This window comes from Pantoea sp. Tr-811 (assembly GCF_011752535.1).
Classification (GTDB): Bacteria; Pseudomonadota; Gammaproteobacteria; order Pseudomonadales; family Pseudomonadaceae; genus Aquipseudomonas.
This window is the reverse complement of the sequence record NZ_VWXJ01000001.1, coordinates 114944-171484: the sequence shown is the minus strand read 5'-3', so window position 1 is coordinate 171484 and position 56541 is coordinate 114944. Positions and strand designations below refer to the sequence as shown.

General features: G+C 64.8%; 49 protein-coding genes and 1 riboswitch (1 of these 50 running past the window's edge). Of the genes, 25 read left to right on the top strand and 24 right to left on the bottom strand.

Annotated features, from left to right (window positions below):
- Positions 1-260, bottom strand: partial view of an ABC transporter substrate-binding protein gene (locus F3J44_RS00775; protein WP_167270007.1) — the beginning only. The gene continues 1342 nt to the left of window position 1, outside the view; the window shows 260 of its 1602 coding nt (coding positions 1-260); it begins with the start codon at positions 258-260; its stop codon lies off the left edge, out of view.
- 186 nt (positions 261-446) lie between these two features.
- On the opposite strand from F3J44_RS00775, the gene F3J44_RS00770 reads away from it, so the two are divergent.
- Positions 447-902, top strand: a complete 456-nt coding sequence (locus tag F3J44_RS00770) for an Rrf2 family transcriptional regulator (protein WP_167062422.1) — start codon at positions 447-449, stop codon at positions 900-902.
- 96 nt (positions 903-998) lie between these two features.
- On the opposite strand, the gene F3J44_RS00765 is transcribed toward F3J44_RS00770, so the two are convergent.
- The 10 genes from F3J44_RS00765 to F3J44_RS00720 all read right to left on the bottom strand — a co-directional run bounded on the left by F3J44_RS00765 (position 999) and on the right by F3J44_RS00720 (position 14187).
- Positions 999-2180, bottom strand: coding sequence for a pyridoxal phosphate-dependent aminotransferase (locus tag F3J44_RS00765; protein ID WP_167270005.1), 1182 nt, complete (start codon positions 2178-2180; stop codon positions 999-1001).
- Between the two features lie 29 nt (positions 2181-2209).
- On the bottom strand, positions 2210-3817 hold the full coding sequence (locus F3J44_RS00760; RefSeq protein ID WP_167270003.1) for a 5-guanidino-2-oxopentanoate decarboxylase: 1608 nt from the start codon (positions 3815-3817) through the stop codon (positions 2210-2212).
- A 10-nt stretch (positions 3818-3827) separates the two neighbouring features.
- Positions 3828-5927: an acetate--CoA ligase family protein gene (locus tag F3J44_RS00755; protein WP_167270001.1), complete on the bottom strand. Its 2100-nt coding sequence runs from the start codon at positions 5925-5927 to the stop codon at positions 3828-3830.
- Between the two features lie 18 nt (positions 5928-5945).
- Complete coding sequence (locus tag F3J44_RS00750; RefSeq protein WP_167269999.1) at positions 5946-7106, bottom strand: acyl-CoA dehydrogenase family protein; 1161 nt, start codon at positions 7104-7106, stop codon at positions 5946-5948.
- A gap of 36 nt (positions 7107-7142) precedes the next feature.
- Entirely contained in the window at positions 7143-7934 is a 792-nt protein-coding gene (locus F3J44_RS00745; protein WP_167269997.1) for an enoyl-CoA hydratase/isomerase family protein, read from the bottom strand.
- 270 nt (positions 7935-8204) lie between these two features.
- Positions 8205-9611, bottom strand: coding sequence for an amino acid permease (locus tag F3J44_RS00740; protein WP_167269995.1), 1407 nt, complete (start codon positions 9609-9611; stop codon positions 8205-8207).
- 125 nt (positions 9612-9736) lie between these two features.
- Entirely contained in the window at positions 9737-11989 is a 2253-nt protein-coding gene (locus tag F3J44_RS00735; protein ID WP_167269993.1) for an ATP-binding protein, read from the bottom strand.
- Entirely contained in the window at positions 11986-12750 is a 765-nt protein-coding gene (locus F3J44_RS00730; RefSeq protein WP_167269991.1) for a transporter substrate-binding domain-containing protein, read from the bottom strand. The genes F3J44_RS00735 and F3J44_RS00730 overlap by 4 nt, the downstream gene beginning before the upstream one ends.
- Positions 12747-13463 carry a response regulator gene (locus F3J44_RS00725; RefSeq protein ID WP_167269989.1) on the bottom strand — a complete coding sequence of 239 codons (717 nt, stop codon included), beginning with the start codon at positions 13461-13463 and terminating at the stop codon, positions 12747-12749. The genes F3J44_RS00730 and F3J44_RS00725 overlap by 4 nt, the downstream gene beginning before the upstream one ends.
- 76 nt (positions 13464-13539) lie before the next feature.
- Positions 13540-14187, bottom strand: a complete 648-nt coding sequence (locus F3J44_RS00720; protein ID WP_167062452.1) for a TetR family transcriptional regulator C-terminal domain-containing protein — start codon at positions 14185-14187, stop codon at positions 13540-13542.
- Between the two features lie 137 nt (positions 14188-14324).
- On the opposite strand from F3J44_RS00720, the gene F3J44_RS00715 reads away from it, so the two are divergent.
- The 3 genes from F3J44_RS00715 to F3J44_RS00705 all read left to right on the top strand — a co-directional run bounded on the left by F3J44_RS00715 (position 14325) and on the right by F3J44_RS00705 (position 17053).
- A complete protein-coding gene (locus F3J44_RS00715; RefSeq protein WP_167269986.1) occupies positions 14325-15071 on the top strand; it encodes an enoyl-CoA hydratase-related protein in 747 nt (248 codons plus the stop codon).
- Between the two features lie 590 nt (positions 15072-15661).
- A complete protein-coding gene (locus F3J44_RS00710; protein WP_205299608.1) occupies positions 15662-16129 on the top strand; it encodes a GyrI-like domain-containing protein in 468 nt (155 codons plus the stop codon).
- Positions 16130-16300: 171 nt separating this feature from the next.
- On the top strand, positions 16301-17053 hold the full coding sequence (locus tag F3J44_RS00705) for an SDR family NAD(P)-dependent oxidoreductase (protein ID WP_167062461.1): 753 nt from the start codon (positions 16301-16303) through the stop codon (positions 17051-17053).
- A gap of 48 nt (positions 17054-17101) precedes the next feature.
- On the opposite strand, the gene F3J44_RS00700 is transcribed toward F3J44_RS00705, so the two are convergent.
- The 4 genes from F3J44_RS00700 to F3J44_RS00685 form a co-directional block, all read right to left on the bottom strand.
- Complete coding sequence (locus tag F3J44_RS00700) at positions 17102-18025, bottom strand: DMT family transporter (protein ID WP_167269982.1); 924 nt, start codon at positions 18023-18025, stop codon at positions 17102-17104.
- Positions 18026-18118: 93 nt separating this feature from the next.
- On the bottom strand, positions 18119-18823 hold the full coding sequence (locus F3J44_RS00695; protein ID WP_167062468.1) for an SDR family oxidoreductase: 705 nt from the start codon (positions 18821-18823) through the stop codon (positions 18119-18121).
- A gap of 98 nt (positions 18824-18921) precedes the next feature.
- Positions 18922-19815 carry a LysR substrate-binding domain-containing protein gene (locus tag F3J44_RS00690; RefSeq protein WP_167269980.1) on the bottom strand — a complete coding sequence of 298 codons (894 nt, stop codon included), beginning with the start codon at positions 19813-19815 and terminating at the stop codon, positions 18922-18924.
- A gap of 20 nt (positions 19816-19835) precedes the next feature.
- Complete coding sequence (locus F3J44_RS00685; protein WP_167062474.1) at positions 19836-20024, bottom strand: DUF1737 domain-containing protein; 189 nt, start codon at positions 20022-20024, stop codon at positions 19836-19838.
- A 216-nt stretch (positions 20025-20240) separates the two neighbouring features.
- Between F3J44_RS00685 and F3J44_RS00680 the strand changes: the two genes are divergently transcribed.
- The 8 genes from F3J44_RS00680 (at position 20241) to F3J44_RS00645 (ending at position 31183) form a co-directional block, all read left to right on the top strand.
- Positions 20241-20777 (top strand): sigma-70 family RNA polymerase sigma factor, encoded by a 537-nt coding sequence (locus tag F3J44_RS00680; protein ID WP_167269978.1) that lies wholly within the window; start codon positions 20241-20243, stop codon positions 20775-20777.
- Positions 20770-21753 carry a FecR domain-containing protein gene (locus F3J44_RS00675; protein ID WP_167269976.1) on the top strand — a complete coding sequence of 328 codons (984 nt, stop codon included), beginning with the start codon at positions 20770-20772 and terminating at the stop codon, positions 21751-21753. The genes F3J44_RS00680 and F3J44_RS00675 overlap by 8 nt, the downstream gene beginning before the upstream one ends.
- A gap of 95 nt (positions 21754-21848) precedes the next feature.
- Positions 21849-24314, top strand: coding sequence for a TonB-dependent receptor (locus F3J44_RS00670; protein ID WP_167269974.1), 2466 nt, complete (start codon positions 21849-21851; stop codon positions 24312-24314).
- Positions 24315-24530: 216 nt separating this feature from the next.
- Complete coding sequence (locus tag F3J44_RS00665; RefSeq protein WP_167269972.1) at positions 24531-25253, top strand: CPBP family intramembrane glutamic endopeptidase; 723 nt, start codon at positions 24531-24533, stop codon at positions 25251-25253.
- Positions 25254-25368: 115 nt separating this feature from the next.
- Complete coding sequence (locus F3J44_RS00660) at positions 25369-26736, top strand: diguanylate cyclase (RefSeq protein WP_167269970.1); 1368 nt, start codon at positions 25369-25371, stop codon at positions 26734-26736.
- Entirely contained in the window at positions 26736-28064 is a 1329-nt protein-coding gene (locus F3J44_RS00655; RefSeq protein WP_167269961.1) for a glycosyltransferase family 2 protein, read from the top strand. Before F3J44_RS00660 ends, F3J44_RS00655 begins: the two co-directional genes overlap by 1 nt.
- 12 nt (positions 28065-28076) lie before the next feature.
- On the top strand, positions 28077-30161 hold the full coding sequence (locus F3J44_RS00650; RefSeq protein ID WP_167269959.1) for a hypothetical protein: 2085 nt from the start codon (positions 28077-28079) through the stop codon (positions 30159-30161).
- Complete coding sequence (locus F3J44_RS00645) at positions 30158-31183, top strand: HlyD family secretion protein (protein WP_167062497.1); 1026 nt, start codon at positions 30158-30160, stop codon at positions 31181-31183. The genes F3J44_RS00650 and F3J44_RS00645 overlap by 4 nt, the downstream gene beginning before the upstream one ends.
- Positions 31184-31348: 165 nt before the next feature.
- Here F3J44_RS00645 and F3J44_RS00640 read toward each other — a convergent pair whose 3' ends face one another.
- Positions 31349-33460, bottom strand: a complete 2112-nt coding sequence (locus F3J44_RS00640) for a TonB-dependent siderophore receptor (protein ID WP_205299607.1) — start codon at positions 33458-33460, stop codon at positions 31349-31351.
- Positions 33461-33712: 252 nt separating this feature from the next.
- Between F3J44_RS00640 and F3J44_RS00635 the strand changes: the two genes are divergently transcribed.
- From F3J44_RS00635 to F3J44_RS00620, 4 genes are all read left to right on the top strand, one after another.
- Complete coding sequence (locus F3J44_RS00635) at positions 33713-33940, top strand: hypothetical protein (protein WP_167062500.1); 228 nt, start codon at positions 33713-33715, stop codon at positions 33938-33940.
- Between the two features lie 28 nt (positions 33941-33968).
- Positions 33969-34208, top strand: coding sequence for a hypothetical protein (locus F3J44_RS00630; RefSeq protein WP_167269957.1), 240 nt, complete (start codon positions 33969-33971; stop codon positions 34206-34208).
- 85 nt (positions 34209-34293) lie between these two features.
- Positions 34294-34411: riboswitch (cobalamin riboswitch) on the top strand.
- A 38-nt stretch (positions 34412-34449) separates the two neighbouring features.
- Positions 34450-34668, top strand: coding sequence for a CbtB domain-containing protein (locus F3J44_RS00625; RefSeq protein WP_167062503.1), 219 nt, complete (start codon positions 34450-34452; stop codon positions 34666-34668).
- Positions 34669-34682: 14 nt separating this feature from the next.
- Positions 34683-35453 carry a CbtA family protein gene (locus F3J44_RS00620; RefSeq protein WP_167269955.1) on the top strand — a complete coding sequence of 257 codons (771 nt, stop codon included), beginning with the start codon at positions 34683-34685 and terminating at the stop codon, positions 35451-35453.
- Between the two features lie 348 nt (positions 35454-35801).
- Here the strand turns inward: F3J44_RS00620 and F3J44_RS00615 are convergent, their stop codons facing one another.
- A complete protein-coding gene (locus F3J44_RS00615; protein WP_167269953.1) occupies positions 35802-36701 on the bottom strand; it encodes a homocysteine S-methyltransferase family protein in 900 nt (299 codons plus the stop codon).
- Between the two features lie 103 nt (positions 36702-36804).
- On the opposite strand from F3J44_RS00615, the gene F3J44_RS00610 reads away from it, so the two are divergent.
- The 5 genes from F3J44_RS00610 to F3J44_RS00590 all read left to right on the top strand — a co-directional run bounded on the left by F3J44_RS00610 (position 36805) and on the right by F3J44_RS00590 (position 41271).
- Positions 36805-37626 carry an ABC transporter substrate-binding protein gene (locus F3J44_RS00610; protein WP_167269951.1) on the top strand — a complete coding sequence of 274 codons (822 nt, stop codon included), beginning with the start codon at positions 36805-36807 and terminating at the stop codon, positions 37624-37626.
- Positions 37623-38444 carry an amino acid ABC transporter permease gene (locus tag F3J44_RS00605; RefSeq protein ID WP_167269948.1) on the top strand — a complete coding sequence of 274 codons (822 nt, stop codon included), beginning with the start codon at positions 37623-37625 and terminating at the stop codon, positions 38442-38444. The genes F3J44_RS00610 and F3J44_RS00605 overlap by 4 nt, the downstream gene beginning before the upstream one ends.
- A gap of 222 nt (positions 38445-38666) precedes the next feature.
- On the top strand, positions 38667-39650 hold the full coding sequence (locus F3J44_RS00600; protein ID WP_167062518.1) for a DUF1852 domain-containing protein: 984 nt from the start codon (positions 38667-38669) through the stop codon (positions 39648-39650).
- A gap of 28 nt (positions 39651-39678) precedes the next feature.
- A complete protein-coding gene (locus F3J44_RS00595) occupies positions 39679-40707 on the top strand; it encodes a methionine synthase (protein WP_167062521.1) in 1029 nt (342 codons plus the stop codon).
- 57 nt (positions 40708-40764) lie between these two features.
- Complete coding sequence (locus tag F3J44_RS00590) at positions 40765-41271, top strand: flavin reductase family protein (RefSeq protein WP_167062524.1); 507 nt, start codon at positions 40765-40767, stop codon at positions 41269-41271.
- A gap of 23 nt (positions 41272-41294) precedes the next feature.
- Here the strand turns inward: F3J44_RS00590 and F3J44_RS00585 are convergent, their stop codons facing one another.
- Positions 41295-42182, bottom strand: a complete 888-nt coding sequence (locus tag F3J44_RS00585) for a LysR family transcriptional regulator (protein ID WP_167269946.1) — start codon at positions 42180-42182, stop codon at positions 41295-41297.
- A gap of 112 nt (positions 42183-42294) precedes the next feature.
- Between F3J44_RS00585 and F3J44_RS00580 the strand changes: the two genes are divergently transcribed.
- Both F3J44_RS00580 and ppnN read left to right on the top strand, forming a co-directional pair.
- Positions 42295-43350 carry a YeiH family protein gene (locus F3J44_RS00580; RefSeq protein WP_167269944.1) on the top strand — a complete coding sequence of 352 codons (1056 nt, stop codon included), beginning with the start codon at positions 42295-42297 and terminating at the stop codon, positions 43348-43350.
- Positions 43351-43413: 63 nt separating this feature from the next.
- On the top strand, positions 43414-44787 hold the full coding sequence (gene ppnN / locus F3J44_RS00575; RefSeq protein WP_167062533.1) for a nucleotide 5'-monophosphate nucleosidase PpnN: 1374 nt from the start codon (positions 43414-43416) through the stop codon (positions 44785-44787).
- Positions 44788-45225: 438 nt separating this feature from the next.
- Here ppnN and F3J44_RS00570 read toward each other — a convergent pair whose 3' ends face one another.
- From F3J44_RS00570 to F3J44_RS00560, 3 genes are all read right to left on the bottom strand, one after another.
- Positions 45226-46359 carry a GGDEF domain-containing protein gene (locus F3J44_RS00570; RefSeq protein WP_205299606.1) on the bottom strand — a complete coding sequence of 378 codons (1134 nt, stop codon included), beginning with the start codon at positions 46357-46359 and terminating at the stop codon, positions 45226-45228.
- 129 nt (positions 46360-46488) lie between these two features.
- A complete protein-coding gene (locus F3J44_RS00565; RefSeq protein WP_167269940.1) occupies positions 46489-49035 on the bottom strand; it encodes an EAL domain-containing protein in 2547 nt (848 codons plus the stop codon).
- 191 nt (positions 49036-49226) lie between these two features.
- A complete protein-coding gene (locus F3J44_RS00560) occupies positions 49227-50111 on the bottom strand; it encodes a LysR substrate-binding domain-containing protein (protein WP_167055250.1) in 885 nt (294 codons plus the stop codon).
- Between the two features lie 104 nt (positions 50112-50215).
- On the opposite strand from F3J44_RS00560, the gene F3J44_RS00555 reads away from it, so the two are divergent.
- Entirely contained in the window at positions 50216-51172 is a 957-nt protein-coding gene (locus F3J44_RS00555; protein WP_167055253.1) for a DMT family transporter, read from the top strand.
- A gap of 4 nt (positions 51173-51176) precedes the next feature.
- Here the strand turns inward: F3J44_RS00555 and pssA are convergent, their stop codons facing one another.
- Positions 51177-52505, bottom strand: a complete 1329-nt coding sequence (pssA, locus tag F3J44_RS00550) for a CDP-diacylglycerol--serine O-phosphatidyltransferase (protein WP_205299605.1) — start codon at positions 52503-52505, stop codon at positions 51177-51179.
- Positions 52506-52683: 178 nt separating this feature from the next.
- Between pssA and F3J44_RS00545 the strand changes: the two genes are divergently transcribed.
- On the top strand, positions 52684-53655 hold the full coding sequence (locus tag F3J44_RS00545) for a GlxA family transcriptional regulator (protein WP_205299604.1): 972 nt from the start codon (positions 52684-52686) through the stop codon (positions 53653-53655).
- Positions 53656-53804: 149 nt separating this feature from the next.
- Here the strand turns inward: F3J44_RS00545 and F3J44_RS00540 are convergent, their stop codons facing one another.
- Positions 53805-55139 carry an MFS transporter gene (locus F3J44_RS00540; protein WP_167269934.1) on the bottom strand — a complete coding sequence of 445 codons (1335 nt, stop codon included), beginning with the start codon at positions 55137-55139 and terminating at the stop codon, positions 53805-53807.
- A 178-nt stretch (positions 55140-55317) separates the two neighbouring features.
- Positions 55318-56529, bottom strand: coding sequence for a M24 family metallopeptidase (locus F3J44_RS00535; RefSeq protein WP_167269932.1), 1212 nt, complete (start codon positions 56527-56529; stop codon positions 55318-55320).
- Positions 56530-56541 lie beyond the last annotated feature (12 nt).

The window sequence follows — 56541 nt, the reverse complement described above, 5'->3', positions numbered from 1 at the left end:
ACCGCCGAAAAGCCGATGAAGGTGAAGGTGTCGACCCAAGAGCCTGGGTCTTTCGAGTCACTGGTGCTCCCCCCTGCCAGGCCCAGGCGCAGGGTGCCGCCGGGCTTGGGCGTGGCCTCGTCGGCGTGGCTGCGCAGCGGCAGGCCGAAGGCGAAGGCCCCGGCGATGGCCGCCGCGCCAGCGCTGAACCTGAGGAAATCCCGGCGCGGCAGGCTGCCTGCGGGAATGGCGTGCGGATTGTTCTTGTTGTTATCGCTCATGGCAGTTGCCCCTGTTGAACCGCAAGGAATTGTTGTTCGGTCAAAGCGGATTGCGTAGAAGCTGTGTATTATTTGTAATTGTTACCGTAACAAATACATTAGCGCGTGGACAAGCTGATTTCCAGCGCCCGCTAACGTGCTTTGGCAACCGTGTACTATCTACGCTTTCGCAGGGAGCATTGCCCCATGAGCCAGTCGACCCGGCTGATCACCGCTTCGTACATCCTTTCCTTCGTGGCTGCCAATGCGCCGCAGAAACTGCGCACCGAAACCATCGCCAAATGGGTCAAGGTGCACCCTACCCGGGTGCGCTCGATGGTGTCGCAGATGGTCAAGGCCAATATCCTGATGTCGTACCGTGGCGCCCAGGGCGGCGTGACCCTGGCCCGCCCGCCGCAGCAGATTACCTTGCGCGAGGTGTATGACGCGGTGCAGGAAAGTTCGCTGATCGCCGAGAAGATCGACAACCCGTTCGCGGGGCTGGAAGACCATTGCAAGGTGTACGAGGTATTCACCCGGCTGTTCGCGATGCTGGAGCAGAACATGCGCCTGGACCTGGGGACGATCACGGCGGACCAGTTATTCGTGGCGTTCGATACGCCCAAGGAACAATGCCCGCAAACGCGCCGCAATCCTTTGTAGGAGCGGGCTTGCCCCGCGAACACCGGCGAAGCCGGTGCCACGCACCGCGGTTTTTGCTTCGCGGGTCAAGCCCGCTCCTACAGAACGCGCCACGCCTCACGCGGCCCCCATCAGCTCCCTGGCGCACAGCCCAATCCGCCGACACGCCTCACCCAGCGCCTCAGCCCCCAACACCAACCCCAGGCGGATATGCCCAGCAGCGCTCGGCCCAAAGGCCTCCCCCGCCAACACCGACACCCCATGCAGGTCCAACAACCGGTCGGCAAACGCCTGCGCGCTAAGCCCGGTTTCGCGAATATCGACCATCACGAACATCCCACCATCAGGCCGCAACGGCCGCAGCCCTGGGCAGTTCGCAAGGCTGGCGCACACCAGGTCGCGGCGTTCACGGTAGGCCTCGCGCATGCCATCGAGCTCGGCCAACGGCTGCTCCAACGCCACCACCGCAGCGTCCTGAATAAAATCAGGGCAACCGTAAAGCATGCACAACGCCAGGTTTTCCAGGTGCCCGGCCAGTGCCGGTGGCCCCACCACCCAGCCAACCCGCCAGCCGGTCATGGCGTGGGACTTGGACAGGCTGTTGAGCGTTGCCGTGCGCTCGGCCATGCCGGGCAGGCTGGCCGGGCTGATGTGCTCGCCGTCGAACAGCAGCTCGCTGTACACCTCGTCGCTGATCAGCCACAGGTCATGGGCAACGCACAGCTCGGCCAAGGCCTCCCAGGTACTGCGCGGCAGGCTGGCGCCGGAGGGGTTGTGCGGGCTGTTCAGCGCCAGCGCGCGGGTGCGCGGGGTGATGCGTGCGGCCACCTCCTGGGCCTGCACACGAAAACCGTGCTCCGGGCGCACCGGCACCGGAATCACTGTAGCGCCACAGGCGCCGAACACGGCCTCGTAAGTAACGTACATCGGCTCGGCGACGATCACTTCATCGCCCGCCTGCAGCACGCACTGGGCCACGCTGAACAGCGCGCACTGGGCCCCAGCCAGGACGGTCACCTGGTCAGCCGTCACGGCTTGGCCGCTGCGCCGCTGGTGCCTACGGGCGATGGCTTCACGCAGGCTGCGCTTGCCGCGCACGTCGGCGTAATGGGTATTGCCGGCCTGCAGGCTGGCCACGGCGGCCTGAACGATCGGCGCCGGGGTGTCGAAGTCCGGGTCGCCAACCGATAACAGCAGCACGTCCTGGCCCTGCTCCAGCATGGCCAGGGCACGGTAGTGAATGTCCCAGGCGGCGGCGCCATCACCGGCGATGCGTTGTGTGAGTGAGGAAAATCGCATGGTTCGCTTCCTGTGGTTCTGGGCCAGGCTCAGCGCGCGCAGGCGTGCTTGAGCTCGATCAGGGTTACGCCGTTGCGGGCAAAGCCGCTGCGCAGGTCGCGTTGCAGCTCATCCAGGCTTTGCGGCTGTGCGACCGTGCAGCCAAAGGCGCGGGCCAGGCCTGCGAAGTCGGGGTTGCGCGGCAGCACGCCGATGGGCTCGATGGCCAGGGCCTGCATGTCGTCGCGGATCTGCCCCAGCGCGTCGTTGTTCCACAGCAACACCACCAGTGGGCGGTCAAGCTCTTCCACGGCGGTGGCCAGTTCCTGGGCGGTGTAGAGAAAACCGCCATCGCCCACCAACACCAGGCCGGGGCGCCCTGCGCTGCCGAACATCGCCCCGATGCCGGCCGGCAGGCCAAACCCAAGGGTGCCGTAGCCGGTCGGGTGCAACCAGCTGCGCGGGGCGCGGCTGTTGAACACATAGTTGCCGGTGTAGGCCAACTGGGTCATGTCGGTGCTGATGAACGCGTTGTCCGGCAGCGCTGCGGCCACTCGCTGCAGAATGGCCTGGTGCAGCGCCTGCAACGGGCCATGGCCGGCCTGCACGGCCTCGCGCAGGCGCGCCACCGCCGCCGTGGCCTGGGCCGCATCACGCCGCTCGCCCGGCAAACGTTCGAGCAGCGCCGCCAGGGTTTGCCGGGCATCGCCGTGCAACGCCTGCGCGCAGGGGTAGAAATCGTTGAACTTGCGTGGGTCGATATCCACCCGCAACAGCTCGCCGTTGAGCGGCAGGCGTTCGCGCCAGAAATCGGTGTCGGCCATCTCGGTGCCCACCGCCAGCACCACATCGGCCTCGGCGATCAGTGCCCAGCCAGGCTCCACGCACAGGGTGGAACCTGCGTTCAAGGGCGAATCGAGCGCCGCCAGGCCTTTGCCAGCCACGCTGGTGAACAGCGGCGCCGCCAGGCACTCGCTCAATGCCTGCAGCTCGGCCGCCGCCTGCAGTGCGCCACCGCCGGCAATGATCATCGGGCGCTTGGCAGCGGCCAGTTGCCGGGCCGCCTGCTCCAGGCTTTCGGGGTTGGCCGGGCCGCGCGCGGGGCGGCGCACTACCTGCGCGCTCCAGTCATGCGCCACCGGCGCGGCCAGCACATCCAGCGGCACGGAGATATGCACCGGCCGCGGGCGCTCGCTGTCGAACACCGCATAGGCGCGGGCGATCAGCTCGGGCAGGTCCTCGGGCTTCAGGGCCACGGCCGAGAAGGCCGTGATGGGCGCGGTCATGGCGCGTTGGTCCTGGGTTTCGTGCAGGCAGCCCCAGCCCTTGCCCAGGCTCGCGGTGTGGTTGACGCTGGAAATCACCAGCAGCGGAATCGAATCGGCGTAGGCCTGGCCGATGGCCGTGGCGGCGTTGGTCACGCCGGGGCCGGTGATGACGAAGCACACCCCGGGCTTGCCACTGACCCGGGCATAACCGTCGGCCATGAAGCCTGCGCCCTGCTCGTGGCGGGTGAGCACGTGGCGGATGCCGCTGCCGGGCAGGCCACGGTACAGCTCCAGGGTATGCACGCCGGGGATGCCGAAGACCGTGTCGACGCCATAGTTGGCCAGCAGGCGCACCAGCGCCTGGCCGGCGGTGAGGGTTGGGTGGGTCATGTTCATGTCCTTACGCCTGGCCCAGGCGAATCAAGGCATCGACGGCGGTGGTGCCGCTGGCACCGACCATCAGGGGGTTCACATCCAGCTCCAGCAATTGGCTGGCGTTTTCACAGGCATAGTCGGCCACGGCGCCGATGGCGGCGACCAAGGCGTCCAGGTCGGCCGCAGGCTTACCACGGTAGCCCTGCAGCAGCGCTGCACTGCGCAGGGACAGCACAGCCTTGCGGATCGCACCTTCGGTGGTGGGCAGCAGCAAACTGGTGCTGTCCTTGAGCAGTTCGACCAGGGTGCCACCTGCGCCAATCACCAGCGCCAGGGCAAAGTCCGGCTCGCGCTTGATACCCACGATCAACTCGGCCAATGGCGCGGCGGCCATGGGTTCGAGCAGCACCCGGTCGAATGCCAGGCCCGGTGCGTAGGCGGCAATGCGCGCCTGCATGTTCGCCAGGGTCTGGCTGAGCGCTGCCTCGTCGGCAAGGTTCAGGGCCACGGCGCCCGCTTCGGTCTTGTGCGGCAACTGCGCACTGATGGCCTTGAGCACCAGCGGGTAACCCACCTCGCGGGCAGCGGCCAATGCGCCCTGTGGGCTGCTGGCAACGCCCAGCGGCACCGGCAGGCCGAAACTGCGTAGGGCTTGCTTCGACGCCCATTCGTCCAGCACCTGGCTGGCACCTTGCAGTGCCGGTGGGCACAGCGGCACCAGCGCCGACTCGCCCAGCGCCAGCAAGGCCTGGCGGTTCCGGGCATAGCGCGCCACGCGCCCCCAGGCCGCCAGGCCATCCTCGACACCTTGCAGCGCCGGCACGCCGGCCGCATGCAAACGCTCGCGGGCGCTGGCTGGCAGCAGTTCAGGGAAGGCCGAGGTCACGAAGCCCACCTTGCCATGGCGGGCCAGCGCCGCGCAGAAAAGCTCTAGCAGCAGGTCGCACTCCTTGCGCTCGCCGGTGAACTCGGCGGGGTAGTCGAGCACCAGCATGGCGGCGTCGGCATCGCTGCGCAGGGCGCAGTCGAGCATGTGCTGCTTGGCCGGGCCATCACCCCAGATGGCCGTGGTGAAGTCCAGCGGGTTGACCAGGTTGGCGTAGGCCGGCAACACCTGGGCCAACGCGTCGACCTGGCTGGCGTCCAGGGCCGGCAAGCACAGCTGGTTGCTTTCGCTGTAATCGGCGATCAGCCCGGCATCGCCGCCCGAGCAGGCCAGCGCGATCAGGCTGTTGCCCTTGGGCAGATGGCCGCAGGCGGCGGCCTTGAGGGTTTCGACGAAGCTCACCGGGCCGCTGACGCGGATCACCCCCAGGCGCTGGAACAGGCTGTCGTACAGCGCATCGGAGCCAGACAGCGAGCTGGTGTGGCTCAGCGCAAGCTCCGCGCCAATCTGCGAAACGCCGGTTTTCAGGGCAACGATCGGGATGCCCTTCTCCAGCGCCTTGTGCGCCGCACGGGCGAACCCCGGCACATTCTTCAGGCCTTCCAGGTGCAGGCCGATGGCGGTGACGCGCGGCTCATCGAGCAGCACGTCCATCAACTCGGCGATACCCAGTTGCGCCTGGTTGCCGACCGAGGCCATGTAGGCCACCGGCAGCGAGCGGTCGCTCATCGACAGGTTGTAGGCGAAGTTGCCGCTCTGGGTCAGCACCGCCACGCCCCGCTCCACCGCCTTGCCACCATGGGCCACTGGCCACAGCGCGGCACTGTGCAGGTAGTCGAGCAGGCCGTAGCAGTTAGGCCCAAGCAGGGCCATGTCGCCAGCGGCCTGCAGCAGCTGGCGTTGCAGGGCCTGGCCCTCGGCGCCGCTTTCGGCGAACCCCGAGGCATAGCAGATCGCCCCGCCCGCCCCTTTGGCGGCGAGTTCGGCCACGCAGGCCAGGGTCAGTTCACGGTTGGTGGCGATGAACACGGCGTCTGGCGCGCACGGCAACTCGGCCACACTGCGCACGCAGGGCACGCCGTCGAGGCTGTCGTGCTGCGGGTTGACCAGCCACAGCGGGCCCTGGAAGCCACCCTCGGCGCAGCGCTTGAGCGCGCGGGCCATGCTGCGCCCGCCAACGAAGGCCAGGTGCCGGGGCGCCAGCAGGCGCTTGAGGTTGTCACGAATGGCGTGGGACATGGCGATTCTCCGGGGTGCTCAACGCAGCAGTGGCCGCAGCAATTCGCGGGCGATGATGTGCCGCTGGATTTCCGAGGTGCCTTCCCAGATCCGCTCGATGCGTGCATTGCGCCAAATTCGCTCGACCGGCCCCTCGTCCATCAGGCCCATGCCGCCGAAAATCTGCACCGCCTCGTCGGCCACCTTGCCCAGCACTTCGCTGGCAAACAGCTTGGCCATGCCGGCTTCGCCGTCGGTCATGCTGCCTTGGTCCATCTTCCAGGCGGTGTGCAGGGTCAGCAGCTCGGCGGCTTTGATCTGCGTGGCCATGTCGGCCAGCTTGAACGACACGCCTTGGTAGGTGCCAATGGGCTGGCCGAACTGCTTGCGGTCGGCCGCCCATTGCAGCGACACGTCCAGCGCGCGCTGGGCCTGGCCGACGCAGTTGGCGGCGACCATCACCCGGCCTGCAGTGAGCCAGGCGTTGGCCACTTCCCAGCCTTTGCCAACCTCGCCCAGCACCTTGCTGGCCGGCACCTTGCAGTCGTCGAAGAACAGCTCGTAAGTGTGGTAGCCACGATTGCTCACGCATTTGGGGCCGCGGCGGATGGTCATGCCCGGGGTGTTGCGGTCGACCAGCAGGGCGGTGACGGCGTTGCGCTTGCGGCCGTTGTGTTCATAGGTGTCGGTCACGGCGAACACAATCGCGAAGTCGGCGTGCCCGGCATGGCTGATGAAGTGCTTGCTGCCGTTGATCACGAAGTCGTCGCCTTCGCGTATTGCGCGGGTCTTGATCGAGTTGGCGTCGGAGCCTGCGCCCGGCTCGGTCAGGGCGAAACAGTCAGTTTTTTCACCGCGGATGCACGGCAGCAAGTAGTCCTCGACCTGCTGGCCTGTGCAAGCCATGAGGATTTTCGACGGCCGCGCCACGAACACATGCAACGCCCAGGACACCTTCGACAGCTCGCGTTCGATCAGCGCCTGGGACAGGTAATCGAGGCCGCCGCCGCCCACTTCCTCGGGCATGTTGAACGCATAGAAGCCAGCGGCGATGGCTTTGCCGCGGATCTGCGCGGCCAGCTGCGCTGGCACCTCGTCGGCACGGTCGACCGCTTCTTCATGGGGCAGCAACTCCTTGGCAACGAAGCTGCGTACGGCATCCACCAACATTTCTTGTTCTTGGGTCAGTTGGAAATTCATGGCCTGTTCCTGGGTAACCGGGGAATGAGGAAGTGCTTACTTGCCGGTGAAGCGTGGCGGGCGTTTTTCCGTGGCTGCGCGCAAGGCCTCGGCGCCGTCGGCGCTGCGCCCGCACAGCAACCCGGCGGCCAGTTCGGCGCTGAGCTGGTCGGCGAGGTTGCGCGAGGCGCCTTGGCGTATCAGGCGCTTGGTTTGCGCGAAGGCGAAGGTCGGGCCTTGGGCCAGGCGCGCTGCCAGTTCGGCGGTGGCGCCAGGCAACTGGTCATCGTCGACCAGCTCACCGACCAGGCCGGCCGCCAGGGCGCGCTCGGCGCTCCAGAGCTCGTCGAGGAACAACAGGCGCTTGGCTTGCTCGCTGCCTATCAGGCGCGGCAGGTGCCAGCTGGCACCGGCGTCCGGGGAGTAGGCCATGCTGGTGTAGCCGGCCTTGAAGCGTGCCGAGCGGGCGGCCAGGCGCAGGTCGCAGCACAGCGACAGGTCCATGCCGGCGCCCACGGCGGTGCCGTTGATGGCGGCGATGGTGGGTTTGTCGAGGCTGTGCAGGCAGTGCATCAGGGCATGGGCGGTTTCGGTCCAGCCGTAGCTTTCCAGGGCGCCGCGGGCTTCGGCCTCGGCCCATTCGGCGAGGTCGGCGCCGGCGCAGAAGCTGCGGCCAGTGCCGGTCAGCACCACCACACGCACGGCGGGGTCGGTGTTGTATGCCGCGAGGGTGGCATGCAGGGCCTTGAGGGTGGGAATGTCCAGCGCATTGCGCTGTTCGGGGCGGTTCAGGGTGAGCCAGGCGACACCGGCTTCAACCTGCGTGAGGAGGGACGACGGAGCAGTCATGACAGGCCTCGAATTATTGTGATTGGGGTGAGACGTGAGGCTCATGCTAAACGAGTGTTCAACAAGGAGGCAATTGGGGTAGGAGGCGGTGTTACAACTTCGAACAAGATCAAGCGCCGCCTGCGCGGCGGATCGCGACCTACGGTCGCTCCTACGTCTGTGTTGGGCCAAATATCGAAACGTAGGAGCGAGCGCAGCTCGCGATGCGCCGCGCGGGCGGCGCTCGATCTCCCAGGCGCTGCCAAAACACCGGCGAACCCTTGCCGCCCCTCAAGCCACCGACACTTCCACCCCCACCCCCTGGCGCTTGCGCTGCACCAGGAAATACGCCGCATAGCACACAGCAATAAACCCAAACCCCCAATACAACGAAGGCCGCTGCGTCTCATCCATCGCCAGGAACACGAACAGCGAGCTGCACAAGGTGATGCACAACAACGGCAACAGCGGATACAACGGTGCCCGGTACTTCAGCTCACTCAACTGCCCCCCTTCACGCAGGAACTGCCGGCGGAAGCGGTACTGGGCCAGGGCGATGACGATCCAGGTCACCGTGCCCGACATGCCGCTCACCGCCATCAGCACCATGAATAACGTGTCGGCGGCAATGAAGCTGGTCAACAGCGAAACCAGGGCAAAACACAAGGTGATGAACAGCGCCCGCAGCGGCACCCCACGGCTACTCAGGGGCGACAGGCTGCGCGGGGCCATGCCGGTCTTGGACATCGCCCAGAGAATCCGCGTAGAGGCATAAAGCCCAGAGTTGCCCACCGAAAGAATCGCCGTGAGGATCACGAAGTTCATCAGGTCTGCAGCAAAGGGAATGCCGACCATGTCGAACACCTGCACGAACGGGCTTTCCATCAACCCGGCCTGCTGCCACGGCACGATCGCCGAGAGCACCACGATCGCCAACACATAGAAAATCAGCACACGGAACACCACATTGCGCACGGCGCGGGGGATGCTTTTCTCCGGCTGGTCCGTCTCGCCCGCCGCCACGCCCATGATCTCGCAGCCTTGGAAGGCATAGACCACGGTCATCATCACCGCGAACACCGCAGGCAGGCCATTGGGGAACAGTGAATCACCGACCAGGTTGCTCATCAGCGGCGCTGGCGCCCCGCTGGTCAGCGGTATGGCGCCGAAGATCACCAGCACGCCGACGATGATGAAGCCGAGAATCGCCGCCACCTTGACGCCGGAAAACCAGTATTCCGCCTCGCCGAACGCCCGTGTCGCCAGGGCATTGATACCGAACAGCACGGCCACGAACAGCGCCGACCAGTACCAGATCGGCACCGCTGGGAACCAGCGCACCATCAGCATCCCTGCGGCCGTGAATTCCAGGCCTACGGTGGTGGCCCAGCTCATCCAGTACACCCAGCCGATCATGAAGCCCGTGGCCGGGCCGATGAACTTCGTCGCGTGGGCCTGGAAAGAGCCGGACACCGGCATTTGCACCGACAGCTCACCCAGGCAGACCATCACCAGGTACATCAGGAACCCGGCCACCAGGTAGGCGAGGATCGCGCCCACCGGCCCGCCCTGGTTGATGGTCACGCCCGAGCCCATGAACAACCCGGTGCCGATCACGCCCCCGAGCGAGAGCATGAAAATGTGCCGGCTCTTCAACGCCCGCGTGAGGTGAATACCTTCAGCTTTACGGCCTTTCATTATTGTTATCTCCAATAAGCCTCGTGAACCGCGTGGGTGGCGGTTGCCTGGATTATTGGAAAGCGATGTAAGGCCCGGTTGAACGTAAGGATCGAAGATGTAAAAAGTCGTAAGGTTTTTGTCGCTCAGCCGGCCAGCAAGGCAGCCAGGCTGGCGTCGGCGCGCTGCAGTTGCTCGCGCAGCACCGGGCCCAGGGCTTGGACCCCGGGTTTGTCGCAGGCCAAGGCCTGCGCCTCAAGCCCACGCAAGGTTGCCGCCAGGCCGCACAGTCCCATGGAGTCGCTGCTTCCGGCCAGGCGATGGGCCAGGTGCGTGACTTCCGTGCAGTCGCCGGCTTCCAGTGCCTCCAGCAAGGGCTGGCGCTGTTGCGCCAGGCCGTCACGCAGGCTGCCCAGCAGGCCGTGCAGCTTTTGCTCGCCCAACAGCGTGCGGTGGGTGTCCAGCAGCGCCTGGTCGAGCCAGGCAGCAGTGGCCGGCGCACACGCGGGCCACTGCCCTGCCAGGGCCTGGCGTAAGCTGGCCAGTTTCAGAGGCTTGCCCAGCACCCCTTGCATGCCGGCATCCAGGTAGCTGCGCACCACCCCAGGCTGCACACTGGCCGTCAGGGCCAGGATGCGCGTGTGGCGGTTGGCTGTGCTACCCGCGCGCAATTGCCGGCACAGCTCCACGCCACTGATACCCGGCAGGTGCACGTCGAGCAGAATCAGGTCGAAGCGCCGCTGGGCACACAGCTGCAAACCCTGTTCGGCATCGTCGGCCAGTTGCACCCTGTGCCCGTCGCGCTCCAGCAACCCGCTGGCCACCTCGCGGTTCAGGGCCACGTCTTCCACCACCAGGATGTCCAGCGGCGTGCTGCCGGCAATCGCCATCGCTTGCACTGGCGCTGGCTGCACGCTTGCAAGTTCCAGCTCCAGCCAGAAGCAGCTGCCCTCGCCCTCCCGGCTGTGCACGCCAATCTGCCCGCCCATCTGTTCAACCAAGTGCTTGCTGATCGCAAGCCCCAGGCCCGTGCCGCCATAGCGCCGCGCCACCGCCTCGCTGGCCTGGACGAAGCGCCCGAAAATCTTCGGCAACATGGCCGGGCAAATGCCGATGCCGTCGTCGGTAACGCTTAGGCGCAGGCGCTGGCGCCCGGCCAACGCCTGCAGCACCTGCACCTCGACCCGAATTTCGCCGCCCTCGGTAAACTTGATGGCATTGGCCAGCAAGTTGCTCAGCACCTGGCGCAGATACTGCTCGGCGCCATGCTGATGCGCAGCCAGTTGCGGGTCGATACGCCACAGCAACACGTTGTCGTTGGCCAGTGCACGGGGCTCAAGCAGCGTAACCACCTCGTCGCACAGCTGACGCAGGGAAAAATCCACGGCCTCAGGGTGGCTTTCACCTTCTTCCAGGCGGGCGAAGTACAACACCTCGTTGAGAATGCCCAACAGCCCCTCGCCGGCCTTGTACAGGGCCTCCAGGCGTTGCCGGTTCTGCCCGTCGAGCCCGGCGCCACGCAGCAGTTCGGCCATGCCCAGGATGCCGTTGAGCGGCGTTCGCAGCTCGTGGCTCATGGTGGCCAGAAAGCGCGACTTGGCCAGGTTGGCGGCCTCTGCCTCGTTCTTGGCGTGCATCAGGCTGGCGGTGCGCCGCTCCACCCGCTTCTGCAGCTCATCGCGTTTACCCTGCAGGGCCCGGCGGTCGTTTTCACGGCGCTCGCTGTCGGTGAGAATGGCCCGGCGCATGTCATCCAGCGCCAGCGCCACGCTGTCGATTTCATCCGTGTGCGGCGAACGGCGCTTGTTCAGGCGCAGCGGCTCGTGCCACTGCCCGGCACCGATACGCCGGGCGAATTCGGCCATCACCTGCAGGTGCCGCGTCACCAGGCGGTAGAACAACCCCGACAGCGCCAGCGCCAGGCCACAGAGGAACACGCCCATCCACAGCAGGCTGGCAAGCCCGGTGGCGACCAGCCGCCGGTGTACCGCGCCGAGGTCGGTGCTCACCTCCAGCTCGCCCAACTGCCGCAGCGGCCCGGACGGTGGCTGGTAATCCAGGGCAAAGCGCTCGACCCGTAACGGCCCCGTTGCCGTCGGGTCGCCCTGCTGCAAGGTGAAGTCGGGGCTGCTCAGGCGCACCAAGGCCACATCGGAAAAATCCACCAGGCCGCGCAACTGCACGTTCAGTTGCTCCTGGTTCAGGTCCCACAGGCTGCGCTCCAGGCTGGCCAGGTAGCCGGCGCGGATCAGCGCCATGCGCGTATCGATCTCGCGCATTTCCCGGCGGTATTCGAAGTACAGCTGCACGCTGCTGGCCAGCACCGTGAAGCACAGGCTGAACAGCAGGATGAACAGCAGCAGCCGGCGCAGCAGGCCACCGGGTTGCAGGCGGCTCATGGCTGGCGAACCATGTCGCGGTAGGTAACCTCGCTTTCCTGCAGCCAGCGCTCCAATTCGCCTGCGTCAGCCATCTGCTGCAACTGCGCGTCGATCTCGGCCATGTGCGTGCTCAACGGTGAGCGGCGCGACACAGCCACGCGCAGGTAGTCGACGCTCAGCGCCGGTGGCAGCGCAACGATGTCGCCAGCGCCAGGCAGGTGCTCGACGAACAGCTGGCCGGTGCGCCGCTCTTGAATCACGAAGTCAATGCGCCCGCGAATCAGCTTGCCAAAGTTCTGCCCGCTGCTGGAAACCCATTCAATGTTCTGGTGCTGGGCCACGAATTGGTCGAACGCCGGCCCATAGCTTTCGCCGAACAGCAGCCCGCCACGGTAGCGCGCCAGGTCCTCCAGCCGGTTGAAGGCCAATGGGTGCTGGCGGTTGGCGAACACCGCCACCTCCTCGCGCAGCACCGGCACCTTGGAAAAACGCAGGGTCTGCTCACGCTGCGCCGAGGTGTACGCCAGCACCACGTCCACCCGCCCCTCGGCGGCATCGAGCAGGCAGCGCTGCCAGTTGCCCAGTACCACCATCTCGACACGGTAGCCCAGCCGCCCGAACAACTCGCGCACCACCGTGGGTGCCAGCCCGCGGGGCTGCTTGCCGTCACTCCAGGACACCGGCGGGTACACCGGGTAGTCGCAATAGCGCACGCTGGTGGCCGCCTGCAGCGCAGTGCTGGCCAGCAGCGCCAGCAGGCCCAGCACGCTGCGTCTCACGCCGCCACGCTGGCGGTGAACAGGTAGCCGGCACCGTGGATGGTGATGATCAGTTCCGGTTCGGCCGGGTCGTCATGCAGCTTGCGCCGCAGGCGGCCGACCAGCACATCGATGGAGCGGTCGTTGGGCACCCATTCGCGGTTGCGAATCTGGTCCATCAGCTGGTCACGGCTGAGGGTGTGGCCGCTGTTGCGCAGGAACACGCTGAGCAGTTGGAATTCACCCTGGGTCAACAGGGTTTCGCCGCCTTTCGGGTCAACCAGGCGGCGGCGATCGCAGTCCAGCGCCCACGCGCCGAACTGCTTGAGGGCCAGGTTGGCCGGGGCGCTCGGGCGGGCGACCTGGGCGTGGCGCACGCGGCGGATCAGGTTCTTCGCGCGGGACACGAGTTCGCGGGGGTTCAGCGGTTTGCTCACGTAGTCGTCGGCGCCGCATTCCAGGCCGACGATACGGTCGATTTCGTCATTGCGGCCGGTGATCAGGATGATCCCCACTTCCGAGCGCACCCGCAGCTCGCGGGTCAGGGTCAGGCCGTCCTTGCCGGGCAGGCGGATATCCAGCATCAGCAGGTCCACCGGCTGCTCGGCCAGCAGCGCTTCGGCCTGCTCGGCAGTGGCGGCGCAGTGCACGGTGTAGCCTTCCTGGGACAGGTAGGCCTGGAGCAAATCACGAATCAGCGGATCGTCGTCGACGATCAGTACCTGAGAGGTCATCGCGCAGTGTCCTGAGGCGCCCGAGGGCATTGTTCTTATTAGACTGGGCCAAGACTAACGATTGCTGAACGGTCGATCAACAGCCCTCATCGGGCAGGGTGAAGCGTTGCCGACCACCGGCTTGCAGGCCATCGACCCAGGCTTCGCAAATCTGTACGCCCTGGGCCGGGGTGAAGGTGCCAGGGTTCAGGCCGGACTCCAGCCATAGCCCGTCGAGCAAGGCGCTGAGGCTGATGGCGGCAAGGTCGGCGTCGAACTGCTTCCAGCCCTGCTCGCGGGCAAGCTCGGCAAGCAGGGTACGCAGCTCGCGGCGGTACTCGCCGTAGGAATGGTCATGGACCTGGTTGATCGCCTCGGCGGTTTTCACCGCCCCCCAGAATGCCAGCCAGGCGTCCAGCAGCTGTGGGTCGAGCAATTCTGCGCTGAACGAGCCGCGAAAGAATGCCGACAAGCGCTCGCGGGCATTGGGCGCGGCCTGGGCCATGGCCTCGCGCAGCAGTTGCATGACCCTGCCGGTGACGGCCATGTAGGCGTCGGCCACCAGTTCGTCCTTGCCGGCGTAGTGATGGCTGATCAGGCCCACCGAAACGCCGGCCTCGGCGCAGATCTTGCGAATCGAGGCACCTTGGAAGCCATGGCGCTTGAGGCATACCAGAGTGGCCTCGACCAGGTTGGCCTTGCGCAGTTCGGGCAGCATGCGGCTGAAGCGGGCTTCATGGGGCATGGGCATTTCTCACAGGCGGCACAGTTGAACGACTGTATAGCAAGTCGCCTGGAAAGCGATACCCTGTTTATACTCCGGGGCGCTGATACACCCCGCCCGCACCCACGCCCACGATAAAAACAACAGAGGCTAGCGCCATGACCGACCTGATCCAGCACACCCTCGACGAAGGCCTGCTGACCGTGCGCCTGAACCGCCCCGACAAACTCAATGCGCTGACCAACGCCATGTATGCGCGCCTTGCGCAGCTGTTCGAAATGGCCGAGCAGGACCCGCAGGTGGCGGTGATCGTGCTGACCGGCAGCGCCAGTTGCTTCACCGCGGGCAACGACTTGCCAGATTTTCTGGAACGGCCCCCGACCGACTTGCAAAGCCCGGTATTTCGCATGATGCGGGCGGTGATGGCGCTGGAGAAACCGTTGATTGCCGCAGTGGCCGGCCCCGCCATCGGCATTGGTACCACGTTGTTGCTGCATTGCGACCAGGTGCTGGTGAGCCGCGATGCCAAGTTGCGCACGCCGTTCGTGGCGCTGGGTGTGTGCCCGGAGTTTGGCGCAAGCCTGTTGCTGCCGCAGTTGCTGGGCCATGCACGGGCCGCGCAGCTGTTGCTGTGCAGTCAGGCGCTCAGCGGCGAGCAGGCCGTGCAATGGGGGCTGGCCACCGAATTGTGCGAGGACGGTGCGCAGTGCCAGGCCGCCGCCATCACGCTCGCCCGGCGCCTTCAGCGGCTGCCGGCCGAGGCGCTGCGCGTGAGCAAGCGGTTGCTCAAGGCCCCGCAACGCGAGGCGCTGGCGGCCACGGTGAGCACCGAAGGCCTGCTGTTCATCGAACGGCTGAACAGCGCCGAGGCGAAGGCGGCGTTGGCAAGCGCGATGCGCCGGTAGGCGGGCCGCACGCCCCTGAGCGAGCGCAGCTCGCGATGCCGCGCGCAGCGGCCCCAGGGTTTCAGCTTCGCGGTTCTGAACGCCGGGGCTGCGTTGCAGCCCTTCGCGAGCTGCGCTCGCTCCTACCGGGGCGCCGGCCTGCAGATCGGTATCTGAGCAGCAGACCAAGGCTGCGCCGGTGCTTGCAGATCGCATTTTCAAGCACAGACGATGAACCTGGTAGGAGCGAACGCAGCTCGCGAAGGGCTGCAAAGCAGCCCCGGCATCATGTGCCACGAAGCTGTAACCCTGGGGCCGCTGCGCGCCCCATCGCGAGCTGCGCTCGCTCCTACCGGGGCGGCGTCGCCTGCAGATGGGTGCCTGAGCAGCAGACCAAGGCTGTGCCGGTGCTTGCAGATCGCATTTTCAAGCACAGACGATGAACCTGGTAGGAGCGAGCGCAGCTCGCGAAGGGCTGCAAAGCAGCCCCAACATCATGTGCCACGAAGCTGCAACGCTGGGGCCGCTGCGCGCCCCATCGCGAGCTGCGGGGTATTGCGGTGCATGGTCGTCGCGTTATCCTTGCCATTCACCTTTCACGGAGCATGGCCATGCACATCCGGATCGTCGACTTCAGTGAAACCCGGGTGGCCGCACTCGAACACCGCGGGCCGCCCAGCCAGTTGGGGGAAAGTGTCGCGCGGTTTCGCCAATGGCGCATGGACAGCGGCCAATCGCCGGTGGCCAGCAGCCGCACGTTCGGCATTCCCTTCGGCAACCCCGACACCACCCCAGCACACGCATTCCGTTTCGCCGTGTGCGGTGAGATCGACGAACCCGTGCGCGAAAATGCAGCCGGCGTGCACGAGCGGGTCATCCCCGCTGGGCGTTGCGCCGTGATTCGTCATAGTGGTTCAACTGACCACATTGGCCAAAGCCTCTACCCGCTACTGCACGACTGGCTGCCCGCCAGCGGTGAAACACTGGGCGATCACCCCGTGTTCTTCCACTACCTGAGCGTGTACCCGCAAACGCCGCTGGATCAATGGCAGACCGATATCTACGTTCCCCTCAAGTAGCCACGAACGAACCTTCTGCAGCCAGGTTGGCGAACATGGCCAAGCCTTCAGAATGGCGAAGCTAATCATTTCATTTTTGCAACGATGAGTTTCCGACAGTTCTATTTTGAAAAACAAAGTTCATCGATAAGCTTCTCCCATCACAGCAAACAACCCCCTTGGAGAAACATCATGAACGGCAAACTTGAAGGCAAAATCGCAATCGTCACCGGCGGCACCAGCGGCATCGGCCTGGCCACTGCCAAGCTCTTCGCAAGTGAAGGTGCCACCCTGTACATCACCGGCCGCCGCCAGGCCGAACTGGACGCCGCCGTCGCGCAAATCGGCAATGCCATCGGCGTGCAGGTCGACTCCTCGAAGCTGGAACAACTCAACGCATTCTATGACCGCGTCAAGGCTGAACAGGGGCGTATCGACGTGCTGTTCGCCAACGCAGGTGGCGGTTCGATGCTGCCGCTGGGCGAGATCACCGAAGCGCACTACTACGACACCTTCGACCGTAACGTCAAAGGCACGCTGTTCACCGTGCAACAGGCCCTGCCGCTGCTGGCGCCCAATGCATCGGTAATTCTCACCGGCTCCACCGCCGCCAGCTCCGGCACGGCAGCCTTCAGCGTATACGCCGCCTCCAAGGCCGCCGTGCGGGCCTTCGCCCGGAACTGGATTCTCGACCTGAAAGACCGCAACGTGCGGGTCAACACCATCAGCCCCGGCGCTACCCGCACCCCGGGCCTGGTCGACCTGGCCGGCCCAGATGCGGCGCAGCAGCAAGGCCTGCTCGACTACCTGGCTGCACAGATTCCCCTGGGCCGTGTGGGTGAGCCGGAAGAGATCGCCAAGGCCGCCTTGTTCCTGGCCTCCAGCGATGCCAGCTTCGTCAACGGCACTGAACTGTTCGTCGACGGTGGCCAGGCGCAAATCTGAACCCAACCCGCACATGGCGCGCCCTTCGAGGCGCGCTTTGCGCTTGGCTCAGGAATCGGCCAGAGGTTGCCCAGCCACGCGCCGTCCACCCTTGAGGTTCACCATCACCAGGCCGGCCAGCGACAGCGCCGCACCCAGGATGAAGCTTTGGCTGATCGACTCACCCAGCACGGCTACGCCCATCAACACGCCGAACACCGGCGTCATGAACGCCATGACGCCCAGGCGCGCGGCCAAGTAACGCCTAAGCAGCCAGAACCAGATGAGGTAACTGGCAAACGACACGACCAACGTCTGGAAAACCAGGCTGGCAGTGGCCGTCGCCGTGAAGGATGCGCGGGTCTGGCCGGTTGCCAAGGCCACCACCAGCAACAGCACACAGCCACCGGCAAGCTGGTAGAACAGCGTTTGCGTGGCCGGCGCTTCGCTCAACCGGCTGGTCCGCACGGCAACCGTGGTCAGGCCCCAGGCGGCACCTGCACACAAGCCCAGCGCATCGCCCCACAGCCCGGTTGCCCCATAGCCCGGCGAGGACGGCCCCCAGAACGCCACGGCAATGCCGGCAAACGCAAGCCCGACGCCGAACCACTGGCGCGCCTGCAAACGCTCTTCGGGCAACCTGACGTGCAGGCCGATGGCGGCGAACAGGGGCGCGGTATAGAGGAACACGGCCATGTGCGACGCACTCGTCCAGTGCAAGCCTTGGGCGATGAACAGGAACTCCGCGCCAAACAAGCAGCCAACCACCAGCCCCGAGCGGCACCACAGTCCGTCGATCCAAGGCGTGCGGCTGCCCCACCTACCCAACAGCCACACCAGCAGCGCCGCAACCCCTGAGCGCAGCGCGACCTGCACCGTCAGTGGAACATCTTCGGCCACCGCTTTCATCGCAACCTGCTGGGCGCCCCAGGTCAGGCACAGCGCGACCATGATCGCCACAGCCAGGCCGTCCACCGGTTTTCTTGCTTGCATGAGATACCTGCCTCAGGGCGCCCGCGACCAGGCAGGGGCGCATCCAGGTTGGGCAAAGGAAGGCCGCAGCCCTGCAGGCTACGGCCAGGGTGGTCAGACGCTACGGGTGACGCCGCCATCGACCCTGATGTTCTGCCCGGTGATATAGGCTGCGCCTTCACTGGCCAGGAAGGCCACCGTCGCGGCAATTTCCTCGCTGGTGCCGTAGCGCTTGAGCGGCACGCTGTCACGGCGCTGCTCGGTGGCCGGCAGGCTGTCTATCCAACCCGGGAGGATGTTGTTGATACGCACGTTATCCCCGGCGAAATTGTCGGCGAAGATCTTGGTGAACGCGGCCAGGCCCGAGCGGAACACGGCGGAGGTGGGGAACATCTCGCTGGGCTCGAAGGCCCAGGCGGTGGAAATGTTGATGATTACCCCACCCTTCTGGCGCTGCATGTGAGGGGTGACCAGGCGCGTTGGGCGAATGACATTGAGCAGGTAGGTTTCCATGCCCTTGTGCCAGTCCTCGTCGCTGATCTCCAGAATCGGCGCGCGCGGCCCGTGGCCTGCGCTGTTGACCAGCACATCGATACGGCCCCACTTCTGCACCACGGCATCGACCAGGCGTTGCAGGTCGTCGACCGACTGGTTGCTGCCGGTGATACCGATACCGCCGAGTTCATTGGCCAGGGCCTCGCCCTTGCCCGACGAAGACAGGATGCCGACCTTGTAACCGTCGGCGGCCAGGCGGCGCGCTGCCGCCGCGCCCATGCCGCTGCCACCGGCCGTGATGATTGCAACTTTTTCTACTGACATGCTGCCTCCAGGGTTGCACTGCTGATTCGCAATTGGCATCCACCTTAGCAGCATCCCCCATAGCGAGGGAGACAGCTAAACTTTACCCATCCAGTAGATTAACTATCGCCTACCTGTTGCTTGAGCCACCTTTGCACGATGGCCAGCGACTCGGGTTGGCGCACCTTGCGCGGCCACACCAGGTAAAACGCCTTGTCCAGCCGAAGCTGCTGGGCAAACACCTGCACCAACCTGCCGGCGGCGACGTCATCGCTGACGAACGCCAGGCTGGCCAAGGCAATACCCTGGCCGCTGATCGCCGCCTCGATGGCCAGGGAAGTTTGGTTGAAGCGCAGGTTCCTGGCCGTTGGCTGGGCGTGCTGTGGGAACACCTGCGCCAGAAACTGCGGCCAGAAATTGTGGGCATCGTGCAGCATGAGGAAGTCTTGCAGCTGCTCGAAACTGGCAGGCAACTCAGCCCCCGCGAACAGGGTTGGGCTGGCCACGGCAACGATGCGCTGCTCCATCAGTTTCTCGCTGTTCAGCCCTGCGCCGAACTCGGGCTTGCCATAGCGCACGGCAAGGTCCACGCCATCGGTGCTGAAGTGGGAAAGGCGGTCCGTGGCCAGCACGCGCAAGTCGATATCCGGGTGGCCCTGGGCGAAGTTGCCAAGCCTTGGAATGAGCCATTTCGAGGCAAAGGTGGGGGTAACGCTGACGGTCAGGTGAGCGGCTTGCGGCCTGAGCACGCGGGTGGCCTCATCGATCATCGCCAGGGCGCTGCGAATGCTGCCACTGTAGCTGCTGCCTGCGTCTGTCAGGGCCAAGCCACGGGGCAGGCGCTCGAACAGGCGCAGGTCCAGGCTCGCCTCCAGCCCACGGATCTGCTGCGCCACTGCCGCCTGGGTCACACCCAGTTCCTCGGCGGCCAGGCGAAAGTTCAAGTGGCGGGCAACCACTTCGAAAACACGCAAGGCATTGAGCGAGGGCAACTCAGGAAAACCGTCGGACATGGTGGTGGCTCCGAACACCGCTAACCCTGCACGCCTGCCCAGATTACGGCCTGTGCCACGATCACATCCTTGCCATTGAACGTCAGCGCAGGCGAACCATGCAGCTGGTAGCCCAACTCCAGCGCCTCACTGACGCGCCGGCAAAATGCCGAGTCATCGGGGCCGGTCAATACCCTGTAGATGGGTAACCCATTCGGTGGTTGGCTCATCGCTTCGCTCCTTGTTTCAGCCTGCGTGGTTCACGGGAGCACGATCATAGCCCAAACCTCGCCCAGCGCCTGCATGCGCTCGCTTTCATGGAGCAAATCGCAAGGAGCGGTGCGGTGAGGCCCATCGCATTGCATTCTTCACCCGATAACCCAATAATCCCGCCGTCATGATAATGATTGTCTTTTGATATACCTTCTCAGGCGCTCTGTTCCAGCATGTCGACCAAGCCCCTCGATCACCTCTACAGCGAGCATCATCCCTGGTTGCGCCAGTGGCTGAGCCGGCGCCTGGGCTGCAGCGCCGATGCAGCCGACCTTGCCCATGATGCATTCCTGCGGCTGCTGCTAAAACCCGTGCAGCCGGTGTTGGACAATGCCCTCGCCGCCCGTGGTTACCTGCGCAAGGTGGCCAATGGGCTGTGCATCAACCTGTGGCAACGGCGGGAGATCGAACAAGCCTGGCTCGATGCCCTGGCTGCCCAACCGGAACGCTTTGCCGACTCTGCAGAACATTGCGCGGCGGTGCTGCAGGCGTTGCAGGAAGTTGGGCAGATGCTGATCGGGCTGCCCGGCAAAGGTGCCCAGGCCTTCGTGCTGGCGGTGGTGTGCCAGATGACTGACAAAGAGGTGGCCGCTGAACTGGGGGTGTCCGACCGCATGGTGCGCAAGTATGTGGCCAAGGCCATGCTCGCCTGCCTGAGCTTGCAGGCCGCGCAAGACATGGCCATGTTTTATCAAGACCACGATGCCTGAGGCGCGCATTCAAACCCCGTTCCAGGTATTGGAGCAAGCCGCCGAATGGTATGCCGAGCTGCGCTGCGGTGGTGCCGACACGGCCCGCCAGCAGGCTTGGCAACACTGGCTCGCCGCCGATCCCATGCACCGGGCCGCCTGGCAGGCCGTACAGGGTATCAGCCAGCGTTTCGAGCCGCTGGAGCACCTGGCGGACCGGCGCAACACTGCCGAGCGCCTGCTCGGTGCCCACCAGCGGGTACGCCGGCGCGGCCTGCTGCGCGGCCTTGCCGCCCTGGCCGGTGTGGGCGTGCTGTGGTCCACCTGGCGCCTGACGCCCTTGCCGCACTGGCGCGCGGAATTGGCTGCGGATTACCGCACCGGCACGGGCGAACTGAAACCGGTGCGCCTGAGCGATGGCACCCAAGTGTGGCTCAACACCCGCACCGCCTTCGATGTGGCGTTTTCCAGGAACAGCCGCCGCTTGCACCTGCTGGCCGGCGAGATCCTGGTGGACACCGCTCACGATGCCAAACGCCCCTTCATCGTCACAACCGCCCAGGGCGATATGCGGGCGCTGGGCACGCGCTTCAGCGTGTGCGCCAGCAGCGGGCAAACGCAGCTGTCGGTGTTTGCAGGCGCAGTGGAAGTGACCTTGGCCTCCTCAGGCACCCGCCGGGTGATCGCGGCCGGCCAACAGCAACGCTTCGACAGCCACCAGCTGGCCCCGCCAGGCAACGCCGAACTGGCCCGCGAAGCCTGGACCGAAGGCAAACTGGTTGCGGTAGACGTGCCACTGGGCGAGGTGCTGGACGAACTGTCGCGCTACCACCACGGTTACGTCTCGGTCAGCCCGGAAGTTGCCCAGCTCAAGGTGTTCGGCAACCTGCCGCTGCTCGACTTCGACGGTGCGCTGGCCATGCTCGGTGAGTCGTTACCGATTCGCGTCGAACGGCGCCTGCCGTGGTGGACCACGGTAGCGGCCAGTGGCAGCTGAAAAAAAATTCAATCCGTGGTTCCGCTTTTCACCGCCTCGCCGGGTTAAGGGATGACAACCCATCCATTTCACCCAACGGGGACAAGGACCACATGATGTTTCGTCCAGCACGCGCACCGTTCACCGCCCGCCTGAGCTTTTCCGTCTGCCTGGCCAGCATTGCGGCCACCACCTGGCTCGCCGCCGCACCGCTCACCGCCCAGGCCGCCAGCCGCCAGTACGCGATTCCCGCCGGGCCGTTGAGCCAGGTGCTGTCACGCTTCGCCGCCGAGTCTGGGGTTTACCTGGTGGGCTTGAGCGAACTGGCCACTGGCCGTTCCAGTCAAGGGTTGCAGGGCAGTTTCGATGTCGAGGGTGGCTTTGCCATGCTGCTGTCGGGCACAGGCCTGGCTGCCGAGCCAAGCGGCCCTGGGCAATACCGGCTGCACGCGGTCGACAGCGCGCCCCTTGAGCTTGGCGCCACCAACGTCAATGCCGCGCAGGGGACCACAGTTGAGCCGACCACCTCCTATACCACAAGGGCCATTACCCTCGGCAAGGGCGAGCACAGCATCAGGGAAACCCCGCAGTCGGTCACGGTGATGACCCGCAAGCGCATGGATGACCAGAACCTCAACACCATCGATCAGGTGATGGAGCAAACGCCTGGCATCACCGTCTCCGGCTCGCCCATGGGTGGCAAGTACTTCTACTCGCGCGGCTTCAAGATGGATGCGCCATTCCAGTACGACGGCGTGCCGCTGGATGTCGGCGGCAGCTATGTGCAGGCCAACAGTTTCAGCAGCGACATGGCCTTCTACGAGCAGGTGGAGCTGCTGCGTGGCGCCGCCGGCATGATGCAGGGCGCCGGCACCCCGGCCGGCGCGGTGAACTTCGTGCGCAAGCGCGGCCAGGCCACGCCGACTGCAACCGTGACCTTGTCCGGTGGCACCTGGGACAACTACCGCAGCCAGGTAGATGTCGGAGGCCCGCTCAATGCCGAGGGCACGCTACGGGGGCGCGCGGTGGTTGCCGAACAGAAGCGCCGGTACTTCTACGACTATGGCAAGCGCGAAGACCAGCTTGCCTACGGCGCGCTGGACTACGACTTCTCCGACGACACCACCGCTGGCATTGCCATCGCCTATGAAAAGCTCAACGCCACACCCTGCTTTGGTGGCCTGCCCAGCTACAGCGACGGTTCGGACATCAAGCTCAAGCGCTCCACCTGCCTGGGCGCCAGCTGGAACCACTGGGATAGCGAGCGTACGTCGGTGTTCGCCGACGTGAAGCATCGCCTGAACGAAGACTGGACCGCGCGCCTGGCAGGCGCCTACAGCCATAACCAGCAGGACATGAAGTATGCCCAGGGCATAGGGGTTGGCTACGTGACCCCGGGGGCCACGTCATCGGCGATTCAGTCGATCGCCGGCCTGTTCGACTACGACTCGGTGGACTACGGCTTCGACGGCTACCTGGACGGCAAATTCCGCGCCTTTGGCCTGGAGCACGAACTGACCGTGGGTGCCAACACCAGTTACTCCCACAGCCATGATGTCTGGGCGCTGGCCTTCCTGCAGCAGCGCTCCGATGTCTTCAACCCCACGCGCTTCACCGAACCGAGCAACGACTACATCATCAACAACAGCTACCGCGGTGGCTGGCCGTATCCGTCGCGAACCACCGTCAAGCAGCAAGGGGCCTATGCCAACTTGCGCCTGAAACTGGCCGATCCCATGACCGTGGTGCTCGGGGCGCGGGTCAGCGACTGGCACTACACCAATGACAGCCATGCCTACGGCGTGGCGCCGATCGATGAGCGCCGGGAAACCGGGCAAGTCACGCCGTTCGCCGCCGTGCTGTACGACCTGACGCCGCACCTGACGGTGTATGCCAGCTACGCCGATGTTTTCCAGCCACAGTCCTATACCGATGCCAGTGGCAAGGTGCTGGAGCCGAAAACCGGCACCAACTATGAACTGGGGGTCAAGGGCGAGTGGTTCGACGGCGCGCTCAATGGCTCGCTGAACCTGTTCCGTGCCTACCAGGAGCATGCTGCTGTGGCGGTCACCGACAAGAGCATCTGCGCCTCCTGCTCGGTAGACGCAGGCAAGGTCCGCGCCCAAGGCGTGGAGATGGAGCTCACAGGCTCCCCCGTCGAGCGGCTGCAACTGACAGCGGGCTACACCTATACCGCGACCGAAACCTTGAGCAGCAACGTGCGCAACAGCAATGTGGCGGCGGTCGATGGCAGCACTTACAACACACTGGTACCGCGCCACGCGTTGCGGGCCTGGGGCGACTATGCCCTGGCCGGCAACCTGAGCCGCTGGAGCGTGGGCGCAGGCGTGAATGCCCAGAGCGCTATATCCAGGTTGTCTGGCACTGCCAAGACCGAGCAACCGGGGTATGCCATCTGGGGCGCGCGGGTGCAGTACCAGATCGATTCGCACTGGGCCGTGGCGCTCAATGGCAACAACCTGTTCGACAAGGTGTACTACTCGACGGTAGGTGATCGCAGCGGCGGGAATTACTACGGGGAGCCGCGTAATTACATGGTGACCTTGAAAGGTAGTTTCTAACGTACACGCTGCCCCGGTAGGAGCGAGCACAGCTCGCGATGGGGCGCGCAGCGGCCCCAGGGTTTCAGCCTCGCGGCTCATAGTGCTGGGGCTGCTTTGCAGCCCATCGCGAGCTGCGCTCGCTCCTACAGGGTCATGTGTTAAATCAAAGAGTACGACAACGCGTCGGCCAGCAACCGCTGTACACTGCCCGCCTCAGACTTAACGGACGAAGTCATGCCACTCGAAGCGCTCCCCATTTTGCAGGGCTACCTCTGGCGCCTGCTTCCACTGTTGGGGCTGTTCGCGTTGTGGCTGTGGCTCACGCCGCGCAGCCAAGCAGGCATGCGCGTGCTGATCCTGCTGCTGGCCTTCGTCTGCACCCGTGACATGATGACCCCCAGCGGCATCTGGACAGTGGGCGGCGAGCCGCCGCTGCGCTTCCATGCCAACCCCTGGGTGATGGCCGCGCTGGGCACCGGCTCGCTGGCACTGCTTGGCCTGCTCGCGCGCGGGCTGCCAACGTGCTGGCAATGGGTGGTGGGGTTCAAGGGAAACCGTACGGCCGGCATCGCCCTGGGGATCGCCGCAGGGTGCCTGATCGGTTTGCCGATCAGGCTGCACCTGGGCCTTGAACTAGCCCCTCTGCCATGGCTGTTGGGCTTTGCCACGCTGGCCCTGGCCGGCAACGCCCTGGAAGAGGTGCTGTTTCGCGGCATGCTGCAAGGCCTGCTGGAACAGCACACCAGCGCCTGGCGGGCCGCGCTCGGCAGTGCCTGTGCCTTTGCCGCCTGCCATGGCTACCTGGCCCTGGTGCTGACCGACCTGGGTTGGCCGGTGATGCTGTTCACCTTCGTCGAGGGGCTGGTCTGCGCCGCTGTGAGGCTGAAATGGGGCACCTGGCCGGCCGCCGCCGCCCATGGCAGCGCAATTCTGCTGATCGGCGCCCCGCTGGCATGAACACCCGGCGATCGCACTAGAGCACCCACTCTAAAGTTGTACAGATTAATCCTTTTGTAGAACTTTACCGGGCAAACGCAGGTCGCACATTCCAGACTTCGAACCTGGAATGCAAATGACTGCCCCGACGCCACGTTTCGCCGCCTTAGGCCCCGGTCCCACTTCGAACCCCGCCATCACGGCCCGTTTCCCAAGCCTTGAGGCCCTGCTCGCCGAGCCCGCCTTCGACCTGCTGGAGCTCACCGCCAGCCCCGAGCAGAACGCCGACTGGGTGCACCAGCTAAGGCGCCACCCGGCCTACGGCCTGACGCTGATCTACTGCCAGGGCGACCCCCCCCCCACCGCTGCGCTGGCCGATGGCCCGCTGCCCGCACACCCGGCCAGTGCCCTGCAGCAATGGCGTGAACGCCTCGCCGTGTTCAACCGTGGGCAGGCACCGGAGGGGCCGCAGGCGCAGGTGCTGGCCTACCTCTGGCTGCGCGCCCCTGGTAGCCTGAAGGCCTTGCGCAGCCCACGCTCCCCTGCCCTCTACCACTACCCGCTGGTCGATGCACTGGGCGACGACCAGCTCAACGGCCATGCCCTGGTGCAGGGCCTGGCCCAGCGCAACCTGCTCGACAGCACCACGCTGGTCGACCGCATTCGCCTGTGCCGCAGCTGTGGCAGCGGCCACCTGAACTACGTGGATGTCTGCGTGGAATGCAGCGCGCTGGATATCGTGCGCCAGCCCTCCCTGCACTGCTTTACCTGCGGCCACGTCGGTGCCCAGGCCGACTACCTCAAGGACGGCGTACTGGTTTGCCCCAACTGCCTGACACGCCTGCGCCACATCGGCACCGACTATGACCGGCCACTGGAAAACTACAGCTGCCAGGCCTGCTCGGCATTCTTCGTCGATGCCGATATCCAGGCGCGCTGCCTGGACTGTGGCCAGCAGCACGCCCCCGATGAACTGCTGGTGCGCAACATTCACGACTATCGGCTTTCCGAAGCCGGGTTGCTGGCAGCGCGCCAAGGCCTGGACCAAGGCTTCGACCCTTACTTCGGCGGCCTTTCGCTGGTGGGCGTGAACACCTTCCGCACCTTGCTCGACTGGCAGCTGGAATTGATCGCCCGCCACGGCGAGCCCAGCTTTGCCCTGCTCGGGGTGCGCTTCAAGAACCTTGGCGCCGCCTTGGCACGCCTGGGCCCACAACGTGGTCATGCACTGCTCGACGCGCTGATCGAGCGCATTCAGGTGGCCATCCGCGACACCGACCGCTGTACCCGAACCACCGAGGAACACCTCTGGCTGCTGCTGATGTACACCGACAGCGTCGGCCTGCAGCGGGTGACCGAACGCCTGAACCAGATCAGCGAACTGTTCGTCGGCCAGGACCTGCAGGACATCGTACTAACCACCAGTGGCTGCGTGGCCCCGGCCCAGCTGGTGGAAAAGGAAAACGCCGAACTGCTGATGGCACGCCTGGCGGGGGAACTGTGATGGCCGGCCTGCTCGATCACCTGCACCTCTGGCTGGCCGAAATCCAGGGCCCCGACGGGCACTGGCGGCTGTTCCTGATGGTGTTCCCCTACTTCCTGCTGCTGGAGGTGCCGCTGAACCTGCTGGTGCTGCTGGGCACCCTGCGCTGGTTCGTGCGCGAACGCAGCGCGGTTCCATTGCACCAGGCCTGGTACCCGCGGGTGTCGTGCATCATCACCTGCTACAGCGAAGGCAAGGACGTGGAGCTGACCCTGCGCAGCCTGGCCGAGCAAACCTACCCCGGCGTGATCGAGATCATTCCGATCGTCGATGGCGCGGCGGCCAACCAGGTCACCACCGAGGTGGTGCGGCGCTTCAAGGCCGAACAGCGGCTGCCGCGCAACCGCTTGCTGCGGCCAATCGCCAAATGGCAACGGGGTGGGCGGGTGTCCTCGCTCAACAGCGGGCTGGCGTTCAGCACCGGTGAAATCCTGATCAACGTCGACGGCGATACCTCGTTCGACAACGACATGGTGCTGCGCATGGTGCGCCATTTCGCCGACCCCAAGGTGCCGGCGGTGGCGGGCAGCCTGCGGGTGCGCAACGCCCGGCAATCGTGGATCGCCAGGGTGCAGGCGCTGGAGTACCTGCTGTCGATCCACATGTGCAAGATCGGCCTGGCCGAATGGAACCTGGTGAACAACGTGTCCGGCGCCTTCGGTGCCTTTCGCCGCAGCTTTCTCGAACAGATCGGCGGCTGGGACACCCACACCGCCGAAGACCTCGACCTGACCTTGCGCATCAAAAGCTACTTCCGCCGTTACCGCCTGCGCATCCCATTCGAGCCACGGGCGATTGGCCACACCGACGCCCCGGCTACCCTGCGCGGGTTTCTCGACCAGCGCCTGCGCTGGGACGGCGACCTATTGTTCATCTACCTGCGCAAGCACCGCCACGCCTTCACACCGAAGCTGCTGGGCTGGCCGAACTTCCTGATGCTGCTGGTCAGCGGGCTGTTCTTCCAGCTGGTGCTGCCGTTCATCATCGTCGGCTACAGCCTGGTGGCGCTGTTCATCCTGCCGCCAACGGCCTTGCTGTTCTATTCGCTGCTGATCTACGCGCTGTACCTGGCCATGAGTGGCCTGCTGTACCTGGGGCTGATGCTGATGGTCAGCGAGCGCCCCCGGCAAGACCTGGCACTGGCCTGGATACTGCCGTTCTACCCCCTGGCGATGTACGCCCTGCGCTGCTGGAGCGTGGTCGCCATTCTCAATGAAACCCTGCGGCGCGGGCACGAGGAATCGAGCATGGCGCCCTGGTGGGTACTCAAGCGGGCCAATCGGTTCTAAGGCACTTCTGACATGATCTTGCACACAGCACGACACCTGCTGCCGTTGGCCTTCTGCGCCCCGTTGCTGGCCAATGCCACGCCCATCACCCTGGAGCAGGCCCTGCAGCAAGCCGGCGATGGCCAGGCTGGCGCCGCCATCAATGCCGAGCTGCAGGCCCGTTACGCGGCGCAGCAACAACGCGAAAGCGAAAGCGGCTGGGAGGTGTTCGGCAGCGCCAATGCCGGCCGCTACCACGAACTGGTCACCGAGGACGTTCGCGACGACTACTACGGCCGCAACGCGGCCATTGGCGTGCGCTACCCGTTGCTGGGCAGCCTGGCGCGGCGGCTGGAGGCCGTGCACGCCAGCGAGCGTGACGTGCGCCTGGGCCGCATCCAGCAGCAATACCAACGTGCCCGCCAGCGCCTGGCGGTGCGCAGCGCCTATGCCGACTGGTGGCGCGCCAGCCAGGAACAGCAACTGTGCGAAGGCGTGCAGGCCGCTGCCAGCACCGCCGAAACCCAGCTGCGCACCCGCCTGGAAGGCAAGTGGATTCTGCCGTCCGATGCACGCCTGATGCGCAGCGAATGGTCGGCGCTAACCCGCCGCTGCGCACTGCAAGCCGACCTGCTTGCCGATGTGCGTGCCAGCCTGCAAAGCCTGGGGGTGGCCATCGGCCCCGGCGATACCCCGGTTGCCGCACCGCTGGCCGCCCACCCGCAGGCGCTGGAGGCCTGGCGCAACCAGTTGCAGGGCAACCCGCGCATGGCCCGGCGCGATGCCGAACTGGCGCTGGCCGAACAGGGCCGCGAGCGGCCTTGGTACAGCGCCATCGATTCCTATTTCAACGTCACCCAGACCGTGGAAGAGCGCAGCGGCGCTGCCGACCGCGGCAGCGGCCTGAGCGTGGGGGTCACCTTCAGCGCCCCGCTCGACCTGCTCGACTATGGCTCGGCCCGCAGCCGCGAAGGCGAAGCGCGCTACCAGGCGGCGGTGCAGGCCAAGGAAGCCGAGCATGGCACGCTGCTGCGCGAACTGGGCAAGGTGATCGAGCAGCAACGACGCAACGCTAATGAATACGCCTGGCGCAGCGAACGCCGCGAGGCCCTGGAGCGTATCGTCGCCGAGCGCCGTCAGCGCTCCAGCCTGGACGCAGGCGAAGCCAGCCTGCGCCTGCAACAGGCCGAGGTCGACCGCTACAACGCAGGTTTCGCGCAGATCGCCGCCTGGCACGCCACCTGGCTGCAGGACGCCGCCCTGCGCCTGTTCGGCGACGACAGCCCGGCCTTCCAGGCACTGCTGGGCAAGCAGTGGTTGCGCTGGCAATCCGGCGCCACCGGGCCAGTGGCACGCACCGGCAACTGGCGCCTGGGCACCTACGCCTGGCAAAGCCAGCGCCTGCTGGCCGCCGCCACCCAGGCCAGCGAACTGCAGGCGCTGCGCAAGGCCGGCATCGGCATCATCCACCTGGGCCTGGATGCCCGGCAGATCCAGAACCTGCCCGCCACCCGCGCCAACCTGAGTGCACTGCTGGGCGCCGCCCATCGCCAGGGCCTGCAGGTCAACCTGCTGCTCGGCGACCCCGCCTGGATCAAACCGCAGCACCGCGCCCAGTTGCTGGAGCTGCTCGGCCAGTTGCGCGAGCTGCCCTTCGATGGCCTGCACCTGGACCTGGAAGTGGAACAGCTGGGCTGGCCGGTGCCCGACCAACGCCTGCACGACTGGCTGGAAACCCTGCGCCAGGCCAAGGCCGCGAGCCCCTGGCCGGTGCAGCTGTCGAGCCACCCGCGCTGGTTCCAGGCGCAGGCCAAGCGCTCGCCATGCGTGCCGTGTGAGCTGCAGCGCCTGGGCATCGAAGACGTCAGCCTGATGATCTACACCCGCAACGCGCAAGCCAGCAGCACCCGCGCCATCGAAATTGCCCGCGCCTGGCCAGGGCTGCACATGCGCCTGGCGCAAAGCGTGGAGCCTGACCAACCGGCAGCGCTGAGCTGGGCCGATGCCGGCAGCGGCCAGCTGCAAGCCCAGGCCGACACCTGGAAACACACATTGCTGCCGGCTGGTATCAGCGGCATCGACTGGCAATCCTGGACCGACTACCCGAGAAGCCGATGAAAATCCGATTCCGCAGCCCCAAGGAACACCATCCCACCCAGGACAACGGCATGCAGGTGCTGTATGCCCCCGGCAAGCGCCTGGCCTTCAAGCTGCGCTGGTACCTGATCCTGTGCCTGATTCTGCTGCCGGCGCTGTGGCTGGTTGGCCACTATGGCCTGGCCCTGCTGCGCGTCGAGGCCCCGGCGCTGGTGCGCCTGCCCACCCTGGAAGTGCGGGCCATGCAACCAGGCGAAGTGCGTGCGCTGCGCGTGCAGGTGGGCGACCACGTTCAGGCCGGCGCACCGCTGGTAGACCTGGACAACCCCGACTGGCGGCTGCGCCTGAGCCTGCTGCAAGCCAGTGCCGTCAACGGCAACGCCAGCACCGCAGGTCTGGGTGCGCACAACCGGGCAGTGCTGCAAAGCCTGGTGGACCGCGCCGCGAAGAAGGTCGACGACACCCGCCGCTTGCTTGCGCAAGGCGCAGCCACCCGTGGCGAAGTGTTGGAGGCGCAGAATGCGCTGGACAGCCGCGAGGCTGAGTTGCTGGCCTTCGAGCGCAGCCTGAGCGGGGGTGCAGGCCAACGCTACGAGGTACAGCAGCAGCGCGAGGGGCAGTGGCTGCAAGAGCAGCTGGCGCGCCTGGATGTACACGCCAGTGAAGCCGGGCGGGTGGCCGAGGTGATTGCCGCCCCCGGTGAGAACGTTGGCCCCGGCACCTTGCTGATGCGCCTGGAGCGCGAAGGCCCGGCGCAGCTGTGGGTGTACCTGGACCCCAAGGACGTCGAGCACTCCACCCCAGGCTCGGCATTGGATGTGCGCCTGCCCAATGGCGATTGGGTAGGCGCCGAGGTCATCAGCAACGCTGAAAGCGCCAACCCACTGCCCAGCGACCTGCGCAAGCCGTTCAGCAGCCCGGCTCGCGGCCTGATGGTGCCGGCACGCTTCACCCAGCCGCTGGACAGCGAATGGCGAATCGACTCGCTGCCGGTGCGGGTGCGCTTTGCCGATCGGCGCGTGCCGCTGTTCGGTGGGCTGTAGGCGTTTGGCATCGCAACTCCCTGTAGGAGCGGGCTTGCCCCGCGAACACCGGCGCAGCCGGTGCCATGCACCGCGTCGCCTGCTTCGCGGGTCAAGCCCGCTCCTACAAAAAAGTTGTGATGTGTTCCATGAAAAATTGCGGCGCGCCGCGGGCCCAGGTTTACATCAATACTTCCAGGTCACCGAGGCCGTCAGGTTGCGCGGGGCACCGTAGCTGGCGGTGCTGGCGTTGTTGTACAGCGACAGCAGGTACTTGCGGTCGGTGACGTTGTTCAGGTTCAGCGAGGTGCTCCAGTTGCTGTCGATGTCGTAGCTGGTCATCAGGTCGACCAGGCCATAGGCGTTCTGGTGGATGGCGCTGTTGGTGTCACTTTCAACGCCAGTCTGCCAGCTGACCCGGGCACCGACTTTCATCTGCGGCAACGTTGGCAGGCGGTAAGTGAGCATGCCGCGCACGCTGTGGGTTGGCACATACTTGCGCGCACGCTCGCCATTGTCGTCGTCGATGCGCACGTAGGTATAACCTGCCAACAGGTCCAGGCCTGGCATCACTTCGCCAGAGGCCTGCAACTCGACACCATGGCTCTTGAAATCGGCCGGCGAGTAGACTTCCCAATTGCCATTGAAGCCCATGTCCACGGCCACGTTGCGTTGTTCGGTCTTGAACAGTGCGCCGGTCAGGTGCAGGCGCTGGTCCATCACACTGCCCTTGATCCCCACCTCCATGCTCTTGCCTTCCAGCGGCGCGAGCTGCTTGCCGTCATCGCCAGCCTTGTTGTACTGCGGGGCGTAGATCTTGGTCCAACTGCCGTACAGGCTCCACGACGGGTTCAGGTCATAGACCAGGCCGGTGTAGGGGGTGACCTTGCCGTGCGCGCGGGTGGAGTATTCAGCACCGAAGCTCTCGCCCTTGCCATCGGCGCTGAGCATGCGCGCACCGGCGATCCAGTGCAGGTCGTCGGCAAGGCTGAAACGCGCCCCGGCGAACACGCTCTTCTGGGTGTCCTGGAAGTTCTGCGACAGCCCTTCGCTGGTCACGCCGAACGACGGCATGGAGGTGGCACCGGCCAGGATGCCCGAGAACGAGGTGTCGAACTCACCGCCATGCTCGATGTCTTCGTCATACTCATGGCTTTTCTGGTGGGTGCGCCCATAGGCGGCGCCGAAGGTCAGCTGATGCTCGCGGCCAAACAGGCTGAACGGTCCCTGCACTTTCGCTTCGCCCAGCAACTGGTGGGCTTCGCTGCTGGTGTGGTTGCCATAGGCCTGGGCGTCGTCGCCGGTGACCGAGTACACGTAGAGCATGTTGGTGTTCTGCTTTTCCTGAATGCCCGTGGCGGTAAGCGTGGCATTCCAGTCGTTGCCGAAATCGTGCTTGAGCTCGACGAAGGCGCGCTGGGTGTGCAGGTTCCAGTAGGTCCACGGCTGGCCGATGCTGCTACTGCGGCTGCTGTAGTGAATGGCGTTACCGGCGCTGTCGACCAGCGGCAGGTTGCCCCAGGTGCTGCCGTTGGAGTCGCTGTTGTGCTGGGAGAAACCAACGGTCACGGTATCGGCGTCGGTCACGTCGAACGCCAGCAGGCCGGCGGCCACGTTGCGCTCATGGCTGTAGCGGTCCATCCACGAATTGCCTTTGTCGTGGGAATAGATGAAGCGACCGCGTACTTTGCCCGAATCCGTCAGCGGGCCGGCCACATCGACATCCACACGGCGGCTGTCCCAGGAACCGACGCTGGTGTCGACCTGTGCCTGGAAGCTGTCGGTCGGGCGCTTGCGCACGAAGTTGACAGTGGCAGACGGGTTGCCCGCTCCGCTCATCAAGCCATTGGCGCCATGCAGCACATCTACCTGCTCATACTCGGCCAAGTCCTGGTCACCCACCAGCACTGTGCCAACGAACGGCATGCCCATGCCGTCGTATTCGAAGGTGTTGATGTCGAAGCCGCGGGAGGTGAATTCGGTTCGGTCGGTTTCGGTCTGCTCCACGGTCACCGAGGGCGCCGCGCGCAGGGCGTCCTTGATGCCGTTGATCTTGAAGTCATCCAGCGCCTGGCGGGTGATGGTGGTCACGCCCTGGGGCGTCTGCTTGTCGGTCAGGCCCAGCTTGGTGGTGCTGGAGGAGGCGTGGCCTTCGTATCCCTGGCTCGGGCCCTCGCCTTCGTCACGTGTGCTTTCGATCTGCGTCGCAGGCAGGGTGAGGTCGTCGGCGGCGTGAACGACGGGCATGGCGCTGCAGGCGCCGACCAGCAACAGGCTGGCAGGAAGGTGACGTTTCAAGGAAAAAGCCCCAGGGAGTGAATGTAAACGGGATTCATTTTTAAATAGGAATACGAATCTACATCACATTGGTATCACGTTTTTTTAACTTATTTTTCATGTTTAAGGGTGGGGTTCGCCATGCTAGGTGGCGCCTGGATGCCTGGCCCTATTGGGGGGCGCGCTGGGCGATAGTGGCGCTCTGGTTATTTTCGACTAGGGTGCATTGAGTGATGAAGCAGGAATTCCAGTGCACCAAAAAGGAGAGTCACCATGAAAAAAACCTTCAGCGCTTGCGCGATTGCCTTCACCGCACTTCTGGCTCTGCCGATGGCACACGCCGAGGGCGACGTTGCCAAGGACGTTCGCCAGGATGTGCGAGATGTGGACAAGGACGCCAAGCATGACGCCAAGGAAGTCGACAAGGGCGCCAAACACCTGGACAAGGAACGTCACAAGGAAGACAAGCATATTGACAAAGAGGCCAAGAAACATCTTTGACAGGGCCTGACCAGAAGAGGGATTTTCCATGAAAAGCCTTATTACCCTACTTGCCTGCACCCTGCTGGTGCCAGGGCTCGCATTTGCCAAGGACGACCACCACGAATGCGAAGCAGCCCTGGAGCAACTGAAGTCCGCGCAGGCCTCGGACTTTACCGGCACCGGGCACCATGAGCATCAGCAGGCCAAGGCCGCACACGCCTCCGGCGACTATAAGAAGTGCGCTGACCAGGCAAGCAAGGCGTTGTCCCACCAGAAGCAAGGCTGAAAACCTGATAGACCCAGGGGCGGATGTGTAGGCATCGCCCCTGTTTCTCGCAGCAATCATTCCCTGCGCGAAGCTTCATGAAAGACTTCAAGGCCAAGATGTATTATTTTGTTACTGATTGGGAAGCCGGTGTAAGCCCGGCGCGGTCGCGCCACTGTAATCGCACGTCGAGAGCCAGACCCCAATACCATCCCCCCCTAATAACATCCTGACCGAACGCGTCATTCTCCAGGAGCTTCGTATGTCCACCACCGTTGCCACGTCCGCCGACAGCGACCTGTCGCTGCCGTCCCTGCCGTTGAGCGAGATTCTGCCCTGGGCCATCTTCGCCGGCCTGCTCCTGCTGCTGGCGATCTATTTCGTCGGTGCCGAGCAAGGTGCCACCGCACTGATCTCCGGTGCCTACGTGCACGAGTTCGTGCATGACGGCCGCCACCTGCTGGGCTTCCCCTGCCACTGACCGAGGGTTGTGACATGACAGGCAATCTCCTGCTGCGCGGCATGCTTGCCGGGCTGTTGGCGGGCATCCTCGCCTTTGGCTTTGCGAAAGTGTTCGGTGAGCCTTCGGTGGACCAAGCCATCGCTTTCGAAGAATCCGTGGCCCATGCCCATAGCCATGACCATGGCGGCGGCGCTGCCGACGAAGAAGAAGAGGAACTGGTCAGCCGTGCGGTGCAGAGCAGCGTCGGGCTGTTCACCGGCGTGGTGATCTACAGCGTATCGATCGGCGGCATCTTCGCCCTGGTGTTCGCCTTCGCCATGGGCCGTATGGGCGGCCTGAAGGTAGGCCCGCGCGGCCTGGCGGCCATCCTTGCGCTGCTGGCCTTCATCAGCGTGATCCTGGTGCCGGGGCTCAAGTACCCGGCCAACCCGCCATCGGTGGGCGACGCTGAAACCATTGGCCAGCGCACCAAGCTGTTCTTCCTGATGCTGGTGGTGTCGGTGGCAGCGCTGGTGGTGGCGGTGAACCTGTTCCGCAAGCTGCTGGCTCGCCACGGTGGCTGGACCGCCGCGGTTGCGGCGATCGTGCTCTATGGCGTGATCATGGCCGTGGCCGGCAAGCTGTTCCCGGCCATCAACGAAGTGCCCGAGGGCTTCTCGGCCACCTTGCTGTGGAACTTCCGCATCGCTTCGCTTGGCATCCACGTGGTGCTGTGGAGCGTGCTCGGCCTGGTGTTCGGCTGGCTGGCCCAAGGCCCGGTACTGGCCCCACGCAACCGCCACAACGCCCGCCTGCAGTCCTGAGCCAACGCCCATTGCGCGCTGCGCTCGCTCCTATGGAACAAACCGTAACCATCTGATTTAACGGTGAATCCTGTAGGAGCGAGCGCAGCTCGCGATGGGCTGCAAAGCAGCCCCGGCACTATGAGCCGCGAGGCTGAAACCCTGGGGCCGCTGCGCGCCCCATCGCGAGCTGCGCTCGCTCCTACCGGGGACGGCGCTGGCCTGGAGATGGTTGTGGTGTAGGTCAAGCGCCGGTGTTCGCGTATCGCATTTTTGGGCACCCACGCATTGCGGCGCGACTGCTGGCACGGTTCCCTGCGCGACAGCGCAGCCCGCAAGGGCTGGGCTATCTCCTACAGAAATATCCTTTCAGCCCAAATTACGCTTGAGCGCAGCGATGTGCTCCGGGCCAATGCCACAGCAGCCGCCGATCAGGCTGGCCCCGCGCTGACGCCAGTCCTGGGCCCAGGCCAGGTAACCTGGCGGGTCGAGGTCTTCACGCAGTTCATCCAGGCCATCGTTGGCCGTCGCTTCCTTGGGTTGCGGCGGGAAGGCGTTGGCGTAGGCGCCGATGGCGATATCGGCCTGCTTGGCCTGGATCAGCGAATGGGCCACGTCCACCGCCGCGCCAATGACTTCCGGCTGGCTGCAATTGAACAGTACCGCCGCTACCCCCAGGCCTGCCACCGCCTCGATCGCCTCGGCCACCGGCTCACCCGAGCGTAGGCGCGGGGTGGCATCGACCTCTTCGTCCTGCAAGGTGAACGACACCCAGAACGGCTTGCCGTCCGCGGGCAGCTGAGCGTGAATGGCACGGACTTCAGCAATCGAGCTCTGGGTTTCTGCCAGCCACAGGTCCACATGCGGGGCCAGGCCCTGCAACAGCGGCGCCAGCACTTCGGCAACCCGCTCGGGCTGGAACAGGTCTGGCCGATAGGAGCCGAACAGCGGCGGCAGCGAACCTGCCACCTGCACCTGGCCGCCGCTGCCATCGGCGGCACGGCGGGCCAACTGGCCGGCAACCGTGGCCAACTGCAACCCTTCCCGGGCAAAGCGTTCCTCACCGATATGGAACGGCACCACGGCGTAGCTGTTGCTGGTGATAACTTGGGCACCGGCGGCGATGAACGCCGCGTGCACGCCCACAACGGCCTCGGGCGCTTCGCTCAGGGCCAGTGCCGACCACTCCGGCTGGCGGAAGGGTGCGCCGCTACGCTGCAACTCCCGCCCCATGCCGCCATCCAGGACCACCATCGCTCGCTGTTTCATATAACTTCTCTAAAGGTGCTTATGACTAAAATTCATTATGTTTGGAGGACCTATAACTATTAAATACCCTACTCGATTTTCAGCCAATTTTTCAGGTATTTACATGCGCTTCGCTGCCTTGCTCGGCTCCAGCCTGCTGCTGCTCGCCTCCGCCTCCCACGCCCTTGCCGGCTCCACCCTGGAGCGTGTCGAGTCGAACAAGGAAATGGTCAATGTGCTGATGGAGAGCTACCCGCCCTTCTCGTTCCTCAACGAACAGAACCAGCTGGACGGTTTCGATGTCGATGTGGCCAAGGCCGTGGCACAGAAGCTCGGCGTCAAGTTGCGCCTGGAAACCCCATCCTGGGACGTGATCGCCGCTGGCCGCTGGAGCGGGCGCTATGACATCTGCATTTGCTCGATGACCCCGAGCAAGGCACGGGCCGAGGTGTTCGACTTCCCCGTGGAATACTACGCCTCGCCTGCCGTGATCGTGGTCAACGCCAAGGACGACCGGATTCACACCGCCAAGGACCTGGATGGGCGCAAGGTCGGGCTGACCAGTGCCTCCAGCTACGAGAGCTACCTCAACAAGAACCTGGTGATCGAAGGTGCCGAAGACCAGCACATCGACTACCCGTTCGACTTCGTCCAGGTTGCCCCCTACGACACCGACAACGTCGCCTTCCAGGACCTGGGCCTGGGTGCCGGCGTGCGCCTGGACGCGATTCTCACCAACCTGGTGACCGCGCAACCGCGCCTGGATCAGGACAAGCGCTTCAAGCTGGCCGGCGCACCGCTGTACGAAGAACCAAACTCGGTGGCCATCGAGAAAGGCGACCCGCAGTGGGATGCCAAGGTGCGCCAGGTGTTCGCCGAACTCAAGGCTGACGGCACGCTGGCCAAGCTCTCGCAGAAATGGATCGGTGCCGACATCAGCAAATGAGCGCCTTTCAACCTTCCCCCAAGCCCGTGGCCAATGCCACGGGCGCTCGCCTGTTCGGGTTCCGCACCCGGTTGTACCTGACCTGGCTGGCGCTGTTCGCCCTGTTCGTGGCGTTCTTCCTCAGTTTCGACCTGAAGTTCGCCATCATCCTGGACAAGTTCCCCAACCTCGCCGGCTTCAAGCTCGGGCCCAACGGGTTCCTGCAAGGGGCAGCGCTGACCTTGTTCCTGTGCCTGTGTTCGATGGTGGTGTCGGTGCTGTTCGGCTTTGCCGCAGCGCTGGCGCGGCTATCGCGCAGTGCAGTGCTGGTGGGCGTCGCTAGTTTCTACACCTCGTTCTTTCGCGGCACGCCGCTGCTGATCCAGATTCTGCTGATCTACCTGGGCCTGCCGCAGCTGGGCCTGGTGCCCGGCGCCATCAGCGCCGGCATCATTGCCTTGTCGCTGAACTACGGCGCCTACCTGAGCGAAATTTTCCGCGCCGGCATACTCGGGGTTGCCCGCGGCCAGCGCGAAGCTGCCTTGGCACTGGGCATGCGCCCGGCCCAGATCTTCTGGAGCATCACCCTGCCCCAGGCCATGCGGGTCATCATTCCGCCCACGGCAAACCAGTTCATTTCCATGCTCAAGGACTCGTCGCTGATCTCGGTGATGGGCGTGTGGGAAGTGATGTTCCTAGCCCAGTCCTACGGCCGCTCAAGCTATCGTTACCTGGAGATGCTGACCACGGCGGCAGTGATCTACTGGGTGCTGTCGATCCTGCTGGAACTGGTGCAGGCACGCCTGGAACGGCATTTCGGCAAAGCCTACCAGCGGTAGTGCCTGTGCTCACTTGATGCCCCGGCGGCGCTCGATCACCCGTCCCCGAAACCGCTCATGATGAAAAAACATCATGAGCGGAACTAAAAAACCTTTGAAATTTCCTCATTAGCCTCAGCGCCGACCGATCCTTAAACTTCATCTTAATCACAGCCAATTTGCAGATCACTGAGCAACCACCCGACACCGGGTGTGGCCCCAGGATCGGGACAGCGGATCAAGATGAACAGCGACTTCACTTTCAGCCTCAAAAGCATTGCCTTCGACGAGCACTACCAGCCTGCCGAAAACACCCGCATCACCACCAACTTCGCCAACTTGGCCCGGGGTGAAAACCGCCAGGAAAACCTGCGCAATACCTTGAAGATGATCAACAATCGCTTCAATGCCCTGGCGCACTGGGATAACCCGAACGGCGAGCGCTATTCGCTGGAACTGGACATCGTCTCGGTGGAAATGCACCTTGATACCACGCACAAGGGCCAGGCCCTGCCGCTGATCGAAATATTGAAAACCACCATCGTCGACCATCACACCGGCGAGCGCATCGACGGCATGGTTGGCAACAACTTCTCCTCCTACGTGCGCGACTATGACTTCAGCGTCCTGTTGCTGGGGCATAACAAAGGCCAGGCTTCATTCAGCACGCCAGAGCATTTCGGTGACCTGCACGGCCAGCTGTTCAAGGCGTTCGTCAACTCCGCAGCCTACCAGCAACACTTCGCCAAGGCGCCGGTCATCTGCCTCAGCGTTTCCAGCAGCAAAACCTACCGGCGCACCGAGAACCACCACCCGGTACTGGGCGTGGAATATGTGCAGGATGAATATTCGCTGACCGACGACTACTTCAGGAAGATGGGCTTGAAGGTGCGCTACTTCATGCCGCCCAACAGTGTTGCGCCCCTGGCGTTCTATTTTGCCGGTGATTTGCTGGGCGATTACACCCCGCTTGAACTGATCAGCACCATCAGCACCATGGACACGTTCCAGAAGATTTATCGGCCAGAAATCTACAACGCCAACTCGGCGGCCGGAAAGTCTTATCAGCCCAGCTTGAAACATCAAGACTATTCGCTGACACGCATTGTGTATGACCGGGAAGAACGTAGCCGCCTGGCCATCGAACAAGGCAAGTTTGCCGAGGAACAATTCGTCAAGCCGTATCAGGCAACGCTCGCGCAGTGGTCTGCGCAATACGCTCATTGATCGCTTCTATTATTCAAGGTTATTCCAGATGAAGAAACTGCTCCCCACGTCCACCGCCGGCAGCCTGCCAAAACCCGCCTGGCTGGCCCAGCCGGAGACGCTGTGGTCACCGTGGAAACTGCAGGGCGATGAACTGGTCGAGGGCAAGCAAGACGCCCTGCGCCTGGCGCTGCAAGAACAGCAACACGCCGGCATCGACATCGTCAGCGATGGCGAACAAACCCGCCAGCACTTCGTCACCACCTTTATCGAACACCTCGACGGGGTGGATTTCGAACAGCGCGAGACGGTCAGAATTCGTGACCGCTACGATGCCAGTGTACCGACGGTGGTGGGTGCAGTGGCGCGGCGCAAGCCGGTGTTCGTCGAGGATGCCAAGTTCCTCCGCCAGCAGACCTCGCAGCCGATCAAATGGGCGCTGCCAGGCCCCATGACCATGATCGACACCCTGTACGACGCCCATTACAAGAGCCGCGAAAAACTGGCCTGGGAGTTTGCCAAGATTCTCAACCAGGAAGCCCGCGAGCTGGAGGCCGCTGGCGTCGACATCATTCAGTTCGACGAGCCTGCCTTCAACGTGTTCTTCGATGAAGTGAACGAATGGGGCGTCGCCACCCTGGAGCGGGCCATCGAAGGCCTCAAATGCGAAACCGCCGTGCATATCTGCTACGGCTACGGCATCAAGGCCAACACCGACTGGAAAAAGACCCTGGGCTCGGAATGGCGGCAATATGAGGAAGCCTTCCCCAAACTGCAGAAATCCAGCATCGATATCGTCTCGCTGGAATGCCACAACTCCCACGTGCCCATGGACCTGATCGAGCTGATCCGTGGCAAGAAGGTCATGGTCGGCGCCATTGACGTGGCCAACCATGCCATCGAAACCCCTGAGGAAGTGGCCAATACCCTGCGCAAGGCACTGCAGTTCGTAGACGCCGACAAGCTCTACCCGTGCACCAACTGCGGCATGGCCCCCCTGCCGCGCCAGGTGGCGAACGGCAAGCTCAAGGCACTGAGCGCTGGTGCAGAGATCGTGCGCCGCGAACTGTCGCGTTAATGAGCCGCAAGGGCTTGGCCAATGCCAGGCCCTTGCCCCACATCGATAGGATTTCCCATGTCACGTCCTGGTAACGCCATCGAGCCCTTGCGCTTTCGCGAGGCGCTCGGGCACTACGCCTCCGGCATCACGGTCATTACCTCGCAGCATGAAGGCGAGCCACTGGGTTTCACCTGCCAGTCGTTCTACAGCGTGTCGATGAACCCGCCGCTGGTTTCGTTCAGTGTCATGGCCAGCTCCGCCAGCTATCCCGGTATCCGCCAGGCCGGGCGCTTTGCGGTCAATATCCTGTCGGGCGAGCAGGTGGCCATTTCCAATCAGTTTGCCCGCCGTGGCACCGACAAATGGCACGGGGTGCAATGGCAGGCTTCGCCGCTGGGCAACCCGGTGATTGCCGGTAGCCTGCACTGGCTGGATTGCGAGATCCACGCCGAACACGTGGCAGGCGATCACCTGATCGTGATTGGCGAAGTGAAAGCGATGGACCAACAGGCAGTCGCCGCCACGCAGCCTTTGCTGTATTTCAAGGGGCAGTATTGCAACCTCGTGCAGGCGTGCGCCTGAGGCAATCACTGCAGGCGGTGCGCTCAAGCAACGCCTGGCAGCCCGATGCAAAGCTCCATGAACCGCGCTGCCGCCCGTGAGGGCGTGGCAGCATGGGGCAGCAAGATGGAGAACTGCCGCACCAGCGGTTCTGGCGCAATCCGCACCTGGCGCAGCACGCCGTCTTCATGGCGAATCGACATGGCCGAGACAAACCCAATCCCCATGCCCGCCCGCACCGCTTCCTTGACCCCTTCCACCCCTGCAATCTCCAGCGCTACCCGCATCGCCACGCCATGCCGGGCGAACGCCCGCTCAACGATCTGCCGCACCCCCGAGCCACTTTCACGCAGCACCAGCGGGTAGGCGCCCAGCGCCGCCAGGCTCTGCTCCTGGGTGTCCGCCAGCGGATGGCCATTGGGCACGATCGCCACGATTTCGTCTTGCCGCCACCCCGTGACGCCCGTCCCCAGCGGCAACTCCTGCCCCGGCGGGCCCTCGATCAGGGCGATGTCGACGTTGCCCAGCGCTGCAACGATTTCCCGCGTGTTGCCGTGTGCGGTGGTGACCAGCACTTCCGGGTAGCGCCCATGGAAATCGGCGATCAGGTACGGCAGCAGGTAGCTGGCCGGCGTGGTGCTGGCACCGATGCGCAAGATACCGCGCTCCAGGCCCCGCAAAGCCTCGCGCAGGGCCTGGGCCTGGTGGAAGGTTTCGCGCAGGCGCAGGGCATGGGCCAGCAACTGCTCCCCGGCAGCGGTCAGGCGCACGCCGCGGCCAGCGCGTTGGTACAGGGGCTCGCCAAAGTCTTCCTGCAGCAGCTTGAGCTGGCCGGAGACTGCCGGTTGCGACAAGTGCAGGGCCTGGGCGGCGTGGCTGATGTTGCCATGCTCGGCCACGGTGGCGAACGTTATCAGCTGTTCTGGAGTCATTTTCTAAAAATATCAGCTATTCGGATATTTGCCATTTCAAATTACGATTTTTTATAAGCTTATAACCAGATTAACGTAGACCCTGTCGAAACATCTTTTCCGGAGGACTCACATGGCCACGGTATCGTCCAACCCCGGCCTTGCGCCTACCCTCTCTACCCGAGGGCGGCTCAACGGCATCCTGTTCGTCGCGCTGTTCGCGCTGGCGGTGACTCAACTGGCGGCGCTGCCCGCCATCGCCCACCTGGGCATCAGCCCGCTGATCGTTGGCATCGTCGCCGGCGCCTTGTACGGCAACGCCCTGCGCGATGGCGTACCGGCCAGCTGGGCGGCCGGCATCAACTTCTCCGCCCGCGGCCTGCTGCGCATCGCCGTGGCGTTCTTTGGCCTGCGGGTGAGCCTGCAAGAAATCGCCGAGGTGGGCTGGTCGGGGCTGACCGTGTCCTTGCTGGTAGTGAGCAGTACCCTGTTGATTGGCTACTGGTGCGGCACCCGGCTGCTCAAGCTGGACCGCGATACCGCCCTGCTGACTGCCGCCGGCAGTGCCATTTGCGGTGCGGCTGCGGTGCTGGCCTTTGAGTCGGCGCTGCGCAGCGCACCGCACAAAAGCGCCATGGCAGTCGGTAGCGTGGTGCTGTTCGGCACCTTGTCGATGTTCCTCTACCCGCTGGCGATCAATGCTGGCTGGCTGCACCTGGACACCCTGGGCGCCGGGCTGTTCCTGGGCGGCACGATCCACGAGGTCGCCCAGGTGGTGGGCGCCGCGAGCAACGTCAGCCCCGAGGCTACGCATATCGCCACCATCGTCAAGATGACCCGGGTGATGCTGCTGGTGCCGGTGCTGCTGGTGGTCGGCCTGTGGATCAGCCGCTCGCGCCAGCCCGGCCAGGGCAACGGCCGCATCGCCATGCCCTGGTTCGCCTTCGGCTTCCTTGCCCTGGTGCTGGTGAACTCGCTGCAGGTGCTGCCTGCCGGCGTGACCGAGGCGGTCAACGGCCTCGACACCTTTGCCCTGACCATGGCCATGACCGCCCTGGGCATGGAAACCCGCTGGAGCCAAATTCGCCAGGCCGGGCCTCGTGCACTGGTCACCGGCGCCCTGCTCAACCTATGGCTGGTGGCCGGCGGCCTGGCAATTACCCTGGGTGTACAACGGCTTATGGGTTGACGAGCACTGAACGGTATGGTGTTGTCTTGCAAGGATGTTTTTACCTGCACAGGAAAGACTTACATGCCTCAACGCCATGTCATCAATGCATCCGTCAGCCCCAAGGGCAGCCTGGAGACACTGTCGCAACGTGAAGTCCAGCAACTGAGTGAAGTCGGTACTGGCAGCCTCTACACCTTGTTCCGCCAGTGCGCCCTGGCCATCCTCAATACTGGCGCCCATGTCGACAATGCCAAGACCATCCTCGAAGCCTACAAGGACTTCGAGGTCCGCATTCACCAGCAGGATCGCGGCGTGCGCCTGGAACTGCTGAACGCCCCCGGCGACGCCTTCGTCGACGGCGAAATGATCGCCAGCACCCGGGAGATGCTGTTCAGCGCCCTGCGCGACATCGTCTACACCGAAAGCGAGCTGGCCAGCCAGCGCATCGACCTGGAAAGCTCCCAGGGCCTCACCGATTATGTGTTCCACCTGCTGCGCAATGCCCGCACGCTGCGCCCGGGCGTGGAGCCGAAAATGGTGGTGTGCTGGGGCGGCCATTCGATCAGCAGCGAGGAATACCAGTACACCAAGAAGGTCGGCCACGAGCTGGGCCTGCGCAAGCTGGACATCTGCACCGGCTGCGGCCCGGGGGTGATGAAGGGGCCAATGAAAGGCGCCACCATCGCCCACGCCAAGCAGCGCATGCACGGCAGCCGCTACCTGGGCCTGACCGAGCCGGGCATCATCGCCGCCGAGGCGCCGAACCCGATCGTCAACGAGCTGGTGATCCTGCCCGACATCGAGAAGCGCCTGGAGGCTTTCGTGCGGGTTGGCCACGGCATCATCATCTTCCCCGGTGGCGCCGGCACCGCTGAGGAGTTCCTCTACCTGCTTGGCATCCTCATGCACCCGGACAACCAGCACCTGCCCTTCCCGGTGGTGTTGACCGGGCCGCGCAGCGCCGAGCCGTTCCTGCTGCAGTTGCACGCCTTCGTGGGTGCCACCCTGGGCGAGGCTGCCCAGGGCCACTACCAGATCATCATCGATGACCCGGCCGAGGTTGCCCGGCACATGGTGGAGGGGCTGAAGGCTGTGAAGCAGTTCCGCCGCGAGCGCAACGATGCCTTCCATTTCAACTGGCTGCTGAAGATCGACGAGGGCTTCCAGCACCCCTTCGACCCCACCCACGCGAACATGGCAGCCTTGGCCCTGCGCCGCAACCTGCCACCCCACGAGCTGGCGGCCAACTTGCGCCGGGCGTTTTCCGGCATTGTGGCGGGGAACGTTAAGGACAAGGGCATTCGCCTGATCGAGGAGCACGGGCCGTACCAGATCCGTGGCGATGCGGCGGTGCTGGAGCCGTTGGGGCACCTGTTGCAGGCGTTTGTCGACCAGCATCGGATGAAATTGCCTGGGGGGGCGGCGTATGTGCCGTGCTATCAGGTTGTGACCTAAGGCCAGTTCTACCGAGGCAGCAGGCGTCGCATGGCACCGGCTATGCCGGTGTTCGCGGGCAAGCCCGCTCCCACAGGGAATTGGGAGTGGCATAGGACTGTTACCCATGTGCGTGAACTGATTTGTAACCTATGTGGGTGAGCCATACCCCGCTTTTGCTTTTGCTCTGCTTTTGCTGTTGCTTCTAAGCGCACGGTAGCCCAGCAAACGCAGATTGCGACCTTAGGAGGCCGAGCGTAGGCATTGCGGAGGGAGGTGACGGGCATGGATGCCCGTCACCTCCCTCCGCAATGCCTACGTTCGGCCTCCTGAGGTCGCGATTGGTGTTGCCTGAACTACCGCGCGCTTAGAAGCAAGAGCAAAAGCAAAAGCAAAAGCAAAAGCAACTGTGTGCGGGAACCGCGAAGCAGGCGACGCGGATGGCTCCGGCCTCGCCGGCTACCTCACAGGGCTCACCACCAGCCGAATGCTGTCACGCCCTCCGCGCTTGGACTGATACAGCGCCACGTCCCCCTGCTCGATCAACGCCGCCAAACTGGCCGGTGGCTGGTCGAACAAGTTCGCGCCGATGCTCAAGGTAACCGCCTGGGGCGTAGGCATCGCCTCCCGGGCAAACTGCTGGAAGCGCTCGCGCAACACCCCGCCCAGCTCCACCACCCGCTCACTGCTAGCAGCGCTCAGCAAAATCACGAACTCGTCACCGCCCAGCCGCGCGGCCAGCGAGCGCTCCGGCAACACCGCGCGAATCATCTCGCTCAAGGCCACCAGCAAACGGTCACCGGCGGCGTGCCCATGCAGGTCGTTCACCAGCTTGAAATTGTCGATGTCGATCAACAGCAGCGCCGCCGGGTTCGCCGGGCTGACTTCCTTGAACAAGTGCGGCGCCCGCACCTCCAGCGCCCGGCGGTTGTACAGCGCCGTCAGCGGGTCGCGTGCCGCCAGGCGGGCGATGCGCTCTTCACGGCGGTAGCGCACGGTGCCAGTCATCGACAGGGCGATCAACATCAAGGCCATCGCCCCTTCGACCAGGGAAACCTGAATGATCAGCCCGCCAAAGGTGGCCAGGTCGATCAGCGTGCCTGGGGTAATCGCGATAACCGCCTTGGTCACGTAGAACAAGCCATGCACCAGCAGCACGTAGCGCAGCTGCGCAGCACCGACGCTCAGCGACTTGCCGTGCGGGCGCAGCAGGAAGCTGGCCTTGAGCGTCAGCAGCGCCACCAGCAGCGAGTTGACCATCAGCATGACCTTCGACCACTGCGGCCCCACCGGCAGCAGCAACAAGCCGAACCACACCAGCACAATCAACAGCCAGCCACGCGACAGCCGCGACTGGGTAAAGCGCAACACGCCGGCCAGGAAGAACCAGTGGGCAACCACCAACAAGCCGTTGGCGAACCAGATACCGATCAGCAACAGCCCGATCCCGCGCAGCAGCGCCAGGGTCGAGCCGACGGTAATGGTGGCGAAGCCAGCGCTCCAGAACAGCAGCGACGGTTCGCGGACACTGCGCCATTCGATCGCCAGGTACAAGGCAGCAGCGGCTGCCAGGGCGATGGTAATGGTCAGCATCGTGGGTGGATCAAGCGCCATATACAGGTTGGCCTATCTGGTTAACGTGGAAAAGGCCTGATTGTATGCGCTTGGGATGACTTTTCAGAGGGGCTATACGTCGCGTCGCAAACGTTTGAATGTAACTGTTCATGGCATGACGCGATCGGCTGCCTTCCCTGCCTCCATCAAACGCATCAGCACCTGGTTTTCCACCGGTTTGCTGAGCAAGAAACCTTGTACCTCATGGCACTGGTCATCACTGAGCAGGGCCAGCTGCTCCGGGGTTTCGACGCCCTCGGCGGTGACGGTCATGCCCATGGCGTTGCCCAGGTTGATAATAGCTTGTACCACGCTACGGTCACTGTCGCTCTTGCCCAGCGACTGCACGAACCGCTTGTCGATCTTGATACTGTCGAACGGGTAGGTGCGCAGGTAGCCCAGCGATGAATAGCCTGTGCCGAAGTCGTCCATGTTCAGGCGCACGCCCAACTCTTTGAGCGCCGTCATGGTATGCAAGGCCCCTTCGACGTCGTTGAGCATCACGTTCTCGGTGATTTCCAGCTCCAGGCGCTGCGCGGGCAAGCCACTGCAGCGCAAGGCATCGGCCACGTCGCGCACGACATCGCTGCGGCGGAACTGGGCCGGCGACATGTTCACCGACACCATCACCGCCAGCGGCCAGGCCCTGGCTCGCTCGCAGGCTTCACGCAGCACCCAGTTGCCCAGCTGCACGATCAGGTCCGACTCCTCGGCCAACGGGATGAAACGGTCCGGCCTGAGCAACCCCAAGCGCGGGTGGCGCCAGCGCACCAGCGCCTCGGCCGACGCCACAGTGATGCCATCGACCTTGTAGCGCGGCTGGAAATGCAGCACCAGCTCATTGCGCGGGATCCCTTCACGCAGCTCACGCTCAAGGGTGCGCTTTTCCAGCAGCGCGGCGTTCATCTGGGGGGAGAAGTAGCGCCAAGTGTTCTTGCCGGCTTGCTTGGCACCGTACAAGGCCACGTCGGCGTAGCGAATCAGCTCGTTGGGCGCAGCGGGGTACTGCGCCGACAGCACCACCCCCAGGCTTACGCCGATCTGCACGGTGTGGCCGTCCAGGGTAATCGGCTGGCGCAGTGTCTCGATCAGGCGCAGGCAGAAGCGGTCCACTTCCTCTTGCTGGCCGGGCCGCGCCAGCACCACGATGAATTCGTCGCCGCCCAGGCGCGCCACCAGGTCGCTGTCGCGGGTCATCTGCCCCAGGCGCAGGGCCACTTCGATCAACACCGCATCGCCAGCGGGGTGACCGAGGCTGTCGTTGATTGGCTTGAAGTTGTCCAGGTCCAGCATCAGCAGGGCGATCTGCCCGGCCTCGGCCTGTTCGAGAAAGCGGAACAATTTGTTGCGATTGGGCAGCCCGGTGAGGGCATCGTGCAGGGAAAGGTGCTGAATTTGCGCATGCGCCGCCACCTCATCGGTGATGTCGCTGCACGTACCGCGAAACCCTTTGCAAATGCCCTGCTCGATGATCGCCCTGGCGGCGATGCGGCACTCGCGTTGCTGGCCGGCACGGTCGCGGTACTGGCAGCGCAGGTTGCCGCTGGCCTCGCTGGCGGCCAGGCCATGCAACCAGGCTTCGATGTCCAAGGTGTCGCAGTCCAGCAGTTGCTTGAGCGGGCGCTGCAGCCATTGCGCGACCGTGTGCCCGGTCAACTCGGCGAAACGTGCGGAGAGGTAGGTCAGGTGCTGCTGGGCGTCGGTTTCCCAGATCCAGTCCGAGGCGGCTTCGGCCACGGCCTTGAAACGCGCTTCACTGGTTTCCAGGGCCGACTTGGAGGCCGCCAGCTGGCGGTGGCTGCGGTCGATGCTGGCGCTGGTACGCATGGCCTGGCGGGCGAACACCAGCATAAACAGCACAATGACCAGCAACGCCACGGCAAACGGCGCAACCACAGTACGAATCAGCGTGCTGCCGGGCTGCTCCACATGCCAGGTCAACGCCTGGCCGCTTCCCTCCAGGGGCAGCAGGCCCCTGCCCGGTTCGGCACTTGCCGCCGTGGACAGGGCGAAATCCGACAAGCCGACGGTTCGGCCCAAGGCTTCGAGCATGGCGGGGTCGAGCACGCGCACGAACAGCAACACGGCTGCCGGTGCCGGCAGGTGGTGCGGCGCCGACGGCGAGCGGATCACCGCCGCAGCGAACAGCGCCGGCTGGCCGCGAAACAGCAGGTAACCCGAGGCCGCCTGCTCGCGCTGCACGGCCTGGCGCGCCAGCTGCAGCACCCGGCCGCCACTGGCGCTGTGGTGGTCGAACCCTTGGTCACTCAGCTGGCCGTCCAGCACGGCGTAATGGGTGCCGTCGTCGTCAAGCACGAACACCCCTTCATACCCGTCTTCGGTGTAGAGGGTTTGCCCGACGTTGTCTTCATCGAAGGCCCAGTGGCTGTCTGCTGCCCCGGCAAGGTGATCGTAGGCGGCTTGCCAAAAGGCGTGGGTCAGCAGGTAGTTGCGCTCGTTCTTCTGCAGTTGGGCCAGGGCGGACTCGGCGTAGAAGCGGCTTTGCGCCTGTTCGCGCTCGTCCAGGGTCTGGGCGATGCGGTACAGCGACACCAGGCCCAACAGCAGGGCCACGATGAGCAAGCCGGAAAACACCAGAATGAGTTGGCGAACCACCTGGCTGCGCGGCGAACCATTGCCGAGGATTGCGTCCATTCATGTGAGCCTTTTCCAAGGGTTCGTCAGGGTTGACTGGCCTGGGCTGGCGATGATCGGTACAACTGACGACTGGTGCTTGGCCGGTGCCGGCCTCTTCGCGGGGCAAGCCCGCTCCTACAGGCGTGCAACCGCCGTGGATGCGTGTGTAGGAGCGGGCTTGCCCCGCGAAGAGGCCCGCCCAGGCACCCTCACTGCCCCGACAGAAATGTCACCAACTGCCGCGCATGCGAACTCAGCTGCTCCCAATCGCGAAAACACAAACGCAATTCCAGCGTAGCCCAGCGTTCCTCCAGCGCCACCCGGCGCACCGGCAATTCCTGCTCGGCACGCATCGCCGCCGTTTCCGGCACCATGGCAATCCCGGCCTGGCGCGCCACCAGTTGCGCAATGGCCTCGAAACTGGGGGCGCGCACCCGGACCTTCAACGGCCGGGCAAGGTTGATGGCCAGCCCCTCGACGAAGCGCTGCATGGGCCGCTCGCTGGGCAAGCAAATGAACGGGTAGCCCAAGGCATCGCCCAGGCACAGCTGCTCGCGCCCGGCCAGCGGGTGGTCGATCGGCACCAGCATCACCAGGCGCTCGGTACGAAACGGCAAGGTCACCACATCGGCATCAATCGACAAGCTGTCGTACACGCCGATTTCACACTCACCGGCCAGCACCGCACGCAACACATCGGCGCTTTTGTGTTCGGCCAGTTGCAGGTCCACTTCCGGGTAATCGGCCAGGAACGGCCCGAGCACCGCCGGCAACAAGGTGCTGGTGCTGACCGTGGACGCTGCCAGGTGCAGAGTGACCCGCCGCTGCCCAGCCAGCTCCTGCAGGGTGTTTTGCAGCGACTGGGCCTGGGCCAGCACCGCCCGCGCGCCCTCCAGCACCAGCCGCCCTGCAGGCGTTGCCTGCATGCCCTCGGCCGTGCGGGTAAACAAGGTGACGCCGCAGCGCGCTTCGAGCAGGCGCAAGCGGTTGCTGGCTGCAGACACCGCCACCGGGAAGGTGGCCGCCGCCTTGCTCAGGCTGCCCGTGGCCGCGATGGCCAGCAGCAGGCGCAGGTCGGGAAGATCGAAAGGCATTTTGGCCTTCTCCAAAAGCGAACGCCATGTTCGATAAAAAGCGATTCTAGCGCAGCGGCGTTCTGTTCAGAATAAGCCCTGCCCTCCTTCACCACGGATCCCCCATGAACGCATTGAGCCGCCTGATCCACCGCCAGTTGCAAAGCGGCGCCCTCTATGCCGTGCTGGCCGCGCTGGGTTTCAGCTTCAAGGCTATTTTCGTCAAGCTGGCCTACGCCGCCGGCCCGGTCGATGCCATCAGCCTGCTGGCCCTGCGCATGGGCCTGTCACTGCCACTGTTCGCCTGGCTGGTGTTCGCCAGCCGGGGCCAGGGCGGCGCGCCGTTGAACCTGGGTGATGGCGTGCGCGTGGCCCTGCTCGGGCTGTTCGGGTACTACCTGGCCAGCCTGTTCGACTTCTATGGCCTGCAGTACATCAGCGCCGGGCTTGAACGGTTGATCCTGTTCACCTACCCCACCCTGGTGCTGGTGTTCCAGGCCATTGCCCTGCGCGAGAAGCCCAGTACGCGCACGCTCACGGCGATGGCCCTGTGCTACGTGGGGCTGGGCATCGCGTTCGTGCACGATGTCAGCGTCAGCGGCGCTGGCCAGCAGGTGGTGCTGGGCTCGCTGTGGGTGTTTGCCAGTGCCGTGACCTACGCGCTGTACTACTCCGGCACCGGCATGATGCTCAAGCGCATGGGCTCCATGCGCCTGGCCGGGCTGTGCGGCACTGCCTCTTCGCTGATGGTGCTGGGGCACTACCTGCTGGTGGCCCCGGTCGGCCAGCTGTGGCAACTACCCGGCGCCGTATGGGCGAACGCGGCGATGATGGCGGTGTTTTCCACGGTATTGCCCATCTATTGGGTGGCGTTGGCCATCCAGCGCATGGGGCCGACCCAGACTGCAGCGGTGGGCAACCTGGGCCCAGTGCTCACCGTGCTGGCCTCGTGGGCGATTCTGGGTGAGGACATTTCCGTGTACCAGGTGGCCGGCCTTGCGGTGGTGCTGTTCGCCATCTCCCGGCTCAAGCCCGGCAAGCCCAAGGCCAAGGCGCAGGCGGCTGGCGAAGCGGCCGCCTGACCCTTCAGAGCACCCGTTTGATCAGCGGCTCCAGGCGGCTGTAGCGCAAGCGCCGCAGGAACTTGCGCACATCCTTGGGGTGCTCGGCCTTTTCACCCAAGTCGCTTGCAGCCGCAATCTGTGGCGCGTGGCGGCGGATGCCTTCCAGCTCCACGGCTCGCGGCACCAGCCACTGCCCCAGCGGGTCGTCGATCAGCAGGCCGTTTTCCAGGTCCAGGTTGAAGCCGCGAGGGTTGAGGTTGTTACCGGTCAGCAGCGAATAACGCTGGTCGACCCACACCCCCTTGGCGTGGAAGGTATGCCCCGGATCGTTCCAGATCCGCACCACCAGCTGGCCACAGGCGATGGCCGTATGGCGCCGGCGGGCAAAGGTGCGCAGGTTGTCCTCGTACAGGTACGGCAAGGCGCCGCTGGCGCTGAACGGCTCGCCGGGGGCGATGTAGAAGTCGTTGGCGGTGCGGTGGCCAACGATCAGCTCGATGCGCACGCCACGGTCCAGGGCATGGTCGATCTCGCGCATCACCACCCGCGGCGGGTTGAAATAGGGCGTGCTGATCACGATCTGCGACCGCGCCGCCGCCAGCAACGCGCACAGGCTACGGTTGAGCGGGTTGCCACGGCCGACGCCAAGCAACGGCACCACGCGCAAGCACGGCTCGCCTGGCGCTGCCGGCACCTCATAGGCCATGCGCCGCAGCCGCGCACGCAGGCGCCGGATATCGCCACGCAAGCCGCGCGGGGCGGGTGCCGGCGGCAAGTCCAGGCGCGGTGTGGCGGTGGGGTGCAGCAGGCGCTGCACCAGCCCGGCCATGGCATCGGCCAGGGCCGCTGATTCGAACAGGTGGTAACGGTCCAGCCGGTAGCGGTCGAAGCGGTGCAGGTAGACGTTGTTCAGGCTGGCACCGGTGTACAGCACGCAGTCATCGATGATGCTGCCCTTCAGGTGCAGCACGCCGAACAGCTCGCGGGTTTGCACCGGCACCCCGTGGATCGCCACCTCAAGCCCGCGCAACTGGCGCTGGGCCTGGTACCAGGCGGCGTTGCCCGGCTGCCGGCCAGCGCCGAGCAGGCCACGGCGGGCGCGGAACCAGTCGACCACCACGGTGATTTCCAGCGTTGGCCGTGCGGCCTTGGCCTGGTAGAGGGCGTCGAGCACTTCCTGGCCAGCCTCGTCTTCCTGCAGGTACAGGGCCACGATGACGATGCGCCGGGTCGCCGCGGCAATGCGTTCGAGCAGGCAATTGCGATAAGCCCTGGCATCGGGCAGCACCTGGATCGCCTCGGGGGCGATGGCAACACCTGGCAGTGCCGCCAGCAGGGATTCGGGGTTCACGTGCATTCACCTTCTATGTGCGGTCAGGTCCATTCCTGGCCGATGTGCCGGGGTGTAAGATCCACCGGGTAACGACCCATAACAACAAGAAACATGCGAGGCCGGTTTTTCCACTGCCCCTGACGAACTAAGCCTCAGCTTGCACAGGAAGATCGCAATGGTCCACCCCGCGACATCAATGGTAACGCCTTCCCCTGTCAGAACCTTCGGTTTCCTGATCGTGCCCAACTTCACCACCATTGGCCTGGCCTCGGCGGTGGAAACCCTGCGCATGGCCAACCTGGCGGCGCGCCACACCTTGTACCGCAGCGTGCTGATTGCCGCCAGCCATGAGCCGGTTGTGGCCAGCAACGGCATGCGCGTGCTGCCCGACCACAGCATCGCCGACGCCCCGCCACTGGATGCCCTGTTCGTGGTCGGCGCCAACCCCATCGACCGCAGCCGCGCCACCCGCCCGCTGGGCGATTGGCTGCGCCAGCTGGCTCGCCAACAGCTGCCACTGGGCGGCATCTGTACCGGCAGCTACCTGCTGGCCAAGGCCGACTTGCTCAAGGGCTACCGCTGCACCATCCATTGGGAAGACCTGCAGGTGCTGCAGGAGCACTTCCCCGGCATCGTGATTTCCAGCCAGCTGTTCGAACTGGACCGCGACCGCTACACCTGCTCGGGCGGTGTTGCGGCCATGGACATGATGCTGCAACTGGTGGCCCGCGAGCCCGGCGGCCAGGCCATCGCCGCCAAGGCCGCCGAGCTGCTGCTGTGCGACCGCGTGCGTGGCGAGCGCGAACGGCAACGGGTACCGCTGCGGACCTTGCTGGGCAGTGGCCAGCCAAAGTTGAGCCAGGTGGTGGCGATCATGGAGGCCAACCTGGAAGAGCCGCTGGGGCTCGAAGAGCTGGCCAGCCTCAACGAGGTGACCGTGCGCCAGCTGGAGCGGCTTTTCCACAAGTACCTGCAGCGCACTCCCAGCCAGTATTACCTGGAACTTCGGCTATCGCGGGCGCGGGAGTTGCTGTTGCGCAGCGATGTGCAGGTGCGCGAGGTGGCGCTGGCCTGCGGGTTCAGCTCGCCGGCGCATTTTTCCAAGAGCTACAGCCGGTTCTTCGGCCTGTCGCCGCTGGGCGAGCGGCGCCAGGCATCACTGCACTAGCGCTGGCGCAGCCCCTGGTAGGAGCGAGCACAGCTCGCGATGGGCTGCAACGCAGCCCCGGCATTCTGTGCCGCGAAGCTGAAAAACTGGGGCCGCTGCGCGCCCCATCGCGAGCTACGCTCGCTCCTACCAGGGCCAGTGCAGTGCCCCTACTCCTCAAGCTCCAGATGGGCCGTTTCCCGGCACATGACCATGGCCACCAGTGCCACCAGCGCCGCCGCCAGCAGGTACCCGGCCGGCGCCAGCTTGCTGCCGGTCACCTGGATCAACCAGGTGGCAATGAACGGCGCCGTGCCGCCAAACAGTGCATTGGCCAGGTTGAAACTCAAGGCGAAGCCGCTGAACCGCACACGGGTCGGGAAAATCTCCGCCAGCAGGCATGGCAAGGTTCCGTCGTTCATCGCCAGCATCGCGCCAAACAGAATCTGGATTGCAAGAATCACCAGCAACGGCTGGCCATCGAGCAACGTGAACAACGGCACGGTCAGGCCCAGGAACAGCAACGACGCCACCACCAGCATGGTCTTGCGTCCGAACTGGTCCGACAGCCGCCCCATCAGAAAGATCAGGCCGATGTACGTGGCCAGCGACACCGTCGAGGCAATGAACGAATCGCGCTCGCTCATGCCCATTTCGCTGGACAGGTAGGTGGGCATGTAGCTGAGCAGCAGGTAGAACGCCACCGCATTCAAGCAAGTGACCCCAAGGCCGATGGCCAGGCTGCGCCGGTGCTGGCCCAGCAGCTCACGGATCGGCGCCGGGGCCATGCCGCTTTTATGCTCCAGGCGCTGTTCCATTTCCAGGAACTTGGGCGTGTCCTGCAGGCTCATGCGGATGTAGCGGCCCACCAGGCCAAAGGGTGCGGCCAACAAGAATGGCAGGCGCCAGCCCCAGCTGTGCAGGGCTTCGCTGCTGAGCAGCTCGTGCAGCACGGCAACGAACGCCGCGCCGAACAACAGGCCTGCGGCGGTGCTGGCCGGCACGATGCTGGTGTACAGCCCGCGCCGCCCGGGTGGCGCGTATTCGGCAAGAAAGGCCGCGGCACCGGCGTATTCGCCCGATGCCGAAAAACCCTGCACCAGGCGAATCAGCAACAGCAGGCCCGGCGCCCACAGGCCGATTTGCGCATAGCCAGGCAACAGGCCGATGCAGAAGGTGGACAGCGACATGATCAGGATCGACCACGACAGGGCATTGCGCCGCCCGTGGCGATCACCCAGGTGCCCCCACACCACGCCGCCCAGCGGGCGCACGAGAAACGACAGGGCGAACACCGCGAAGGTGGCCAGCAGGCCGCTGGTCTTGTCGGTTTGCGGGAAGAAGGTGGTGGCGATGATGGTGGCCAGGTAGCCGTAGGCGGCGTAGTCGAACCATTCGACGAAGTTGCCCATGAAACTGGCGCGCGCGGCCTTGCGCAGGGCCTGGCGTTCGGCGCTGGGGGCGGCGCCGTCGAGGGTGGGAGCGTTGAAAGTGGTGCTGGACATGACGGGTACCCTCTGATTCTTCTAATTGGCGGCAGGGTCTGCTGGTCATACAGTTTTTTGTTATCTGCAGCGGCCTCTTCGCGGCTAAAGCCGCCCCCACAGGAGTTTCACTGGCCATCAGGCCGGTGCTATCGCTGTAGGAGCGGGCTTGCCCCGCGAACGCAGGCGACGCCGCTCGCTACTTGCGAATGATGTTGTGCTCCGGCCCATACGGGAACCGGGTGATGTTCTCTGCGCCCTGTTCGTTGACGATCAGAATGTCATGCTCGCGGTACCCTCCCGCCCCCGGCCGCCCTTCGGGCAGCATGATCATCGGCTCGATCGACACCACCATGCCCGGCTCCAGCACCGTGTCGATGTCCTCGCGCAGCTCCAGCCCGGCCTCGCGCCCGTAGTAGTGGCTCAAGGTGCCGAACGAGTGGCCATAACCGAAGGTGCGGAACTGCAGCAGGTCGTGGCGCAGGAAAATTTCGTTCAGCTCGCGGGCGATATCGCAGCAGCGCATGCCCGGGCGCACCAGTTTGAGCCCTGCCTCGTGCACCTCGACGTTGGCCTGCCACAGGCGCAGGTACTCATCCGGGCAGTGGTCGAGGAACAGCGTGCGCTCCAGCGCCGTGTAGTAGCCGGCGATCATCGGGAAACAGTTGAGGCTGAGGATTTCGCCCTTGCCAACCTTGCGGCTGGTCACCGGGTTGTGCGCGCCGTCGGTGTTGAGCCCGGACTGGAACCAGGTCCAGGTGTCCATCAGCTCGCCGTCCGGGAAGCTGCGGGCGATCTCGCGGACCATCGCCTGGGTGGCGTGCAATGCCACTTCGTACTCCGGCACCTGGTCACGCAGCGCTTCCACCACCGCCGCGCCGCCGATATCCGCCACCCGTGCGCCATGGCGGATCAACGCCTGTTCCTCGGCCGACTTGATCATGCGCAGGCGCATGCAAGGTGCGCCGATATCCAGCAGCTCGGCCCGGGGGTAGCAGGCGGCGAGCTTGGCATGGTTCTGCAGGTTCAAGTGGTCGTACTCAACGCCAATGCGCGAGGCCAACGGCAGGGCCTGCTGGATGGCGACGAAATAGTTGTCGCGCTGCCAGTCGGTGTAGACGATGTTGTCGGTGCCCACGGTGCGGCGCCAGGGCTGGCCGCCGTCGATGTTGGCGCTGATGGTCACCACCTTGTCCTGGGTCACCACCAGGGCGTAAGGCCGGCCGAACGAGCAGTAAAGGAAGTCGCTGTAGTAGTTGACGTTGTGGTACGAGGTGAAGATCGCCGCCTCGATGTCCTGTTCGGCCATGTAGGCACGCAGGCGGGCGTGGCGGGCGGCGTACTCCTGTGCGGAGAAGGTCGGCTTGACCTTGTCGCCATTGCGGATCTTCAGGGTCTGGGGCATTTGCATGGTCGGTGTTCC

What these genes read in the sequence shown, in the direction of transcription:
- F3J44_RS00770 (WP_167062422.1), top strand. Translation starts at nt 447, where the DNA reads ATGAGCCAGTCGACCCGGCTGATCACCGCTTCGTACATCCTTTCCTTC.
- F3J44_RS00765 (WP_167270005.1), bottom strand. Translation starts at nt 2,180, where the DNA reads ATGCGATTTTCCTCACTCACACAACGCATCGCCGGTGATGGCGCCGCC.
- F3J44_RS00760 (WP_167270003.1), bottom strand. Translation starts at nt 3,817, where the DNA reads ATGACCCACCCAACCCTCACCGCCGGCCAGGCGCTGGTGCGCCTGCTG.
- F3J44_RS00755 (WP_167270001.1), bottom strand. Translation starts at nt 5,927, where the DNA reads ATGTCCCACGCCATTCGTGACAACCTCAAGCGCCTGCTGGCGCCCCGG.
- F3J44_RS00750 (WP_167269999.1), bottom strand. Translation starts at nt 7,106, where the DNA reads ATGAATTTCCAACTGACCCAAGAACAAGAAATGTTGGTGGATGCCGTA.
- F3J44_RS00745 (WP_167269997.1), bottom strand. Translation starts at nt 7,934, where the DNA reads ATGACTGCTCCGTCGTCCCTCCTCACGCAGGTTGAAGCCGGTGTCGCC.
- F3J44_RS00740 (WP_167269995.1), bottom strand. Translation starts at nt 9,611, where the DNA reads ATGAAAGGCCGTAAAGCTGAAGGTATTCACCTCACGCGGGCGTTGAAG.
- F3J44_RS00735 (WP_167269993.1), bottom strand. Translation starts at nt 11,989, where the DNA reads ATGAGCCGCCTGCAACCCGGTGGCCTGCTGCGCCGGCTGCTGCTGTTC.
- F3J44_RS00725 (WP_167269989.1), bottom strand. Translation starts at nt 13,463, where the DNA reads ATGACCTCTCAGGTACTGATCGTCGACGACGATCCGCTGATTCGTGAT.
- F3J44_RS00720 (WP_167062452.1), bottom strand. Translation starts at nt 14,187, where the DNA reads ATGCCCCATGAAGCCCGCTTCAGCCGCATGCTGCCCGAACTGCGCAAG.
- F3J44_RS00715 (WP_167269986.1), top strand. Translation starts at nt 14,325, where the DNA reads ATGACCGACCTGATCCAGCACACCCTCGACGAAGGCCTGCTGACCGTG.
- F3J44_RS00710 (WP_205299608.1), top strand. Translation starts at nt 15,662, where the DNA reads ATGCACATCCGGATCGTCGACTTCAGTGAAACCCGGGTGGCCGCACTC.
- F3J44_RS00705 (WP_167062461.1), top strand. Translation starts at nt 16,301, where the DNA reads ATGAACGGCAAACTTGAAGGCAAAATCGCAATCGTCACCGGCGGCACC.
- F3J44_RS00700 (WP_167269982.1), bottom strand. Translation starts at nt 18,025, where the DNA reads ATGCAAGCAAGAAAACCGGTGGACGGCCTGGCTGTGGCGATCATGGTC.
- F3J44_RS00695 (WP_167062468.1), bottom strand. Translation starts at nt 18,823, where the DNA reads ATGTCAGTAGAAAAAGTTGCAATCATCACGGCCGGTGGCAGCGGCATG.
- F3J44_RS00690 (WP_167269980.1), bottom strand. Translation starts at nt 19,815, where the DNA reads ATGTCCGACGGTTTTCCTGAGTTGCCCTCGCTCAATGCCTTGCGTGTT.
- F3J44_RS00685 (WP_167062474.1), bottom strand. Translation starts at nt 20,024, where the DNA reads ATGAGCCAACCACCGAATGGGTTACCCATCTACAGGGTATTGACCGGC.
- F3J44_RS00680 (WP_167269978.1), top strand. Translation starts at nt 20,241, where the DNA reads ATGTCGACCAAGCCCCTCGATCACCTCTACAGCGAGCATCATCCCTGG.
- F3J44_RS00675 (WP_167269976.1), top strand. Translation starts at nt 20,770, where the DNA reads ATGCCTGAGGCGCGCATTCAAACCCCGTTCCAGGTATTGGAGCAAGCC.
- F3J44_RS00670 (WP_167269974.1), top strand. Translation starts at nt 21,849, where the DNA reads ATGTTTCGTCCAGCACGCGCACCGTTCACCGCCCGCCTGAGCTTTTCC.
- F3J44_RS00665 (WP_167269972.1), top strand. Translation starts at nt 24,531, where the DNA reads ATGCCACTCGAAGCGCTCCCCATTTTGCAGGGCTACCTCTGGCGCCTG.
- F3J44_RS00660 (WP_167269970.1), top strand. Translation starts at nt 25,369, where the DNA reads ATGACTGCCCCGACGCCACGTTTCGCCGCCTTAGGCCCCGGTCCCACT.
- F3J44_RS00655 (WP_167269961.1), top strand. Translation starts at nt 26,736, where the DNA reads ATGGCCGGCCTGCTCGATCACCTGCACCTCTGGCTGGCCGAAATCCAG.
- F3J44_RS00650 (WP_167269959.1), top strand. Translation starts at nt 28,077, where the DNA reads ATGATCTTGCACACAGCACGACACCTGCTGCCGTTGGCCTTCTGCGCC.
- F3J44_RS00645 (WP_167062497.1), top strand. Translation starts at nt 30,158, where the DNA reads ATGAAAATCCGATTCCGCAGCCCCAAGGAACACCATCCCACCCAGGAC.
- F3J44_RS00635 (WP_167062500.1), top strand. Translation starts at nt 33,713, where the DNA reads ATGAAAAAAACCTTCAGCGCTTGCGCGATTGCCTTCACCGCACTTCTG.
- F3J44_RS00630 (WP_167269957.1), top strand. Translation starts at nt 33,969, where the DNA reads ATGAAAAGCCTTATTACCCTACTTGCCTGCACCCTGCTGGTGCCAGGG.
- F3J44_RS00625 (WP_167062503.1), top strand. Translation starts at nt 34,450, where the DNA reads ATGTCCACCACCGTTGCCACGTCCGCCGACAGCGACCTGTCGCTGCCG.
- F3J44_RS00620 (WP_167269955.1), top strand. Translation starts at nt 34,683, where the DNA reads ATGACAGGCAATCTCCTGCTGCGCGGCATGCTTGCCGGGCTGTTGGCG.
- F3J44_RS00615 (WP_167269953.1), bottom strand. Translation starts at nt 36,701, where the DNA reads ATGAAACAGCGAGCGATGGTGGTCCTGGATGGCGGCATGGGGCGGGAG.
- F3J44_RS00610 (WP_167269951.1), top strand. Translation starts at nt 36,805, where the DNA reads ATGCGCTTCGCTGCCTTGCTCGGCTCCAGCCTGCTGCTGCTCGCCTCC.
- F3J44_RS00605 (WP_167269948.1), top strand. Translation starts at nt 37,623, where the DNA reads ATGAGCGCCTTTCAACCTTCCCCCAAGCCCGTGGCCAATGCCACGGGC.
- F3J44_RS00600 (WP_167062518.1), top strand. Translation starts at nt 38,667, where the DNA reads ATGAACAGCGACTTCACTTTCAGCCTCAAAAGCATTGCCTTCGACGAG.
- F3J44_RS00595 (WP_167062521.1), top strand. Translation starts at nt 39,679, where the DNA reads ATGAAGAAACTGCTCCCCACGTCCACCGCCGGCAGCCTGCCAAAACCC.
- F3J44_RS00590 (WP_167062524.1), top strand. Translation starts at nt 40,765, where the DNA reads ATGTCACGTCCTGGTAACGCCATCGAGCCCTTGCGCTTTCGCGAGGCG.
- F3J44_RS00585 (WP_167269946.1), bottom strand. Translation starts at nt 42,182, where the DNA reads ATGACTCCAGAACAGCTGATAACGTTCGCCACCGTGGCCGAGCATGGC.
- F3J44_RS00580 (WP_167269944.1), top strand. Translation starts at nt 42,295, where the DNA reads ATGGCCACGGTATCGTCCAACCCCGGCCTTGCGCCTACCCTCTCTACC.
- ppnN (WP_167062533.1), top strand. Translation starts at nt 43,414, where the DNA reads ATGCCTCAACGCCATGTCATCAATGCATCCGTCAGCCCCAAGGGCAGC.
- F3J44_RS00570 (WP_205299606.1), bottom strand. Translation starts at nt 46,359, where the DNA reads ATGCTGACCATTACCATCGCCCTGGCAGCCGCTGCTGCCTTGTACCTG.
- F3J44_RS00565 (WP_167269940.1), bottom strand. Translation starts at nt 49,035, where the DNA reads ATGGACGCAATCCTCGGCAATGGTTCGCCGCGCAGCCAGGTGGTTCGC.
- F3J44_RS00560 (WP_167055250.1), bottom strand. Translation starts at nt 50,111, where the DNA reads ATGCCTTTCGATCTTCCCGACCTGCGCCTGCTGCTGGCCATCGCGGCC.
- F3J44_RS00555 (WP_167055253.1), top strand. Translation starts at nt 50,216, where the DNA reads ATGAACGCATTGAGCCGCCTGATCCACCGCCAGTTGCAAAGCGGCGCC.
- F3J44_RS00545 (WP_205299604.1), top strand. Translation starts at nt 52,684, where the DNA reads ATGGTAACGCCTTCCCCTGTCAGAACCTTCGGTTTCCTGATCGTGCCC.
- F3J44_RS00540 (WP_167269934.1), bottom strand. Translation starts at nt 55,139, where the DNA reads ATGTCCAGCACCACTTTCAACGCTCCCACCCTCGACGGCGCCGCCCCC.
- F3J44_RS00535 (WP_167269932.1), bottom strand. Translation starts at nt 56,529, where the DNA reads ATGCAAATGCCCCAGACCCTGAAGATCCGCAATGGCGACAAGGTCAAG.